Genomic DNA, 41,658 nt, shown 5'->3' with positions numbered 1-41,658 from the left:
AGCCCCCCTCAAGATGAGATTTCCCAATTAGTAAGACCCCTTGAAGACGACGAGGTTGATAGGTTCGAGGTGGAAGCGCGGCAACGCGTGGAGCTGACGAATACTAATCGGTCGAGGGCTTATCCAAAACAAGCCCCACAAAGTGAAGTTCTGCTGACGAAGCGGAGACCGAGTACTTTGCGGGGACCCCAAATACATCTTGAAATCAGCTAAGCAAGACGTTCGCAATGGTTCGTATCCAGTTTTCAGGGTGGCAAGCTCACCTTGTACCTATGGCGATCGTGGCGAAGGGGTTAACGCACCGGTTTGTGGATCCGGCATTCGTGGGTTCAAGTCCCATCGGTCGCCCCATGATTTTCTCTCATTGCGTAAGTGGCTCAGCGGTAGAGCATCGCCTTGCCAAGGCGAGGGTCGCGGGTTCGATTCCCGTCTTCCGCTCCAACTAGTCCTAGATAAGCTTTGACCAGCGAGATTTCGCGGTCAAGGCTTTTTTTGTTTTACGGCTTTTTATTGATCGGCAATACTGTCGCACGCGCGGATCTGATGCGGAGCTGCCGGTGCTTAGACTGACGAGGAACGACGAGCCGTCAGAAACTAAAGCTGCCACTAACCAACACTGCCGGCTAGTGACAGCTTATGAATTGGATTTGAGCAGCAAGAGTTTCGCGGTTCAAACGGCTTTTTGCCTAATATCATCGCGTTTTTAAGGGCATGCACGAGGATGACCCGCCGTTTGGATATCCCTTTCGCCCGGGCGGCGGAGGTCAGAACCAACCGATGTCGGAAAGAAGATGCTGCCCGACGAATAAGGGTCGCTACAAAAAATGAACGGCCGCCGTCTCACCGGCGGGCCGTTCTTTTTTTTATTAGGGATAGAAGCGAAAGGGACATCGTCCCCGAAGCGCAATATGGACAGTACCGGGTGCATGAGGCGATAGTTCGGATCGTAGTAATTTTCGTCTAGGGCTTAATTACCTCGCAATGCGAACCAGAAGAGGGACGGTCGGGGAGGCTGTTTTACAAAGAAGTCGCGAAAAGTTTAAAAAATGAAAATAATTTCTTCGACAAAATGGCGAAATCGGTCTGTCAATTAACGTAGGAAAATGACTGATTTTGACGATATTAACGCCTCTTCAGCCTGTTTTATCTTTATTCTGTGACCGAGTGCCTAGTTTATTCCATCTAATACCACTATTTTCCTATTCATTAGGTCTCTACTCTGACAATCGGCTTCAACTCTATAATGGCTAAGTACATTGCAAAATTTTGGTTATTATTTTTTTTTCGACAGGGAGGAGGAAATCCATTCGTTATCCTATCTGCCACGCAAGCATGATAGGCATCATTCGCGATTATGCATTCGATAAGGAGCTGAAATGTAAGTGAATTGGAAAGCCTGGAAGCATCATCTATCTGTCTGTACCGCTTCTCTTCTCGTATTCTCCTTCGCGCTTCCAGTATCGGCAGCCGCAAGCGACCCTGTACATAACGGAACCGGACCTGCAGGCGCAGGTTTCATGTTATCCTCATCAGCTACTCCTAAAATCGATCCTCAAGTGACGGCAGACTTCGGCGATGCCGAATTCGTCACGTACATCGTCAAAATGAAGGAGCAGACGGACGCTACTCAGGTGTCCATGTTCGCCCAGCAACAGGCGCTTAAGAAAAAAATCTCACCCGCTGCCGCAAAGCTGTCCGTACGCAATGCCGTCATCGGCTCGCTACGGGAAACGGCCTTCAAGACACAGGGGTCCATTGAATCGGTCTTGAGCAAAGCCAAGTCTTCCGGCGGAGGCGTGAAAGACTATAAAAGCTTCTTTATCGTCAACGCGATAGCCGTCACTTCCACGAAGCAGGTGATGGAACAACTCGCTGCCCGGCCCGAGGTGGCAAGCATCGTACCCAATCGGGAATATACGCTTGATGATATGAAGACTTCCGAAGAAGCGGCTTCCGGTCATGCCGCAACCGCCGAGGCTTCTAGTAGTACCGCAACCGTCGAGGCTTCCTCCGAAGCGGAAACGTCTGCCACGGATAACGTCGCGTGGAACATCGACTACGTGCAAGCGCCTAAAGCATGGGAGATGGGCATCAACGGCACCGGGATCGTCGTGGCCAGCATCGACTCGGGCGTGGATTACACCCATCCGGCGTTGCAGCGCAAATGGCGCGCCTACCAGGACGGCATGATCGTCCATCCTGAGCTTAGCTGGTACGATGCCCATAGCGGCTCGCCGCTTCCCGAGGACAACGACGGCCACGGAACGCATACGGTGGGCACCATGGTGGGCTCGGAAGAGAACGGCAGCAATCAAATCGGCGCGGCTCCGGGCGCGAAATGGATTGCCGTCCGGACCTTCAACCCTAACTCGTCGGATGCCATCTTCCTTGCTGCCGGACAATGGCTGCTTGCGCCGACGGACAGCAATGGCGAACTGCATCCCGAGCTGGCTCCGGACGTCGTCAATAACTCGTGGGGCAACGAGATGGCGGGCAAGAACGAGTTCTTCCGTCCGATTGTGCAAGCTTGGCGCGCCGCCGGCATCTTTCCGGCCTTCGCGGCCGGCAATCTATCCATGAACAATCCGGGCGGACCCGGCTCCGTGACGAGCCCGGGGAATTATCCGGAATCGTTCGCTACTGGCGCTACGGACAGTAACGGCGACATCGCGTTCTTCTCCTTGCTCGGCCCGTCTCCCTTCGGAGAGGTGAAGCCCGATGTGTCTGCGCCCGGCGTAGGCATCCCGTCTTCTTTTCCGGGCGGCGAATACATCAGCGCGGACGGCACCTCGATGGCATCGCCGCTTACGGCAGGCGTCGCGGCCTTGCTCCTGCAGGCCAATCATTCCTTGACGGTCGACCAAGTCGAGGAAATCTTAATGAATACGGCTACGCCTCGAACGGACAGCAACTATCCCGAATCGCCCAATCAAGCGTACGGGGCAGGGATCATCAACGCGTATGAAGCCGTCCGCTCGGTTCTCGGCGATGCCGGAACGGGCTCCGTGTCCGGGAAGGTATTGACCGACGGTGAGGACGAACAGGCGCCGGTCATCGAGCACCAGCCGGTGCCGGTCGTCTATAAGGGCCGGGAAGCGAAGCTGACCGTCCAGGTCTCCGATAATATCAGCGTCGAGCAGGTCATCGCTTACGTGAGAAGCAAGGAGAACGACGCGTACACCGAAATTCCGCTGAACAGGGTTTCCGGCGATTTCAAATCCGGCCGGTACGAATCCGCGCTTCCCATCCAGGACATGAACCCCGTCGCGGGAATGGAGTATTATATAACGGCAACGGACTACGGAGACAACCGCGCCGAATCGCCCGTCTATTCCGTAGAGATCTCGAATGGCATCAAGCCGGGCTATCTGCAGGATTTCGAGGGAGACACGACGGGCTACATGACGGGCGGCCAACTTAACACGTGGGGCATAGGTACGCCTCTGCTGGGGCCGAAAGGCGCTTATTCCGGAAGCAAAGTTGCCGCCTCGAATCTGAATGCGCCTTATAAGGTGGGAGCGAATTCCTTCTTCATGACGCCGTCGATCGATTTAACGGAGAGTCCGGAAGGCGCCATACTATCGTTCAAAAATTGGTATAAACTTCTACCGGATATTGATTATGGCATCGTGTACGCTGCAACGGAGAACAACGTTTACGAATTAGCCAGGTTCACCGGGCAAAGCGGCGGTTGGGGTTCGCAATTCATTGACTTGCGGCCGTTCGCCGGTCAGCGAATCGATCTCATCTTCAATCTCTCCGTCGCGCCATACGGCGGGCTGGATGAGGGCTGGTACATCGACGATTTGTCCGTGCAGCTTCCGGATTCCGTTCCGCCGGCCGTGCCGACAGGTCTGACGGGGGAATCCGACGCTGTCGGGAACGTAAGCTTGACGTGGGAAGCTCCGGCCGACGAAGACGTAGCCGGCTATGACGTATACCGCGCGATCGGCGGCGGACCGTCTGAGAAGATCGGAACGTCCAAAACGGCGGCATTCACGGACTTCGCCGCGCCTCACGATTCGACCGCCGCTTACCAGATCGCTGCCTTCGATTTCAGCGGGAACACGGGCGAGCTTTCGCAGACGTTTACGGTCGACATCCCGCATTATACTCCACTGTTCGAAGATAAATTCGACGGGGAGTCCGATAACGGTTGGACGCATGGCGGACAAAACGACGATTGGGCGCGCGGCGTACCCACCGGAATCGGACCGGCAAACGCCTTGTCGTCCCCGAACGTCTGGGCGACCAATCTAACCGGTAAGTACGCGAACAACGGCAATTATTCGCTAGTCTCGCCTGTGATTGATTTGGGGCAGGCGGAGCATGCGTCCGTGATGTTCCACCACTTCTATGAGATCGACGACTATGATTACGCTCGATTCGAAATCTCCGCCGATGGCGGCACGACCTGGACGCAGATCGCCGCCTTCAACGGCAATTGGAATAATTCGAACGAACGTTGGGAACCGTTCAGTTACGACCTTGCTCCTTACCTGCACCAGCAAGTCCAATTCCGTTTCCGCATGGAAACCGATCAAGGCATGAATTTTTCCGGCTGGTATATCGATAACTTCCGCGTTCTGGACGTCGACGCCCCTACAGCAAGCCTGCAAGCGGGTCAGACCTCCGGCGGCAGGCAGCTGAAGGAGCCGGTACTTGCCTATCCGGAATTATCCATAGCGGAGGCAGCGCCGATCGGCTCGGGCTTGTCCGCGACAGCCGTCAAGGCGAAGCCGGAAGGTTTGCCGGCTAACGCCACGGTCACGCTGCTTGAAACCGGCCTGTCCGTAACCACGAACCGGACGGGCGCGTATGAGTTCCGCCATGTGCCCGGTAACTATCAGTTGCGGGCGGAGGCCTACGGTTACTACCCGCAAACGAAGCCCGTGACGATCACGAAGGATGCGTCCAGCGTAGTGGACTTCAAACTGGAGGCGATTCCGCAAGGTCGCATCAACGGCATCGTGACCGACGAACGAATCAAGCAGCCGGTCGCGGATGCGGTCGTCATGGTTATGGAAGACGCGCGCATCGCGCCCGTCCGTACCGATGCGAACGGTGCCTTCTCGCTCGACGTGCTTGAAGGGGAGTACACGCTCTCGGTCTCTTCTCAGGAACATCAGTTGAAACGCGTATCCGTGACGGTTCCCCCGGATGGCTCGGTGCAGGCGGACATCGCGCTCAAACCATTCATCGGCTATCCGAACGCCATCGGGTACGACGATGGTACCGGAGAAAACGGCTACGCTTATTACTATGATGGAGACAGCTATGCGGTTCGTATGACGCCGGGATCGGAAAACGTGCTGGTTACGGGCGCCATGATCCAGTTCTGGGATGCCATCTGGCCGTATCCTGGATCCGATCAGTTCGAGTATGCGGTCTATGACGCGAGCGGAGTGGCCGGTTCTCCCGGCAAGCTGCTGGCGGGACCATTCCCGGGAACGGGCTTGAGGAACGGGGAGTGGACCAGTGTAACGCTGCCTGCCCCGGTTATGGTGCACGGCGACTTCTATATTGTGGTCGTTCAGGTCGGGGATAACCCGAATCAGATCGGGATGTCCGTGGATTTGGACGAGCCGTTGGCCGGCCGCAGCTGGCAGCTGACCGAGGGGACGTGGCGCCTGTTCGAGGTCGGAAACTGGATGATCCGGGCGCTTGTGAACGACCCGCTCGATCCGCCCGTCATCGAGACCCCCGCGAATCACGACATTACGAATAAGGATCGCGTAAATGTTGAAGGATTCGCACCGGCCGACAGCGCTACCGTCAACGTGTATAACGGTGAGGAGCTTGCCGGAACGGGAACGACGAAGAACGGCAAGTTCAGCGTAGCTGCCTCGCTGCATCCGGGTTCGAACCGGTTGACCGCCGAATTCATCATGAACGGCAAAACGACGGACCGTTCCGAACCTGCGGATGTCGTGATGGATATCACGAATCCGAGCCTGTCGGTGGACGCTCCGGAGGACGGCTTCAAAACGAATAAAGAAGCACTCAGCCTCTCGGGCACGACCAGCGACGAATACTTCGGCGTGCTGACGGTCAACGGCGAGACGGCAAAGGTGAATGCCGATGGGACGTTCACGCACCGCATTCTGCTGGATGAAGGCGAGAACGCCGTCCGCGTCACCGCGAAAGATCTAGCAGGTAACGAAACGACGATCACGCGCATGGTGTATTTGGATCTGAACGGGCCGAACATCGATCATCTTGCGCCGGAGAAGGATGTGAACTTGAAGCCGGGCGACACGCTGAACGTCTCGTTCGACAGCGATCCTGGCCTGCAAGCGACGTTCTGGATCCAGTATCCGATGGCGGTGAATCGCGCGAAGGCCGGCGAGATCGCGATGATGGAGAGCGCGGAGACGCCGGGGCATTATGAAGGAAGCTACGTGCTGCCGGCGGATTCGCACATCAACGGCGGACTCATTGCGGTGCGCGTCCGGGATGAGAGCGGCAACGAATCGCAAGCCATAGCCGCAGGGAAGTTGTTTGTCGCGAGCGGTAACAGCGGCGGCGGCGGTGGCGGCGGTATGGTAATCGCTCCGCCTGCGCCAAGCACGGACTATGCATTGGCCGCGGTTATCGGCCAAGGACTCGCGAAGCAAGAGGTGAAGCCTGTTATCCAAACGGTCGGAACCAGCGTGACCGCAGTTATTTCCGATGCCGACCTGAAGCAGGCCTTAAGCAAGGCGCCTGTAGCGATCGTCGTTCCAGCGGCGGCCGCTGCTTCGCAGCAGTCACAGCTGCGCCTGACTGCCGGCCAAGCCGCGCTGCTGGCGAAGTCCAATTCGGCGAATGCGATCGTATTCACGAATGGCACATCCGCCATCGCGCTGCCGGTCACGGCGTTCGCCAAGGCACCGGCAAATGCGGACGTGTTCATTACGATGGGGGATGCAGCGGCGCAAAGCGCGGCATTCACAAGCGCCGTATCCGGCATCACGGTCATCGGAACGCCGGTTGCGTTCGGCGTGAGCACCGTTACGGGCACGACCGTTCACCCGCTGCAGCTGTCGGGCAAGGAGCTCGTGAAGCAATCCTTCGTTCTTGCGAACAGCGCCAAGGTGAAAGCGGCAGGAGCGCTCTACTTGGCGGATGGTCAAGCGAACCCCGCGCCTGCGGCCTTTACGGACAACGCCGACGGGACTGTGACGGTGTCGATTAGCCGTCCCGGCTACGCAACGTACGCGGTGGCGGCCGGATCGACCGTGTTCCAAGACATGGACGGCCGAGCGGCGAAGGCGAAAATCGCTGCCCTCGCGGACAGGCTCCTGATTGAAGGTACCTCGAACACGGCGTTCTCGCCGACCGTTCAGGTGACGCGCGCGCAATTCGCGGCGATGTTGACCCGCGCGCTTGGGTTGCCGAACGTTGACGGGAAGCCGTTCACGGATGTCGCGTCTGATAAATGGTACGCGGACGAAGTCGGTGCCGCATATCAGGCCGGCTTGATCCAAGGCACAGGGAAGGGCATGTTCAATCCTGAAGGGCTGATTACGCGTCAGGACTTGGCGATTATGCTGGAGAGAGCGGCAGCGCTGCTTCGTTTGAAGCTGGATGCCGTATCGAGTCATATCGCCTTCGCAGATGGTGCCGACATTGCCGGCTATGCGAAGAATAGCGTGCAGGCCGTTACGGACGGCGGCATCATCGGCGGAACCGAGCAAGGTGCCGGCCTCGTCTTCAGGCCGAAAGCGGCGGCAACGCGGGAAGAAGCCGCGGAAGCCATGTACAATTTGCTGCGGCTTGCCGGGATATTTCAATAACGAATAACGAATAACGAACGAACTGGAAAGGCCGCTTCGCTTCTGAGACCGATCGGATGCGAGGCGGCCTTTCCTCATGCGCAGTTACGTGAACAAGCAAGAAGCACCGCGAACAACGCGGTGCTTCTTTTCCTTATGGAGGAGTGAAAAGGGCGGCAGAGCGACCCGTCAGCCGATCGCGATGCGCTCGACGTCCAGCTCGAAGCCTTCCGGCCCGGCGATGTCCAGCTCGACCGCGGCCGGCGCCGCGACGCGCAGCGTCATGCGCTTCGCGGCTTCGTCCAGCCGCCACGAGACGTCGATCCGGCCGCTGCCCGGCAGCGGCACGGAGCCGCGCGCCCAGGCGAGGCCTGACGGCTTCGGCGCGATGCGCACCTTCGTCCAGCCGGGGGTAATGCCGCGCACGCCGAGGATCTCCGAGCCGAGGAAGTAGACGGGGCCGGCCGACCAGGCATGGCAGTGGCTGCGCGTCGGCATCTTCGCGTTCTGCGTAATGCCGCTCGTCGGGTATACCTCCCAGACGGTGGTCGCGCCGTTGTCCACCATGGCGGCGTACTGCGTCCGAATGTCCCGCATCATGACGTCCTGCAGCCCCAGGTTCGCGAGCGCTTCGTGGTAGAAGAACGACATGAACGGGCTGCCGATCTGCACGAACGACGCCGGGGGCTCGACGATGTAGGCCCTAATGACGACCGCGCGTTCTTCATCCGGAATGCCGCACAGGCTCGCGACGACCTGCGTCTGCATGCTGGTCGTCTTCGACGGGCTGCCGTCGACATGAAGGCAGTCCAGGTACGCCCGGCGCGACGCGTCCCACAGGTGCGCGTTGATCGCGCCCCGCAGCCGGTTCGCCGCCGCTTCGAAACGATCGCCGGCTGCCGCGTCGCCGGCCGCCGCCGCGAGCGCCGCCGCATCGCGCAGCGCCTTGACGAGGAACATGTTTTGCGGTGACACGACGCCGTCGCCCGGCTGCTCGAAATTCGCCCAATCCAGCAGGTTCCAGCCCTTGATCTTCAAGAGGCCGCGCTCGTCGAGCTTCGCGAGGTAGTGCTCCAGCGTGAAGCGGACATGCGGCCACAAGTCGCGGGCGAACGTCTCGCTGCCGGCGTATCGATAATGTTCCAGGCACGCCGTCACCCAGAAAAACGTCCAGTTCGGAATGACGCTGCTCCAGCCGCTCGGGACCTGATCGCCGTACAGCGGCGTCTGGAACGCGGATTCCGGCACGAGCCGCAGGATGCGCTCGACGATCTCGGACGAGCCGAACGCGTAATAGTTGATCAGCGAGGCGTTGCGCGCGTCGCCGACCCAGAACGTCTGCTCGAACGCCGGGCAGTCCACGAACGTATCTTCCATACACAGGCGCGTCGTATCCCGGCTGATCCGCCAGATTTCGTTCAGCATCGCGTCGCTCGAGTGGAATGTGCCGGCGTTCGCGACCGGGAAATTGCTCTGGAGGAGCTTGACCTCGTACAGCTTGACCGGCCGCGAGGCGCCGCGCACCGTCACCGCGAGGTAGCGCAAGCCGCGGCGGACCAAGGACGTGTAGGATTGCCGTCCCTCCCGGCACGTGTAACGCAGCGTATTGTCGAGCTCGTACGTGTACTGGCGCCAGCCGTCGCGCATGTATTCGAAGCCGTACAAGTCGACGATCGTCCCTTCGCCGGCATCGAGCTCGAACGCGACGTAGCCCGTCAATTCGCGGCCGAAATCGATCAGCACCTCCGTGTCCAGTCCCGGATGGAGCGGAACGACGCCGGGGTCGGCGCTCGCGAGCACGGCGCGCTGCAGGGCGGCCGGTAGCGGCTGCGGAAGGTCGACGGTCCGCCAGGCGGTCTGCGTGTAGACGTCCGCCGCGTGATACAGCCGCGGATCGATCGGGCGCACCCATTCGCGGCAGCCGGCGAGCCCGGATTCGGAAGCGATGCGCTTGGCCGCTGCGTACGCCGCGGGCTCTCGGTCGACGACCGTATCCGGCTGATGGTCGATATGCTCGCCGGCGGCGAACGCGCCGATGGCGACGAACGGCACGCGGCTTTCGCCGTCACTGAGGCCTTCGACGCCGTTCACGACCGGCGCGCGCAGCGCGAACGGCACGTCGCCGTCGAGTCCGAGGTGATAGGCATGGCCGTGCGTTGCCCGGTTCAGGTCGAGCAGCAGCAGATGCTCGCCGGCCGCAAGCCGCGCCTGTACGAACTGCTGCGGGGCTTCGCCGTAATAGTCCTCCGCGGCGAGCCAATGGCCGTCCAAGCTGACGCGCAGCGGCATGCGGCCGTTGTCAACGCTGCCGATCGTCAGCACGCCGTCTTTCGCCATCGTCACCACGGCGGCGAGCAAGCCGACGATCGTCACGGGATTGGCGTGGTTCACGCTCTCCGGCGCCATGATCGTCCGAATGTCGAACGCCGCGCTCCAGGCCGGGGGCTTCACGGCGTTCAGCTCTTCGACGCGGGCCGGATAGACCGGCTCCTCCGTCAGGTAGGGAATCGGCCGCGGCGACAAGGTCGTCCAAGGCGCCATCCCCGGCGCGCCGATGACCGCCGCGCGGTCCCAGGCGGCATCGTCAAAGCCGGGCAGCTTCCAGCCCTCGTCCCAGCCGCGGCCGTCGTAACGCTCCGTGAACGCGAGCTGGCATGAGATGCGCTGCGAGGTGGCGTCGAACGCGCCGTGCACCGCGGTCGTCCACGTCCCGTCCGTGCCGAGCAGCGTGCGGGAGGCGCCGCTCTCGCGCCGCTCGAGCTGCAGCAGGAGGCCTCCCCGGCCCCGCAAATATTGAAACGTCGCCACGCCGTAGTGCAGGACAAGGACGGCGATCGTATTGGCCTCCCCGGGTTTCAGCAGATGGCCGACGTCGTATTCGTCGTAAGGCAGGTTCGACGGGAAGGCGCGGACCGGCCCCCGTCCGACCTGCGTGCCGTTCACGTACAGCACGTAGCGGGAATCCGCCGTCAGCCTCAGCAGCGTCCCGCCGGCAGATGCCTCGTCCGGCACGCGAAATTCTTTGCGGAAACAGCGCCATTCGTTGCGGGGACTGGCTTCGCCCGGCCCCCATATCCAAGATGCTTGCCACATGCAGGTTGCCTCCTCGAAATCGGATTCATCTTCTACATTGTACCGGAGAACCGCATGTCGGACTGGGGGCGATCCGGACGTTGAATCGGGTCGATTGGGACATCCGGGCGGCACGGGATCCCGTCAAGCCCAGCCTGGCTGCGTCAAGGTGGCAGAACGTGGAAGAAAGACCGGTTTTGCCGCGATAACGGTGGCGGAAGGCGGCTGAACGGGGATTTCCGCCCGCCACTCGCCCCTGAAGCGCTTCCCAGCCCGGCCGGGCATGCATTACAATGGCGGAAGCCGCATATGGCCAGCCGTCGCGCCGGGGAGGACACGAATCGCATGAAAGCGGGAATCGGACTGCATTGGAAACTGAGAAGAACGGGGCCGGGACCGATCGCGCCGGAGAGGCGCCTCGGGAAGGACGCGGTGACCGCGCTGATCATTCACGGCTGCTTTCAATTCGGCGCCTCCATGTCGGGGTTGTTTCTCAATCTCTATCTATGGCGGCTCACGCAGGATCTATACGTCAACGGGATCTACAATATCATCGTCTTCCTGTTCACGCCCCTGGCCTTCGCGGTCGGGGGCAAAATTACGAAGCTGAAGGACCGGATGGTCACGTACCGGCTCGGCATCGTCATGATCGCCGTCTTCTACTTGCTCGTCGTCCTCGCGAGGGAGCATGTCGCGGCGTGGTACGTGCCGTTCGCCATCTTCAACGGCATCGCCGGGGGCTTCTACTGGACCGGCTACCTGGTGCTCATGTACGACGTGTCGACGGAGCAGAACCGCGTCCGGTTTCTCGCGGTCAACATGGTCGTGTTCAATTCGGCCGGCTTGATCGGACCTGCGCTGGCGGGCTTCATCATCCAGCTGAGCGGCGGCCTGCAGGGCTATATTTTCGTGTTCCTGATCGCCTTCGTCATGTTCGTCGCGGCGTCGGCCGTCAGCTTCCGCATCCCGATGATCGTCTCGCACCATAAAGCGTATTACCTGCGGCTGGTCGGGCTCGTTATGCGCCGCAACGGGCTGTGGGTCAAGGGGCTGGCCGCTTTCCTGATCCTCGGCCTGTTCCAGGGCATCATGCTGTTCCTGCCCAATATCCTGCTCTTCCAAACCGTCGGCCGGGAGGATCTCGTCGGGTATCTGGGCGTCTGCTTCTCGGCGCTGACGGTCGGGACGGGCTATGTCATCTCCCGGCGGGTCGGCAAGGAGCCGGTGCGCAAGTTCGTGCTGTATTCGTCGGCCGGCATCGTGCTCGGCGCCGCCTTCCTGCTCTATGACGTCCGCGTCTGGACGGTGATCGTGTTCATGATTGCCTTCTCCATCTGCAATCCGCTCGCGGTGAACACGCTCACTTCCTATTATTACGGCCTGATCGGCAAGCTGCCGCTGAAGGGCCAGCTGCGGGTCGAATCGGTCGTCATGCGCGAAACGTTCCTCAATACGGGGCGGGTCGTCTCCATCGTCCTGCTGCTGTGCTTCGCGGGCGACCTGGCGTCGGTCTGGCTGCCGGTCATCCTCGCGGTCATGGCTGTCTGCCAGTTCGCGCTGTTCTGGCTCATCCGGGAGTAACGCGGCATCCGCCGCCGCTGCTGCCAAGCGTACATATTTCAACCGCCCTCCGCATACGCATTACTCTCGGCGATATAAGGAGGGCTCGGGATGGACGTCTGGAAGGAAATGAAACGTCTGCAGGTCGAGCAGGTCGTCTTCTGCCAGGAGGAAGCCGCCGGGCTGCAGGCGGTCATCGCGATTCACAGCACGAAGCTCGGGCCTGCGCTCGGGGGATGCCGGATGTGGACGTACGCCTCGGAAAACGACGCCGTCGCGGACGCGGTCCGGTTGGCGCGCGGCATGACGTACAAGTCGGCCTTCTTCGGCCTGCCGTACGGCGGCGGCAAGGCGGTCATCGTCGGCGACCCAGCCACGGAGAAGAGCGAGGATAAGTTCCGCGCCCTGGGCCGGTTCATCGAACGGCTGCAGGGGCGCTATATAACCGGCGTCGACCTGGGGACGACCGTCCGGGACATGGATTGGATCCTCCTGGAGACGTCCTACGTGACGGACACGTCCGGCACGATCATGGCGACGGGCGATTTTACGGCGGAAATGACGGCGTACGGCGTATTTCTCGGGATGAAGGCGTCGGCGGACTACTTGCTCGGCAACGGGGACTTGGCCGGCCGGACGGTGGCGGTGCAGGGGCTGGGGAAAGTCGGCTATCTGCTGTGCGGCATGCTGCGCGACGCGGGAGCCCAGCTCATCGTCGCGGACATCGACGACGCCAGGGTGGAGAAGGCGGTCAAAGCGTACCATGCGCGCGTCGCCGCCCCGGACGCGATCTACGGCGAGAGCTGCGACATCTTCGCCCCGTGCGCGCTCGGCGGGGTGCTGAACGACGATACGATCCCGAAGCTGCGCTGCGCGATCGTCGCGGGAGCCGCGAACAATCAGCTGCAGGAGGAGATCCGTCACGGCGAGGACCTGGAGCAGCGCGGAATCCTGTATGCGCCGGACTACGTGCTGAACGCGGGCGGGATCATCATTACCGCCTGCGAGCTGCAGGGCATGTCCGTGCCGGACATGAAGCGGAGCGTGGAGCGGATCTACGGGCTGCTGCAGAAGGTGTACCGCTACGCCCGGCAGGAGGGAGTGCCGACGTGGCTGGCCGCGAACCTGATGGCCGAGGAAGAGCTGCAGCGGCCGTGAACGAGGCGGCACGGCGAGCGGGGAGTTGCGGCGAGCGGGATGTCCGAAGTTCCGGCCTGGCGGCTTGGCGGGAGCGGGATGCGGCCGGAGGGCGGAGGAACGCTGCGCGGACGGTATGCGCCGGGACGCTAAGGCGCCGAAACGCGAGGCAGGGTGTACGCGTGCGCGCCCGCGTTATGAAAGAAGACGGCTCGTCACTTCGCCGAAGTGTCGAGCCGTCTTCTGCCGTCCGGCCGCTGGCGCATGAACCGCGTCCACCAGCCGCCCGCGGCGAATCCGAGCGCCCGCGCTGAGGCGCTGCTTTTCCGCCCGCCGCTCCAGAGCTTGCGAAGCTCGCCTTCCGATTCGCGGTACTGCCGCAGCTTCTCTTCCGTATACGTCACCAGATAGCCGTGCATGTTCGATTCCTCCTCGCGATGTCTTGCTTTCATTATGCAATCGCCAATAGAGGAGAAAAAGAGTAGAATTGGTGCGAATGCCTTCCCCTTTTTTTACGGGAAGCGGCAGGCAAGCGGGCGCTAAGCACGCCGATACTCGCAGTGATACAAGGAGGAGACGGATGATGGAACGCATGCAGGAGAACCGGCCGGCACAAAACGAAGAGCGGCTGAAATACCCGATCGGCCATTTCGAGTGGAGCGGGGATATTCCGAAGCCGCAGCGCGACGCGTGGATTGCGGACATCGCGGAGCTGCCCGCCCGGCTGCGGGCGGCCGTCGCGGGACTGTCCGACGAACGGCTGGACACGCCGTACCGGGACGGCGGCTGGACGGTGCGCCAAGTGGTGCACCATGTGCCGGATAGCCATATGAACAGCTATATCCGCTTCAAGCTGGCACTGACGGAGGAGAAACCGACGATCCGGCCGTATTACGAGGACCGGTGGGCGGAGCTGCCGGACTCGGCCGCGCCGATCGAAGCGCCGCTGGCGCTGCTGGATGCCCTGCACGAGCGATGGGTCGGGCTGCTCGCCGGCATGAGGGACGACGATTATGCGCGCAGCTTCGTCCATCCGGAGACGGGCAAGGAAATCCAGCTGGACTACAACCTCGGCGTCTACGCCTGGCACGGCAAGCATCATCTCGCGCACGTGACGGAGCTCGCGAAGCGGCAGGGCTGGTAAGTCCCCGAAGCGGTCGGGCACGGCAGGCACGTCAGGCACGGCAGGCGACGGCGGCCGAAGCGGCCGCTGCCGCTCATTCCGACAACTCGTCGAGCGTCTTGCTGAAGCTCGGCGCCATCTCGGCGAGGAACCAATCGACCTCCGGCATCCCGAGGGCGGCGAGTTTGTGCTCCGTCTGCCCCTTCGCCACGGCGAACTCGCGGTTGCCGGAGGACAGTTCGGACAAGCATTTCATATACGCGTCAAGCAGATCGGCCGCCTTCACCATGCTGCGAAGCCCGGCCTCTTCGGCGTTCGCCGGCTCGCCGAGCACGAGCGGCCCGTAGACGCCTTGCAGCGGTTCCGGCACCATGCCGAGCAGCCGCTCGGCGGCCATCGCCTCGATCTCGCGGAAGTTCGCGAGCATCTTCGGGTTGTGGTGCTTCACGGGCGTCGGAATGTCGCCGGTGAATACCTCCGTCGCGTCGTGGAACAGCGCCATCGCCGCCGCCCGGTCGGCGCGGAGCGATTTGCCGAACACGGCGTTGCCGATCTCGCAGAGCAGATGGGCGAGCAGCGCGACGTGATAGGAATGCTCCGCGACGGTTTCGCGGGTCGTGTTGCGCATCAGGCTCCAGCGCTCGATGTAGCGCAAGCGGTACATATACGCCGTAAAGTGGCTGTCCGTCATGGGGACGACATCCTTTCCCGTCCACGATCCGGCGGGGGCAGGCGACCCAAAAGGCCCGTGCCCGCGCCATTCCGTTTGTGGTATGATAGATTAGAGTGATTTTAATATAGATTATAGTAGGAAAGTCGGTTACCGACCAGAGAGAGGAGCCATATCGGACTCATGCATCATTTTGAACAAAGCGTATACGACCTGATCGTCGAAACGTCGACCAACCTTCCGGGCGACGTGCGGAAGGTGATCCAAGCGGCGCAGGAGGCGGAGGACCGCGCGACGCGCGCCGGCCTGTCGCTGTCGACGATCGCGACTAATATTGAGATGGCCGAGTGCAACGTATCCCCGATCTGCCAGGACACGGGCATGCCGACGTTCGTCGTGCATACGCCGGTCGGCGCGAACCAAATCGTCATGAAGCAGCAGATCCGCAATGCCATCGCGCGCGCGACCAAGGACGGCAAGCTGCGCACGAACTCCGTCGATTCGCTGACGGGCGCCAACACGGGCGACAATCTCGGCCCTGGCACGCCGGTCATTCACTTCGAGCAATGGGAGAAGGACGACATCGACGTCCGTCTCATCCTGAAGGGCGGCGGCTGCGAGAACAAGAACATTCAATACAGCCTGCCGATGGACATCCCGGGCCTCGGCAAAGCCGGCCGCGACCTGGACGGCATCCGCAAATGCATCATGCACGCCGTGTACCAGGCGCAGGGGCAGGGCTGCAGTGCCGGATTCGTCGGCGTCGGCATCGGCGGCGACCGGACGACGGGCTACGAGCTGGCGAAGCAGCAGCTGTTCCGCCATACGGACGACGTCAACGAGATTCCGGAGCTGGCGCGGCTCGAAGAATACGTGCTTGAGAACGCCAACAAGCTCGGCATCGGCACGATGGGCTTCGGCGGCCAAGTCACGCTGCTCGGCTGCAAGATCGGCGTCATGAACCGGCTGCCGGCGAGCTTCTTCGTCTCCGTCGCGTATAACTGCTGGGCGTACCGCCGCCAAGGCGTGCTGCTGAACGGGGAAACGGGCGAAATCCGTTCGTGGATCTATCCGAGCGGCTCCGATACGCCGATGAAGAACGGCGCGGCCGACGAAGCGGCCGAAGCGGTGACGGATCGCGCCGAACGCCGCGAGGTCGTCCTGAACACGCCGCTGACGGAGGAGCAGGTCCGCTCGCTGAAGGTCGGCGACATCGTCATCATCAACGGCGAGATGCACACGGGCCGCGACGCGATCCATCATCATCTGATGGAACACGACGCGCCGATCGACCTGAACGGCTCCGTCATCTATCACTGCGGTCCTGTCATGCTGAAGGACGAGCAGGGCTGGCAGGTCAAGGCGGCAGGCCCGACGACGAGCATCCGCGAGGAGCCGTATCAAGGCGACATCATCAAGAAGTTCGGCATCCGCGCCGTGATCGGCAAGGGCGGCATGGGGCCGAAGACGCTGGCGGCGCTGCAGGAGCACGGCGCGGTGTACCTCAATGCCATCGGCGGCGCCGCGCAGTATTATGCGGAATGCTTCAAGAACGTCAACGGCGTCGACTTCATGGAATTCGGCATTCCGGAAGCGATGTGGCATCTGCAGACGGAGGGCTTCGCGGCCGTCGTCACGATGGATGCCCACGGCAACAGCCTGCACGCCGACGTCGACAAGGATTCCTTCGAGAAGCTGCAGCAGTTCAAGGAACCGGTATTCAAATAACCCGCCGGCGACGGGTACGCGGCGGACGGTCGGGACGGCCGTCCCGACCCCGCCGCGCGCGGCCGGCGAAGAAAGGGATGTCTAGCTCCCATGCGCAGCTTCGGACTCGCCTTTAACGCAAGGTTTGAACAATGGATGTTCCTCATTATCCCGGGATCCCTTGTCCTGGGATTCTTTTTTTCCCCGCTGCTGCAGCGCCTCGTACCCGCCGTGCCGTATCTGTTCGCGTACGTCACGCTGACGATGGCGATCGGCTGCGGCGTCGGGCAGCTGCGAACGGTCGTCCGACGGCCGGGCGTGCTCGTGCTCACGTTCCTCATCGCGCACGTGCTGTCCCCGCTCGTCGCGTACGGCATCGGCGCGCTGTTCTTCGGCGCGGATTCGCCGTACGTCGTGGGAATGGTCCTGTTCACGATCATTCCGCTCGGCGTGTCGACCGTGCTGTGGGTCGGCCTCTCCGGCGGGAGCATTCCGCTCATGCTGGCCATGGTCGTCATCGATTCGGCGCTGAGCCCGATCGTCGTGCCCGGCGGCATCCGGCTGCTCTTCCATCAGGCGGTGAAGACCGATGCCGGCGACATGATCCGCGACCTGCTGCTCATCATCGTCGTGCCGACGATCATCGGCGTCGCCTTGTACGAGCTGAGCAAGGGCCGGATCCAGAACGCGGTCAAACCGTACGCGGCGCCGGTCTCGAAGCTCTGCTTCGTCGCGGTCGTGCTGCTGAACGCGGCCGCCATCGCGCCGTACGCGGAGCAGCTGGGCGGCGACCTGCTGCGGCTCGTGCCGCTGTCGCTCGCGATGGTGGGCATCTGCTATGCGGTCGGGTATTTCGGCACGCTGCCGTACCGGGACCGGGAGCTGCAGATCACCGTCTCGTACGCGACGGGCATGCGCAACATCTCGCTCGGCATCGTGCTCGCGCTGGGCTACTTCAGCCCGCTGACGGCCGTTCCGGTCGTGATGTCGATTCTGATTCAGCAGCCGCTGGCCACGGCGCATCATTACGTTTTACAAAAGCTTCATAAAACAACGGCTGGCGTCGAAGGCTAAGTGGAAGTACGATGGGGGATGAAAGGAAACGGCCTTGGGAGTTGAGACAGAGCAATGAGCAGCTTTCGCACGCGGCTGACCCTGATTCTGATCGCGATGATCGGACTCGCGGTACTGGCCGCAGGACTATTCATGGGCAAGACCTATCGGGACAATCACCTGGAGGCGCTGCAGGACAACATGGTGCGGGAAATGCGAATCATCCTGGACCAAATGGAATGGAAGCAGGGCAGCCCGGACGCCCTGTACGACTATTACACCGATGAAGCGAATCATCTGAAGGACATTACGGATACCCGCATCACCTTCATCCGCAGCGACGGCGTCGTGCTGGGCGATTCCGATCACGATCCGCGCACGATGGACAACCATTCGACGCGCAAGGAAGTGCTGGAGGCGAAGAAGGACGGCATCGGCCGGACGACCCGCTACAGCGACACGATCAAGCAGAATCTGCTGTACGTGGCGATGAGGGTGCATCCGGACGATCCGAATTCGGATATCATCCGGCTCGCGCTCAGCCTGGAGAAGGCGGACGAGAGCGTGAAGCGCATCTGGGCGGCGCTGCTGCTCGGACTGGTCGTGCTCTTCGCCCTCGCGGCGCTGATCAGCTACCGCGTGGCGCGCGGGCTGACCCGTCCGCTCGAGCAGATCACGAAGGTGTCGAAGCGGATTAAGAACCTGGATTACCGCGCGCGGGTCGCCGTCAAGAGCAACGACGAGATCGGCGAGCTCGGCCAGGCGATCAACGCGATGGCCGAAGGGCTGCAGGTGCAGATGACGCGGATTCACCAGAACGAGCAGCAGCTCGCGAGCGTGCTCGACAACATGATCAACGGCGTCGTCATGATCGACGCGAGCGGCAAGATCGTGCTGCTGAACCGGAGGGCGGAGGAAGTGCTCGGTTTCTCCGCGAGCGAGCTCGTCGGCCAGCACTACGCCTCGGCGAAGCAGCAGTACGAGCTGTCGCAGATTATTCAGGAGGCGCTCGAGCGCAAAGAGCATTTGCGCGACGAGGTGACGTTTTATTTTCCGGAGGAGCGGCTGCTTGATCTTAACCTGGTGCCGATCTTCGAGGATAACGAGCATAACGGGGAGTTCGGCGGCGTGCTCTTGGTCCTGCAGGACGTCACGGCGATCCGCAGGCTCGAGCGGATGCGCAGCGAATTCGTGGCGAACGTGTCGCACGAGCTGAAGACGCCGGTGACGGCGGTCAAGGGCTTCGCCGAGACGCTGCTCGGCGGGGCGGTCGACGATCCCGAGCTCGCGCGGTCGTTCCTGCAGATCATCTACGACGAGAGCGACCGGCTCAACCGGCTGATCGGCGATATCCTGGAGCTGTCCAAGATCGAATCCCGCCGCGTGCCGCTGCAGTTCTCGCCGATCGAGCTGTCCTCGTTCGTGTACAAGACCATCGAGCTGATGGGCGCCGAGGCGGTGCGCAAGCAGATCCGCGTCTCGGCGAATGTCGAAGCGGGGCTCTACGTGGAGGCGGACGAGGACCGGCTGCGGCAGATCGTCATGAATCTGCTGGCCAACGGCATCGCGTACACGTCGGAGGGCGGCAGCGTGTCGATTACGGTAGAGCCCGTGCATGACCCGAACCTGTCGCTCGACGAGGATGGCCAGGAGAATTACGAGCATATCCGCATCCATATCTCCGACACGGGGATGGGCATTCCGAAGAAGGACCTGCCGCGCATCTTCGAGCGGTTCTACCGCGTCGACAAGGCCAGGTCGCGGAGCTCCGGCGGCACGGGCCTCGGGCTCTCCATCGTCAAGCATCTGGTGGAGCTGCACAAAGGCACGATTACCGTCGAGAGCCGGGTCGGCATCGGGTCGACCTTCACCATCGAGCTTCCCGTGCTGCAGTAGCGGGCGGACCGGCCCGGGGGTTTACCCTATGGCGAAAACAATGCTATGATAGTGAAATAGAACGTGAAACCCATGTTGATTGGAATCAGCGTGGCAGCCGGGGGGTCAACATGACACAAAAAGTGTTGGTCATCGAGGACGAGCCGACATTGGCAAGACTGCTTTCGTACAACCTGTCGCAAGAAGGCTACGATACGACCGTGATCGACCATGGAGCGGAAGGCTTGCAGGTGGCGCTGCAGCGTTCGTTCGATTTAATTATTTTGGATATAATGCTGCCCGGCATGAACGGGTTTGAAATTTTGTCCCGCCTGCGCCAGAACGGCAACCGTACGCCCGTCATCGTGCTTACCGCGCGGAACGCGGAAGAGGAAGTCGTGCAGGGGCTGAAGCGCGGCGCGGACGATTACATGACGAAGCCGTTCGGCGTCGCGGAGCTGCTGGCCCGCGTATCCGCGGTGCTGCGCCGGACGGGGAACGACGAGACCAAGGTGACGGAGTCGACGGACAAGGTCATTACGGCCGGCGATCTGTCGATTTATCCGGAACGCTACGAAGTCATCCTGAACGGCGAGACGGTGCCGCTGCGGCCGAAGGAATTCGAGGTGCTGCTGTACCTCGTCCAGCGCCCGGGCATGGTCATTACCCGCGACGATCTCATGAACGTCGTCTGGGGCTTCGACTACATCGGCGGCCAGCGGACGGTCGACGTGCACGTCAGCTCTCTGCGCAAGAAGCTGGAGCTCGGCCAGCAATCGGTCGAGATCGAATCCATCCGCGGCGTCGGCTATAAGCTCGTCATGCCCAAGAAGCTCGGATCATCGAATTGATGATTCGGGTTTTTTTGCGTATGGTCTTTTTGTGTGTGTGGTCGCTTTTTTATGGGCGATTTTGTCATGATTTTATAGAAACGCGTTCTATTTCCGTCTACTGCGGATTGCCAATTAGTGGTACGATGGGCGGTGTACATACTCTAGGAGGTGTCGGGACATGATTTCCTATGGATGGTGCAGGGGCATCGAGGACGCGGAGCGGATGCGGCAGCTGGGCTTCGACTATATCGAATGCACGGTGGTGTCGCTGAACGTGGAGAATCCGGAGGCCTGCCGCCAAGCGCTGCCCGCGTATCTGGAAAGCCCGCTTCCCGTAAGCGTGTTCAGCCTTTTCTTCCCCGGGGACTTGAAGCTCGTCGGCCCGGAGCGCGACGCGGAACGGGTGAAGCGGTACGTGCATGGGACGGCCGAGGCGCTGAACCGGATCGGCGCGCGTACGGTCGTGCTGGGCAGCGGCAGGTCGCGCAGCCTGCCGGAAGGCTGGGAGCGCGCGCGGGGCGAGGAGCAGCTGCTGCGGACGCTGGATACGATCGCGGACGAATTTCAAGGATCTGGCTTGACGCTCGCGGTCGAGCCGCTTAATCGGAAGGAATCCAATATCGTGAACAGCGTGGATGAAGCGGTCGGTCTGGCGAGACAAATCAACCGGCCCGCGATCCGCGTGCTGGCCGATTTTTACCATATGGACGAGGAAGGCGAGGCGCTCGAGACGATGGAGCGGAACCGGGAGTGGCTGGCGCACGTTCATGTGGCGGATACGGGCCGGCTGTCGCCCGGCACGGGGGGATACCCGTACGGCGAATTTGCCGCCCGGTTGAAGGCGGCCGGCTATGGCGGGACCATCTCGGCGGAGTGCACGGTGAACGATCCGGCGCGGGAGCTCGAAGCGGGCCTGGCGTTCATGAAACGCCATTTCGGCTAGCGCGGACTTAGGAGAGCCCTCTCGGGGGCCGTTCGACGAACCCGGAGCGGGTAGTGCGAAAAAGCCTTCGGCTTTAGGTCCGGTTCCATTCGAGCATTTTTTTCTGGAACTGTTTCGGCGAGCAGTCGTTGTATTTTTTGAACATTTTATAAAAGTGCGCCATGTTCGGCATGCCGATCCGGTCCCCGACCTCGGAGATGCTCAGATCCTTCGTGAGCAGGATCCGTTCCGCCCACTTGATCTTGCGGTAATTGACGTATTCGGTGAAGGACAGGCCAATCGCCTTCTTGAAAAATTTGACGAAATAGTAATAGCTCATGTTAGCCAGCTTGGACACTTCCTCGACCTGTATGCGGTCGGTGAGGTGCTCCTCCACGTAATCGATGACGCTGCGCAGGCGCGCGCGGTCGAAATCCTCGTGGTCCGCCAGCACGCGCTTCGCGTCGTTGCGGATGAGCAGCAGCAGCATCTTCTTGATCAGCATGCTGACGGCGAGCTCGTAGCCGTTTTGCTTGGCGGTGACCTCCCGGTAAATCTCGGTAATGCAGGCGGAAGCTTCGGCGCGGGCGGCTTCGTTGTCGCGGAAGATATAGTTCGCGCGGCTAAGCGGGTTCTTGGTTTCCGAGAAGTACCGCATGTACGGCATGGAGCTCTGGTCGATAAACTGCTCCAGGTCGAATTGCAGCACGATGTAATCGACGGGATTGCTCACGCTGCGGTCGCGGTGCAGCTGCCGGGAGCCGATGAGCGCGATATCGCCGCTGCCCAGACGCACGGCTTCTTCCTCGATATTGAGGTCGAGCTCGCCGCTCAGGACGAGCAGCAGTTCGATTTCCCGATGGTAATGCCAATTGATGAACAAGTCGCTATTCCGTTGGGCTTGAAACACTTTTATCGACAATAGAGGGTTTTCATAAACGACCTTCTCATTGTAGAATTCCACGGTACCATCCCTTCGACAGCAAAATCACATAAAAGCAGGCCATTAAAGCGCCTATATTTTTAGACAAGTTTTGCACTATACTGATTCTAGCATGCGTCCCGGCACGGAAGCCGGCAATGCGGAAGCTCGGCGGCTGGAACCCCGGGTGCAGGACGGTACGTCGGCGCGCATACTACAAAGTATATCATTTCCCGACTTATGGAGGTAGAAATTTAATGGCAAAGGCTCGCGTAGGTATTATCGGCTGCGGCGGTATCGCTAACGGCAAACATCTCCCAAGCTTGGCGAAAGTGAAAGAAGCCGAAATCGTGGCTTTCTGCGATATCATCGTTGAGAAAGCCGAGCAAGCGAAAGAAAAATACGGCAACGAAGAGTCTAAAGTATATACGGACTACAAAGAAATGCTGAAGGACGCGTCCATCGACGTCATCCACGTCTGCACGCCGAACGATTCCCACGCCGTCATCTCCATCGACGCGCTGGAAGCCGGCAAGCACGTACTGTGCGAGAAGCCGATGGCCAAAACGGCAGCTGACGCCCGCAAAATGCTGGAAGCCGCTAAGCGCACCGGCAAAAAACTCAGCATCGGCTACAACAACCGTTACCGCGCTGACAGCCGCTACCTGAAGCAAGCGGTCGACGCTGGTGAGCTAGGCGAGATCTACTTCGCGAAAGCGCACGCGATTCGCCGCCGCGCCGTTCCGACGTGGGGCGTATTCCTGGACGAAGAAAAACAAGGCGGCGGCCCGCTGATCGATATCGGCACGCACGCGCTTGACCTCGTTCTCTGGATGATGGACAACTACGAGCCGCAGGTCGTTCTCGGCCGTGCGTACCACAAGCTGTCCCAAACCGAGAATGCCGCAAACGCTTGGGGTCCTTGGGATCCGGCGAAGTTCACGGTCGAAGATTCCGCATTCGCGATGATCACGATGAAGAACGGCGCAACCGTCATCCTCGAGTCCAGCTGGGCGCTGAACACGCTGGAAGTCGACGAAGCGAAAGTGTCCCTGAGCGGCACGAAAGCCGGCGCCGACATGAAGAACGGCCTTCGCATCAACGGCGAAGAGAACAGCCGTCTGTACGTCAAGAACATCGAGCTGAACAGCGGCGGCGTCGCCTTCTACGAAGGCGCTAGCGAGTCGGCCGAAGTACTGGAAGCAGCTTGGTGGATCGATGCCGTGCTGAACGACAAAGAAACGTTCGTTAAACCGGAGCAGGCGCTCGTCGTTTCCGAAATCCTGGAAGCCATCTACGAGTCGTCCGCAACGGGTAAAGCGGTTTATTTCGAATAGGATCGGCCCTGCCGAAAGAAGAAGCCCAAGGCGATTGCGCCTTGGGCTTTTTTGGTGCGTCCGTCGGTCAGTCGCCGTCCGTGCGGGCGTTCACGTAGCCGGCGACGCCGGAGGAACTTTCGTCGGACAGCTCGGCGAGCGACTTGACCTCGCCGTGCGGCTTCTGGTTCTGCTTGCGGCTCTTCCACGCGTTCTCGCGGCGGTTCTTCGGTGACGTCATAGCGCGCGCTCCTTTGCTTGCTTGGGTGTCCGCGCGGACCGCAGCGTCGTCTTGGCGCTGCCGCTGCGGCGACGGCGGCATGCCTTAGTGTGCGCGGAAGCGCGCCGGTTCATCACGCGCGGTCCGTCTTCGGCTTGCGCGCGCCCCACCAGAACAGGAATCCGACGGACAGCAACAGGACCAGGAACGGGGCGACGAAGATAAGGAACTTTTCGATCATGGCGGTCTCCTCCAAATCGGTTATTTGCCCCGCTTGCCCTGCACGTACTTCGTATCGAACAGGAACAGGCGCATGAGCAGGTACAGCGACGGCACGAGCAGCAGCAGGCCGAGCAGGAACACCGCGATAAGCGCGATCGCCATCGGCTCGCTCGTGAAGTTATCGTGGATCGTCAAGTACGGATACAGCACGTACGGCATATGGCCAGCGCCGTAGCCGTAGAAGGCGAAGCCGAACTGCAGCATGACGAAGACGAACGCAAGGCCGAGCCGCTTGCGCGTCCAGACGCGGTACACGGCTACGAGGAAGCAGGCGAATGACAGGACGAACATCCAGGCGTAATGCTCCATTTGCTCGAAATGGACCGGATTGTGCCGGCGAATCGCGAAGAAGACGAGCAGGCTGCTCAGAATCGTCGGGCCGCTCCAGGCGAGCGCGTATTTGCGGACGACCTCGAACGCGCCGCGGTCATTTGCCCGGTCGGCGTAGTAGCTGAGGAACATCGCCGAGATGTACAGCACGCTGACGAGCGCGAGCAGCACGACCGTCCACGAATACGTCGACGAGAACAGCTTGCCGTACAGGAATGTCAGCTTGCCGGAGGCATGCTCCGCGATGTAGCCGCCTTCCGAGATCGTCATGACCGTCGACAGCGAGGCGGGAATCAGCAGGCCGCTCGCGCCATAGAGGAACAGGGAGAAGCGATTGTTCTTGTTCGTCCCGTACGTGTTGAACGCGTAATAGGAACCGCGGATCGCGAGCAGAATAATCGCGACGCTTCCCGGCACGAGCAGGGCGGTGCCGTAGTAATACGCTGTGTCCGGGAAGAAGCCGACGATGCCGACGAAGAAGAAGACCAGGAACACATTCGTCACTTCCCAGACCGGCGAGAGGTACCGCTGGATGATGCCGTTGATTAAATGCTGCTTGCCGGTGACGGCGCTGTAGTAATTGAAGAAGCCGGCGCCGAAGTCGATGGAGGCGATGATCAGATAGCCGAACAGGAACGTCCATAGCACGGTAATGCCGAGCAGCTCATAGCTCATCGCTCGTCGCCTCCTTTGAAGCCTTTCGCGGCGATTTCGTCTTCCGCCCGGTTGCTGCGGAACATGCGGATGAGCACCGTGACCGCGGAGATGCCGAGGACGACGTACAGCAGGGCGAATACGACGAGCATCGTGTCGACGTGCTCCGACGTCGTCGCGCCTTCCGACGTGCGCATGATGCCGCGGAGCAGCCATGGCTGGCGGCCGATCTCGGAGAAGATCCAGCCGTGCTCGATCGTGGCCATCGCGAGCGGTGCCGCCAGAATGATGCCGCGGAGCAGCCACTTGTTCCGGAAGACCGCGTCCCGCTTGCGGTAGAGCAGCAGCATGAAGGCACCGGAGACGACGACCATGACGGCCACGAACGCCATCTTCAAGTCGAACAAGTAGTGGATGAAGAGCGGTGGGTGTTCGTCTTCGGGAATGTCGTTCAGGCCGGTCACTTCCGCATTGGGCAGCCCATGGGCGAGAATACTAAGCGCGAACGGGATTTTGAGGCCGTACTTGATTTCGTTGTCGTCCGTCAAAATGCCGCCGAGCACGAGCGGCGCCTGCTTCGTCGTATCGAAGTGCCATTCCATCGCCGCAAGCTTCTCCGGCTGGTACTTGGCCAGATACTTGCCTGACAGGTCGCCGATGACCGCGCTCGCGAGGATGAAGACGAAGGCGGACGTCATGGTTAGCTTGAGCGCCTTCTTATAATAGACGTGATCGCGCCCTTTCAAGAGCGACCACGCGGCGATCGCGGCCAGCACGAAAGCGCAGGTCACATAGGCGGTGACGAGCACGTGCGACACCTTCGTCGGCATGGCGGGGCTCAGCATGGCGCCGAACGGGGAGATGTCGACGATTCTGCCGCCCTCGACCTTGATGCCTGCCGGCGCGTTCATGAACGCATTGACGATGGTAATGAAGCAGGCTGACGCGGATGAGCCGAGGACGACCGGGATGAGCAGCAGCAGATGCGTCGTTCTTTTCTTAAACCGTTCCCAGGTGTATAGATAAATGCCGAGGAAAATCGCCTCGAAGAAGAAGGCGAACGTCTCCATGAACAACGGCAGGGCGATCGATTGCCCCGCGACCCGCATGAAGGTCGGCCAGAGCAGGCTGAGCTGCAGCCCGATGGCCGTGCCCGTCACGACGCCGACGGCGACCGTAATGACGAAGCCGCGCGCCCATCTGCGGGCAAGGAGCAGGTAATGGTCGTCGCCTCGCTTTATGCCGATCCATTCGGCAAGCGCAATCATCAGGGGCACGCCGACGCCGATCGTCGCGAAGATAATATGAAACGCAAGCGTAAGACCCGTGAGCATCCGGCTGTACATGACCGGATCGTAACCGCTAAGCAGCATCATGATCCCTCCCAAGCTTGGTTTTGATAATGATAATTTCGCTGCGCCATGCTCGTTATTCGAACAGATAACGGGACAGGGACAGCAGCATGACGGCAGCGACGAAGATACATAGTGCGATCAGTCGTTTTTCTTGTTTGGCGATGCGGTTGGGTTTATTCCCGGAACGCGGTTCTCGGGCCATGCGGATCCCTTCCCTCTGTTCGGAATTGGCGGGTACTGGTAACGTTAACCTGTATAAGGCTATTATAAACGACTGTTGTGATTTATTTCACAATATATGTGACGGAGAGATGAATATTGTGATTTATTTCACAATATCGACAAAGAGATCAAAAAACCATTAAGGAGTAAGAAAAACAGGCCACCGAGCGTACGTGAATGCCCGGTCTGCCTTCGCTCCAATTCCATCACCAAGTAGCGGTTAAATACGACGGTTGTATGGCTGATCAGCATATCAATAGAACGGCATTGAAACTCGGTTCATAGTTTCAAGTAGCTTTTGGTTACTTAGAAAAAGGTCTCAATCCGTATGGAAGCCAGCTTAACCCCTATCTATACATAAGGCACAATCCGAAAAATCAAATCCCTAATGTGAACTATTTCGCAGAAGTATTCGTCTCCTTCCAGTTAAGATAAACACATGAAATACGAATCACATAAATAAGGAGTGTTCAATTAATGAAAAAAGTAGCGATTATCGTACACGCCACGGAGAATGAAGGGGGAAGAGTGTCTCATGCCCTGCTGTATGGCCAAGAGCTGCACGAGGCTAATTTCGATGTCAAAATTTATTTCGACGGCCAAGGTACGACCTGGGTCAAAACGCTGGAGGATCCATCCCACATGTTCAATCCCCTTTACAAAGCCGCTAAAGGGCTGGGTCTCATCGCCGGAGTTTGCAATTTCTGTGCGAACGTATTCGGCGTGACCGAGGATGCCAAATCCGCCGGCCTCCCGACTTTCGCCGATGCAGAAGGACACCTCAGCATAGCGAACTTGATTGCGGACGATTACCAAATCATCACCCTTTAATTTCGAAGAGGATTTTCTGCAAGGCGGAGAAGCAGTTTGAAGCTTACTTTGGCGGCATTCCGATTTCCGACGTCCTGGGTCAAATCAAGGAATTGAACTTAATTGTAGAGAGGATAATTAACCATGACACAAGTATTGACGAAAGAAAACTTTAACCAAAGCATCGAGAGTGGCGTAACGCTTGTTGATTTCTGGGCACCATGGTGTGGTCCTTGCAAAATGCAGCTTCCAATCGTAGATGAGCTGTCCGGCGAACTCGCTGGCGCAGCAACGATCGGCAAAGTCAACGTTGATGAAGAGCCTGAGCTGGCTTCTCAATTCGGCGTCATGTCCATCCCTACGCTGATCATCTTCAAAGACGGCCAGCCTGTCGACAAAACGGTTGGTCTGCAGTCCAGAGACGCGTTGAAAAACAAAATCCAAGGACAAATATAATTGTCCTTGCCGGGGAATGCATACCTCCTTCTTTGGAAGGTAAGAGTCTCCGTTCGCTGTTGTAGGGGTTCAGAAATCGGGGATCGCTTCCGGGAAGCAGTCAGGTGAACAGGGCGGTAGACCTTTTGGGCAAGTAATGATAGAGGACCGGTACGGCGAATGCCATCCGGACCTCAGTAAAAAGAGCAATAAAGCCAGCAGGCCTGGCTCGTTTATGGGGCGAGAATGTTGGAAGGAGTCGCTTATGGAAGCTTTACAGGAACCGCTGTCGCGTTCTTACTGAAGCAAACGTCAAAAGAGAAAGCGGGCAAGGCGATTCTGTTATCGGGCATGGCCGTTTCCTTTGGTTTCAGTCTAGGACCTGCCTTGGCCGGTTTGATCATTCAGTATGTGCATCTGATGCCGCTTCGCGCACCGTTTTGGCTTTTAACCATTCTGTTGCTGAGCGCTGTGGCCAGTCTGGAAACGTTGCAGGACGAGGATTATCAAGCCCGGAAGGAACGCCGTCGAGCGGCACCGATCTCGCTTGGGGTGTCTAACGACATTAAGCCTCATTTTTGGTCGTTTAGTGCGCTGCCCGTTTTCACGTTGTTTACCTTGAACGGAACCGTTCTCTCCTTGGTTCCTTCATTCGTGAAAAATGTGATTCACACTTCCAACCTTGCCGTATCCGGTCTCCTAATTCTACTGCTTATGGGTGGCGGTACGATGATTCAAATGCTGCCTTGGTTCAAACAGCCAGTCGTTCGCCTTAGGATCGGTATCGCTTTATTGGCTTGCGGAGCCTGGCTTGTCGTTTTCTCCGGGACATCGGGAAGCATAAGCCTAATGTGGATCGGGGTGCTCGTTCAGGCGTTTGGCAGCGGTTGGACGTTCCAGATCAGCTTGCGACTGGCCGGCGAGCTTCCGAATGCATCGGAGCGGGCTAAGGTGATAACGACTTATTACTTTGCGGGTTACATCGGATTTATTGTTCTCATCTTAGGAGTCGGTCTCCTAAGCTATTTATTTAACTTGTACGTGTCTCTGATCCTCCTGAATGTTCTCGCTTCCCTGGTGGTTCTCTACATGTTGGGTTTGCTCGGTACTATGCTGCCAGAAACGGAACGCAGACTCAGGCGGAAGATCTTCCATCCAAGGCTGGTTCGCAGGCTTTACAATCCTGACGGATGAGCGGGCGGTATAATCGACATGTGCATTTTATCCAAATATATTTTTTGCAATACTATTTTACATAATTTAAAGGAGTTGCTTAACATGTACAAAACAATTGTAATCGGTACCGGCCCAGCTGGGTTAACTGCAGCGATCTACCTGGCAAGGGCAAATCTGGAGCCTCTTGTTATCGAAGGTACCCAACCCGGCGGACAACTGACTACGACAACTGAAGTTGAAAACTTCCCCGGCTTTCCTGACGGCATTTTAGGAACAGATCTGATGGATAATATGCGAAAGCAAGCGGAGCGATTCGGAGCCAAGTTTAAATCTGGTCGAGTGAGCCGAGTCGATCTGCAGAGCCGTCCGTTTCGTTTATTCTTGGAATCCGGTGAGACTCTGATCTCCGAGAGCGTCATCCTCTCGACAGGGGCTACCGCGAATTTGCTTCACATACCGAACGAGAATGATTATATCGGAAGAGGCGTGAGCACTTGCGCTACATGCGACGGCTTCTTCTTTCGAGGCAAAAAGGTAATCGTTGTAGGCGGAGGCGATTCCGCGATGGAAGAAGCTCATTTCTTGACGAGGTTCGCGAAAGAAGTCCGTGTCGTGCACAGAAGAAACCAACTGAAAGCTTCTCAAATCATGCAGGAGCGAGCTCGGCAAAATGAAAAAATCGAATGGAGTTTAGATCGGACACCGCTCGAGGTTATCCCGGGCGAGAAAGGTGTTTCTGGACTTAAAGTGCGTGATAACCAAACCGGCGACGAGGAAATCTTTGAAGCGGATGGAATATTCGTAGCGATTGGCCATCATCCGAATACCGAGTTTCTTGACGGACAACTTCTGACCGATAGACAAGGATACTTGATTATAAAGCCGAGAACATCGGAAGCCAGTATTCCAGGCGTATTCGCTTGCGGTGATGTACAGGATCCGCATTACCGGCAAGCGATTACTTCGGCAGGCAGCGGAGCAATTGCTGCGATGGATTGCGAACGTTTTTTGGAGGAAACATCCAATAGGATAATCAAGTAAAGAAAGAGTACGATGTATGGATACTTTAGGAAAGAATTTATTAGAGATCATTCGAACATACGAATTCCGTATGTTCGAATGATCTCTTTTATTTGTGCCCCAATACTAGGTGGTTTCGCTTATTCATGATTTGCATTTCAAGTAGGGGGCTTGCCGCATGGATACCACAACGCTTTTTCCCATAGCCGCCTGAGTACTTAATCAGCGATTCCGTCGATGTATAAAAAAGGAACTTTTTACTAAAAATAACATCGTGCCAAGAACACTCGGAGACTTTAGCAAGGAGGGATTTAGTCGCAATGAAAACAGTACTTAAAAACCTCGATCAATTATTAACATTATCCGGGCAATCGAGTGACTTTAAGACTACTGTGATATTACTTGGTAAACAACAAGAAATGAGTATTTTCTATTATAGTACCTTAATAGATGCGAAGTGGATGCAGCAACATTTGATTCATGTGGTGCAAAACCGTTCATTGGATTCCGAAATCAAGGACATCGAGGATATTATGGCCTTGATTCCCATTAATGATATAGAGATTACGGATGAGTTAACAACTATTCAATCCAAACTAATGAAAGGTTATGCGATCGTACAACTTCATGAAAACGATCAAAAGTGTGCATTGGTTAATTTAGCCGACAATCAAGGATTGCGAGTAAACAATGATACGGAAAACGAGTTTAGCGTCGTCGGCCCTAAGGTCGGTTTCATAGAGGACCTGGATACAAACATCGGTTTGTTAAGAAAACAAATCAATCTCCCAAACTTGATTATAAAAGAAATTATCGTTGGAACAACTTCAAAAACAAAAGTCGCAATCATTTATATCGATGGGGTGACAAATGAACAGAATATCCAAGTTGTTAAGCAAAGGCTAACTGATATTGATTACGACGTCGTGTTTGATTCGTCTGTACTGGACCAAATGATGTCAGACAATTCCTTGACGCCATTTCCATTGTTTGTATCCACGGAACGCAGGGACCGAGTGGTGTATTCACTTATTAACGGGCAAGTCGCGGTCATTAGCGATGGATCCCCTTATTTTGTTACGGGACCCTCTACATTGTTTGATTTTTTTATTTCCGCGGAAGATTATTATTTGCCATGGGTATTAGGTTCGTTTTTTCGAATGATTCGAATCTTTGGAGTCATTTTTTCGCTGTTTAGCACATCAATGTACGTGGCTATAACTACATACCATTATGAAGTCATTCCAAAAGATTTGCTTGGTCCCCTTATTTTTTCCAGACAAAACGTTCCATTTCCGCCCTTCTTTGAAGTACTTTTTTTAGAAATAACCATTGAATTTCTTCGGGAGGCTGGGGCGAGATTACCGACAAAAATAGGCCAAACCTTGGGTATTGTCGGAGGAATCGTTATCGGTCAAGCTGCGGTCCAAGCAGCTTTAACCAGTAATATTTTATTAATTCTTGTCGCGCTATCGGCTTTAGCTTCATTTACGACACCGATCTATAAGATGTCAAATACGATACGATTTTTACGCTTTCCTTTCATCTTTCTGTCAGCGATATGGGGGGGGATTGGCATCTTTATCGGGGTGGGGTTTGTGTTCGTCCATGTTATGCGTTTAAAATCATTAGGCTTTCCTTACGCTGTTCCGATTTTCCCCTTTAGGATTATGTCATTTAAAGACAGTTTTATACGCTCGCCTTTTCAAATTCTGAATAAAAGACCTCAACATTTAAGACCGCAATCTACGGTTAGGTATGTACCTAAACCAGTTAAACAGAAAAATGACCTTGATGAAGAATGAAACATGAAAGAGGGACATTATGTATAGAAATAAAATTTTCCCCATTATTATTTTATGTACAGTTTTATCGGCTTGTTCCGATCAAAAAATTGTGAACCAGATTTGTCTTATCCATGCAATTAGCTTTGATACCATTGCGAATGGCAAAAAAACCGCTGTTCTAATTTCTCACTTTAAAGAACAGGGAAAAACAGATCTAGAAGTTTTACATACGGCATCCAACTCTTATATTTCTCTGCCGCAACTAAATGCGCAGACAAATGATCCCCTTGAAAATGGACAGGCAAGGTTGGTGTTATTCGGAAAAACGAGCGCAGAAAAAGGGATTGGGGCTGTCATCCATCATTTACTCCGCGACCCTAAATTTTCATCGCGGCTTCAGCTTGGAATCGTGGAGCGGGACGCTTCGGAACTGTTGGAAATGACCACAAAAACGCAAGAACCGTTTTATTTGTCGGATATGATTGAGCAAAACATAAAAACCGGGAATTTACCGTTAATGAACCTTCATGTATCCTTGTTTAATTATTATGGTGAAGGACGAGACATGTTTTTGCCGTATTTTAAAATTGGGCGAGAAGGAGCAGCGGGAAGCGGCGGTCACGGAGAAGTGAAAATCGGTGGTCTGGCTTTATTTAGAAGTGATCGAATGATCACCGAAATTAGCATGAAGGACGCGTTCTTATTAAAAATGCTTATTCAGAACTCGAAGAGTGGAAGTTACAGGGTTCCACTTGCAGGAACAGCATCAAACAATCAGGGTGAAGATTTTATTTTATTAAGAAGCATGCATTCAAAGGTAAACTACACTGTGAACAACGTTCATTCAATCCCTTCTATTTCAATTCGGTTGAAATTGGTGACGGAACTTCAGAATGTCCCGGATGGAGTGGATTTGAGATCGGAAGAGCAGCTTACACAGCTTGAAAAAAGGATGGGTTCTTATTTAAAAAAAGAAATTGAAAAATTCCTTTCACTACTGAAAGAGAACCAGGTTGATCCAGTCGGCTTGGGCGACTTAGTAAGAAGTCGGTCTAAAGAATGGAGTGCCCAAGATTTTGAAAAAATTTATCAAGAAATACAAACAACAGTAAATGTACAGGTTGAAATAGGAGATACTGGTAATGCTTGAATGATGTTTGGAAGTATGGTTTAGTGAGGAGATTCGTAAATGAACAATGCTGTTGACGAAAAATACTTAATATCTCCCTTCTTCATTGTTCCTCTCATGTATGTCAGTATGGTCGGGGTCGGAGTTTTGAATTTCCAACGTAAAGTGGCCGAACATGCCGGATATAATGCCTATATTTCTGTTGTTTTAGCGGGGATCAGCATTCATTTAATCGTATGGATGATTTATAAAATTTTCCGTTCTAATCAAGAAGGCTTAGATGTAACCGCAATCAACCATACATGTTTCGGGAAAATCGCAGGGAACATAATCAATTTCGCAATCGTTCTTTATTTTTTTCTCGGAGCTTATATTGAATTCGAAGCCTATATTGAAGTTATTCAAGTCTGGAATTTTCCATCGATAAAAATCCTACCTTTAAGCACCCTTTTGGCAGCGTTAATATACTATACCATTTCAGGCGGGTTTCGGACCGTTACCGGACTAAGTTTTTTGGGATTTCTAATGACACTTATTTTTATTATTCCAGAGAATTTGTCAGTTTTGCCGTATGCACATCCGTTAAACTTGATGCCTCTTTTTAACCACTCCATAACCGACATCTTGCTCTCTTCGAAAAGCATGCTTTATCAGTTCCTGGGATTTGAAGCTCTTCTGCTCTTTTACCCATTCATTAAATCACCGGCTAAATCTCAAAAGTGGGCACATGTGATGGTGCTCTTTGTTACATTCATGTATTTAATGGTAATCATTATAACGTTTATGTATTTCAGTGAAGGGCAGCTGCGCGAAATCTCTTGGCCAACGCTTAATATGCTCAAGATTGTTGAGGGACCAGTGTTCCAGAGAATAGAATATCTAGCGATTTCATTGTGGCTGCTAAAAAATTTATCGGGCATATCTTTAAGCTTATGGGCGTCATGCCGTGGCATGAAAGCCATTTTTCGGATCAAACCGCGTGTGAGCTTGCTTGCCTTTCTGGTTGGATTTCTGATATTAGAATATTCTCTGAAGGACCGTGCCATATTTCGATGGACGTCCGAGTTTTATTCAGACGTCGGATTTTATTTTATTTATGGATATATCCCGATTATATTCGTAATCACACAGGTAAGGAAAAGTTGGAATAAGGGGAAGTCCCACAGGTGATACCATCCGCAAACGGATGGATGATATTCAGCCAGGTTGTTTACTAAATAGTCACAAACGGGACAAGGCATTGTTGTAATCTGGCTTACAGATCATAAAACAATTGGGTGGTAAATTAAAATAGTAATGAATATCACAAAATAATGTAGAGGTGCGTGAAGAAATGGAAGCACGTTTGAACTTAAAACACAAAATCGGTCAAGGGATTCCGCCTCAACAATTCATGGATGGTATGCAGAATCGTACGATGGAAACCAGCAACATCTTGAATACCAAAGAGCAGTTCATCTCCATTTACGAGAATTTCTCATGGGCGCAAGAAGATCAGAAAGTATTCTTTACCGCTTTGAACAATCGGTCCGACCTGCACTGTTTGATTCTATGCACAGATTGGTGCCCGGACGTCATCTGGAATGTCCCCTTACTGTTTCGAGTGATGGAGCAGAGCCGCATTCCGACTGAAGTGCTGCTCATGGAAGAGCATCTAGAAACCATGGATCTCTTTCTCACAGATGGCGGGCGAAATCAGCCGATCGCGGTTTTCTTGAATGCGTCCGGAGATGTTCTAGGCAGATGGGGAGCGCGTCCAGCCTATATTCAAGCCGTGATGAATCGGTTTAAAAAGAACAATCCAGATAAACAGAAACCCGATTATAAGGAGAAATTGAACCAAACTTATCGGGAGATCGGCGAGCTCTATCAAGTTAGCAACGAATATCAGGATGTTATCCTTCGTGAATTAAGAGAGTTGTTTACTACCTTTTCTTCGTGAATTTACTCATGTCCGATCGAAGGCTTTAACATCGAGAAAATGAACCAGCTGTTGGACAGGGAAGGGCTGCTGGAGGTCGGACACTTTACCAACTCGGTTATGACTGCCTTCGGTTATCGTATTCCTTTATTTATTTGTCGCTATTCAACGGTAATAAAACCCGCTTCCAATTAGGAAAGCGGGACTGTCGTTTTGCTCGATAATGGAAGGAAAGGGCTAGCTATCGTCTTTATTTTACGGATGCCCGGCGATCTTCTTGTTCAATAGGGGTGAGGACGGCTGGTTTCGTGGAAATGAAGAAGTCCGGTTTACGCGAATCTGCCCATTCCTGCCCTGAAATATGGGAGCGCAGCCTTCGTTATGAGGAAACAGGTTTGCAGCCAGATATCCAATAACTGTAAAACTAAATAGACTCCCGGATGCTCTTAGGAAGGCTTTTAACAACCAAATCGTAAGAGTGGTCGATCATTTCAAAGATTAACGACTCCGGTAAAGAACCCTCGAGAATAATGGTATTCCAGTGCTGTTTGTTCATATGATACCCCGGTTGAACGTCCTCATGCTGCTCTCTCAAGTTTTCCGCAATCACCGGGTTACATTTTAGGACCAAGTATCCTTTTTTCTCAAAGAATAGCGCGAATAGTTTACCTGCAATTTTTATCGCGATTGGATCGGGTCCCGACGGATAATCCTTAATCGCTTCTTTTTTGTTTAGACAGTATTCAATGAAATTATTTTTCAAACCGGCTCATCTCCTTAGTAAATAAACGATCTTGATCTGTCGGTCGAATTGGCCTTAACCAATGTGCGGCTGATTCCAGCTATAGCTTGATTATAAATCCAAATAAAGCGTTGCTCTGTGAGGTAGTTTACAGTTCTCTATCCTATTCTGAAATATGAATTCTCGGTTATTCTTGATTTGCGTTCCAAATAGGGGCCTTCGCCCACATGGAGAACTGTAATCGACTTTACAGAACTCCGGCTTAAATTGGATTTATAATCATGCTATCACATGTTATCGGAGGTTTCAGAACGATGAGCTAACAAAACGCAGATCAAGATCGTTCAAATGATTGAGGAACTTCAGATTCACATTTAATAGAAAAGAAGGTTGATTCCACATGATAGCAACGGAGAGTAAAAAACAAGAAATTTTAAAAGCTTACCAGTTCAGACATGCTTGCAAGGCATTTGATACCAACAAAAAGATTTCGGCTGAAGATTTTAACTTTATTTTGGAGACAGGAAGATTGTCTCCAAGTTCATTTGGCTTCGAGCCGTGGAAGTTTGTCGTAATCCAGAATGAAGCTCTTCGCGAAAAATTAAAACCTGTATCTGGCGGTGCCACGGGACAACTGCCCACTGCCAGCCATTTTGTCGTTTTATTGGCCAGAAGAGAAGGAGGCTTACGGCCTGACTCGGTTCACGTGAACAAAATGTGGAGAGACATTCATCATATGCCCGAAGAAGTCGTGAAAGATTGGTACGACTTCTACAAATCCTTCGTCGAAACAGAACTCGAAGATAATAACCGCCTCATTTTTGAATGGTCAATCAGACAAACCTATATCGCATTGGGAAACATGATGACAGCCGCGGCTCAAATCGATATTGATTCCAGTCCGATCGAAGGATTTGACAGGAAGCTAGTGACCGCTATTTTACAAAACGAGGGTATCATTAACGGCGACGATTTCGGCGTAGCCTGTATGGCTGCTTTCGGATATCGTCAAAAGGATCCCAAACGTCCACAAACAAGACAACATCTCGATGAGATTGTCGAGTGGCGATAAACGTAAGATGATATTTCTCCATCTTAGAAAAGGGAGCGTTTGATTTAACATGGCACAAGTTCTATACATTACTGCTAATCCAAAATCTATTGAAAGCTCAGTTGGTCATCGAGTAGGACAAGCTTTTCTTAAAGCTTATTGCGAAACTCATGCAAATGATGAGATTCGGGAAATAAATGTATATGAAGAGAAATTTCCAACCGTGGACCGCGACATCCTTAATGGTTGGGAGAAAATGCGTCGAAGGGGAATGCCATTTTCAGAGTTGAGTCAAGCCGAACAGCAAAAAATGAATGCTTTAAATCAATTTATAGATCGAGTAACGAGCGCTGATAAATACGTATTTGTATCTCCTATGTGGAATTGGAGTATTCCACCACGATTAAAAGAATTTATCGATTCCATTGCGGTGGCCGGAAAAACATTTCATTACACCGAAAATGGTCCTGTCGGACATTTAGTAGGTAAAAAAGCTTTTCATATTCAAGTTAGCGGCGGTATTTACTCGCAAGGACCTTTAACGAAAATGGATCATAGTCACCCGTATTTAAAACAAGTGCTTAACATTATGGGTATTCATAATGTAGAAGTTTTATATGTGGAAGGACATGATTTTGACCGTGAGCGAGCAGATGAAATTATTCGCAAGGGTATATCGGATGCAGAAAAGCATGCGATAACTTTTTAATCACGATGCCGATTTCGCCCTTCGGCTCGTGGCGCTGTTTCCGAGAGCGGAGTACTGCTCGTCGTCGCCGGAAGGAACTATTAATGTGAACTATTTCGCAGAAGGATTCATCTCCTTCCGGTTTAGATAAACACATGAAATACGAATCACAAAAATAAGGAGTGTTCTTTTATGAAAAAAGTAGCGATTATCGTACACGCCACGGAGAATGAAGGGGGAAGAGTGTCTCATGCCCTGCTGTATGGCCAAGAGCTGCACGAGGCTGATTTCGATGTCAAAATTTATTTCGACGGCCAAGGTACGACCTGGATTAAAACGCTGGAGGATCCATCCCACATGTTCAATCCCCTTTACAAAGCCGCTAAAGGCCTGGGCCTCATCGCCGGAGTTTGCAATTTCTGTGCGAACGTATTCGGCGTGACCGAGGATGCCAAATCCGCCGGCCTCCCGACTTTCGCCGATGCAGTAGGACACCTCAGCATAGCGAACTTGATTGCGGACGATTACCAAATCATCACCCTTTAATTTCGAAGCGGCGTAAACACCGTTTGACAACAGGAAGATGGGCTGGTCAAGACACCTTGATCAGCCCGTTTTCCCTTTCGCTTGGAGGCAGAGAAAATCAAATCATTTCGTTGCCTCAACAGGAGCAAGGAGGAGATGGAAATGAAGAATGTCGTATTGTATGGAGCCGATCATTGCGCCGCATGCGCCGAAGCCATAAAGTTCTTTCATCGGGAAGGAATTTCCTACCAATACAAGGACGTCGGAACCGATAAGGCGGCTTTCGCCGAATTGCTTCGTCTCGGTGGTATCGCGACGCCGTTCATCGTAGCCGGTACGCACGTACTTCATTCGTTTGACCGTCAGAAATTGAAGGAGGCATTGAAATCGCATGGATAAGCTTTGGTATTTATCGAGAATCAGCATTTTTGACTCTCTCTCACCGGAGGATTTTAAGGAAATCGATATGATGGCGCCGTTGACCCATTTTAATGCAGTTCCCAAAGGCACGCTTATTCAAACTCCTGAACATCATCGCGACGGCTTGTTTTTCGTAAAAACAGGCAAGCTCCGGATGTACAAAGTGAATGCCGAAGGCAAGCAGTTTACGACTGCGATCCTGGGAATCGGCAATATGTTCGGCGAAATCGACTCCTTATCGTTCGGAACGCATGACATGTACATCGAAACGATCGAAGAGACCTTGATCTGCTCCGTTCTGCGCGAGCATTTCGAAAAGTTCCTCCTGAAAAGACCGGAGCTGGCTATGCGATTTCTGAAGGTTTTAAGCAATCAGCTGAAGGAGAAAGAGGAGCTACTTGAAAAGCTGGCCATCGGTAATATCGAAGATCGCGTGCTACATTTGATGCTTAAATTATCCCAGCAGTTCGGTACGGAAAACGACGAATTCGTCAAAATCGATTTTCCTTTGACCCACCAAGAAATTGCCAATATGGTTGGCGTAACGCGGGAATCGGTAACCACGATTTTGAAAGACTTGTCCCAAAAAGGCATCCTACGAACCGGTCGAATGCAGATCTCGGTTCATTCGCAAAAAATCAGAGCATACTTGAATCCTGCTGAGTTTTAACAATAACGAGGGATTACAGAGCGCAGATTCCTCTTATATTCACATTCCCGATGCGTGAGCCGCCGATCGTATGCCGATGGGTCCCGTTCAGCCGGAACGGTTATTACGGAACCCTTACGAAAAAAGTCTTGGCTGTGCCAATCGGTCTTTTTAATGTAAGGAAATGTTGAGGGAACGGTAAGCCATTCTCAATAACCTGCATGCTATACTGAGTCCATTCCAAAAACAAAACGAATGGAGATTAACAAAAATGAAAAAAAACGTTTTTCTGTCGGCTGGTATTATCGTCGTTTTATCCCTTGCATTGGCAGCTTGCGGCAAGGCGGGTACGCCCGCAAGTAATGGCTCCTCTAGCAGCAGTACTACAGCCGGAAATTCAACTTCAAGCGATATGACGGCGGGAACGGCGGATTCGGGCGACGACATGGCGGCCGCTTCCGGAAATATGTCTTCGCGTGATGACATGACGGCAGCCGACGCTTCCGAAGTGAAGCTGATGGGAACCTTCGAAGGCCAAAACGAGATGAAAGCAGCCGGCACCGCCGTCATCGAAAATGGACAGTTGAAGCTTAGCAATTTCAGCGTATCTGAGGGGCCAGACCTGCATGTATACCTGGCAAATGGCAATGATGCGGCTAACGGCACCGAAATCGGCAAAATCGACTTGAAAAGCGCGGAGCAAACCTTCGATGTAACCAAGGAAGATCTGTCCAAGTACGATACCGTCCTGATTTACTGCCAGAAAGCGCACGTCATCTTCGGCAAGGCATCGCTTGAGTTATGAGCATGAGTACCGCTAAAGTGAGGAGCGGGACAGTCTTCGGAATGGTCTGCTCGCTTGTCCGAATGGCTTTCGGCATTCAATGGATAATGCAGGGGTGGTTTAAAATAACCGCACACTTCAACATCGCCGGACTTTTTCCGTCCATCGCGGGCAATACGGATTCGCCTCACTGGTACAAATCGTTTATCGCAACCACTGCAGCGCCTTATCCGCAGTTGTACAACATCCTTATTCCTTGGGGAGAGCTACTGGTAGGTATCGGACTTGTGCTGGGTTTGCTGACGCTACCCGCCCTTCTTACCGGTTTCTTCATGGACATCAATTATGTGTTGTCTGACATGGTTTACATTTATCCGACTCAACTGGCAATCGGCATGCTGCTGATTCTTTTCAGAAAAGACACGCTGTACTGGAGTTTGGACCGGGCGGCGAGCTTATTGAGGAAGAAGGCCGAAAGCCCAAATGTTTAATGGGCATCACCGATACAGGGGAAGGAGGAGTGCTCATATTGGATATCACTCGGTGGAGGGCGTTTCCAGATTCGGCAAGAGGCGCTTTCCTTTTTGGAATCATTGCTCGTGGTAGAGCTGGACCGCAGAAAAATATAAGTCCGTGACCATAAATCTACCGGCTGTAACTATATAACTGCTATGTTGTGAGCATATAAAATGGATCCGCCACAGCGCAATGTCATTTGAGTTAGGCTTTAACTTAATGACATTGCGTCACAGCGGATCCATTTTTGTTAGCTTATTATCTAACCCCTCCCGAAACTTAACGCGATCGAGCGGTGACAAATCGCTTCAGGCATGGAGAGGCCCCAAAAGTGAAAAATCCGTTATTTTCTCCTGTTTGCTGCCACTGGGTACGGATTCATTGAATTGTTGTACTGCGAGCTGTTTTTAGCGACTCACCGAGGGTGAATACCGAAGCGGCCAGCAGGACAATATCCTTCGCTAGAAATTGTCCCGGAAACGCAGAGAGAGCCGGAAAACCAAGGCTCGGTTCAATAACGCCCGGTGTGGAAAACATGAAGCTGATCGTGGTCACAAACAGAATGCAGGAGAGCGCCGCTCCGACAGCCGACAGCCTGGCGGACACAAAACGGCCGAGCAGGAGAAGACCGACGAGAATCTCCAGAACCCCGAGGAGCGAAGAGAACGTACGGATCGACATCGCATCGTAAAGCCACCCCATAAACGGGCTGTTGCTGACAAGCGGTGAGATCCCGTTTGCCTCATAAGCCGTAAACTTCATCCCGCCAATCCAAATGTAAACAATCGCTAAAGCGATAAACAGGCACTTGATTCCGATCGATTCAAAATGTTGACCAAAAGCCCGATTCGACTTGGACATTATTTTTCCTCCCACTATAATTTAATGTTTTCTCACGTTTTCTCACTCGTTCTTAGATTTTCAACCATCCACCATTTCGAGAGATGGAGAAAGCATGTAGCTGTGACATATTTTTCTGTAGGTGCCGGTTGCGG

Annotated in this window: 35 protein-coding genes, 2 tRNA genes, 1 rRNA gene and 2 pseudogenes; 28 read left to right on the top strand and 12 right to left on the bottom strand. The window is 55.1% G+C overall.

What is annotated here, in order from left to right:
- From ACFPB1_RS22700 to ACFPB1_RS22685, 4 genes are all read left to right on the top strand, one after another.
- Nucleotides 1–127: ribosomal RNA gene (locus ACFPB1_RS22700) — 23S ribosomal RNA — on the top strand; the annotation flags it as partial.
- 148 nt (nucleotides 128–275) lie between these two features.
- Nucleotides 276–351, top strand: a tRNA-His gene (locus tag ACFPB1_RS22695).
- Nucleotides 352–366: 15 nt separating this feature from the next.
- A tRNA-Gly gene (locus ACFPB1_RS22690) sits at nucleotides 367–441 on the top strand.
- Between the two features lie 1,076 nt (nucleotides 442–1,517).
- Complete coding sequence (locus ACFPB1_RS22685) at nucleotides 1,518–7,778, top strand: S8 family serine peptidase (RefSeq protein ID WP_379228412.1); 6,261 nt, start codon at nucleotides 1,518–1,520, stop codon at nucleotides 7,776–7,778.
- A 168-nt stretch (nucleotides 7,779–7,946) separates the two neighbouring features.
- Here ACFPB1_RS22685 and ACFPB1_RS22680 read toward each other — a convergent pair whose 3' ends face one another.
- On the bottom strand, nucleotides 7,947–10,850 hold the full coding sequence (locus ACFPB1_RS22680) for a family 78 glycoside hydrolase catalytic domain (protein ID WP_379228411.1): 2,904 nt from the start codon (nucleotides 10,848–10,850) through the stop codon (nucleotides 7,947–7,949).
- 324 nt (nucleotides 10,851–11,174) lie between these two features.
- On the opposite strand from ACFPB1_RS22680, the gene ACFPB1_RS22675 reads away from it, so the two are divergent.
- Both ACFPB1_RS22675 and ACFPB1_RS22670 read left to right on the top strand, forming a co-directional pair.
- Nucleotides 11,175–12,410 carry an MFS transporter gene (locus ACFPB1_RS22675; protein WP_379228410.1) on the top strand — a complete coding sequence of 412 codons (1,236 nt, stop codon included), beginning with the start codon at nucleotides 11,175–11,177 and terminating at the stop codon, nucleotides 12,408–12,410.
- A 90-nt stretch (nucleotides 12,411–12,500) separates the two neighbouring features.
- Complete coding sequence (locus tag ACFPB1_RS22670) at nucleotides 12,501–13,547, top strand: Glu/Leu/Phe/Val family dehydrogenase (RefSeq protein WP_379228409.1); 1,047 nt, start codon at nucleotides 12,501–12,503, stop codon at nucleotides 13,545–13,547.
- A 194-nt stretch (nucleotides 13,548–13,741) separates the two neighbouring features.
- On the opposite strand, the gene ACFPB1_RS22665 is transcribed toward ACFPB1_RS22670, so the two are convergent.
- The gene (locus ACFPB1_RS22665; RefSeq protein ID WP_379228408.1) at nucleotides 13,742–13,945 is read right to left on the bottom strand and encodes a hypothetical protein; all 204 of its coding nucleotides are present in this window, start codon (nucleotides 13,943–13,945) and stop codon (nucleotides 13,742–13,744) included.
- Between the two features lie 161 nt (nucleotides 13,946–14,106).
- Here ACFPB1_RS22665 and ACFPB1_RS22660 point away from each other — a divergent pair, with 161 nt between their 5' ends.
- A complete protein-coding gene (locus ACFPB1_RS22660) occupies nucleotides 14,107–14,670 on the top strand; it encodes a YfiT family bacillithiol transferase (RefSeq protein WP_379228407.1) in 564 nt (187 codons plus the stop codon).
- A 73-nt stretch (nucleotides 14,671–14,743) separates the two neighbouring features.
- Here ACFPB1_RS22660 and yfbR read toward each other — a convergent pair whose 3' ends face one another.
- Nucleotides 14,744–15,340, bottom strand: a complete 597-nt coding sequence (gene yfbR, locus ACFPB1_RS22655; RefSeq protein ID WP_379228405.1) for a 5'-deoxynucleotidase — start codon at nucleotides 15,338–15,340, stop codon at nucleotides 14,744–14,746.
- Between the two features lie 162 nt (nucleotides 15,341–15,502).
- On the opposite strand from yfbR, the gene ACFPB1_RS22650 reads away from it, so the two are divergent.
- The 5 genes from ACFPB1_RS22650 (at nucleotide 15,503) to ACFPB1_RS22630 (ending at nucleotide 21,730) form a co-directional block, all read left to right on the top strand.
- Complete coding sequence (locus ACFPB1_RS22650; RefSeq protein WP_379228404.1) at nucleotides 15,503–17,047, top strand: fumarate hydratase; 1,545 nt, start codon at nucleotides 15,503–15,505, stop codon at nucleotides 17,045–17,047.
- A 90-nt stretch (nucleotides 17,048–17,137) separates the two neighbouring features.
- Complete coding sequence (locus tag ACFPB1_RS22645; RefSeq protein ID WP_379228403.1) at nucleotides 17,138–18,100, top strand: bile acid:sodium symporter family protein; 963 nt, start codon at nucleotides 17,138–17,140, stop codon at nucleotides 18,098–18,100.
- Between the two features lie 54 nt (nucleotides 18,101–18,154).
- Nucleotides 18,155–19,975 carry a two-component system histidine kinase PnpS gene (gene pnpS / locus ACFPB1_RS22640; protein WP_379228402.1) on the top strand — a complete coding sequence of 607 codons (1,821 nt, stop codon included), beginning with the start codon at nucleotides 18,155–18,157 and terminating at the stop codon, nucleotides 19,973–19,975.
- Nucleotides 19,976–20,085: 110 nt separating this feature from the next.
- Nucleotides 20,086–20,805 (top strand): response regulator transcription factor, encoded by a 720-nt coding sequence (locus ACFPB1_RS22635; RefSeq protein WP_379228401.1) that lies wholly within the window; start codon nucleotides 20,086–20,088, stop codon nucleotides 20,803–20,805.
- A gap of 160 nt (nucleotides 20,806–20,965) precedes the next feature.
- The gene (locus ACFPB1_RS22630) at nucleotides 20,966–21,730 is read left to right on the top strand and encodes a sugar phosphate isomerase/epimerase family protein (protein WP_379228400.1); all 765 of its coding nucleotides are present in this window, start codon (nucleotides 20,966–20,968) and stop codon (nucleotides 21,728–21,730) included.
- Nucleotides 21,731–21,803: 73 nt separating this feature from the next.
- Here the strand turns inward: ACFPB1_RS22630 and ACFPB1_RS22625 are convergent, their stop codons facing one another.
- Complete coding sequence (locus tag ACFPB1_RS22625; protein ID WP_379228399.1) at nucleotides 21,804–22,592, bottom strand: helix-turn-helix domain-containing protein; 789 nt, start codon at nucleotides 22,590–22,592, stop codon at nucleotides 21,804–21,806.
- Between the two features lie 296 nt (nucleotides 22,593–22,888).
- On the opposite strand from ACFPB1_RS22625, the gene ACFPB1_RS22620 reads away from it, so the two are divergent.
- Complete coding sequence (locus tag ACFPB1_RS22620; protein ID WP_379228398.1) at nucleotides 22,889–23,968, top strand: Gfo/Idh/MocA family protein; 1,080 nt, start codon at nucleotides 22,889–22,891, stop codon at nucleotides 23,966–23,968.
- A gap of 67 nt (nucleotides 23,969–24,035) precedes the next feature.
- Here ACFPB1_RS22620 and ACFPB1_RS22615 read toward each other — a convergent pair whose 3' ends face one another.
- The 6 genes and pseudogenes from ACFPB1_RS22615 to ACFPB1_RS22590 form a co-directional block, all read right to left on the bottom strand.
- On the bottom strand, nucleotides 24,036–24,188 hold the full coding sequence (locus ACFPB1_RS22615) for a DUF6254 family protein (protein WP_379228397.1): 153 nt from the start codon (nucleotides 24,186–24,188) through the stop codon (nucleotides 24,036–24,038).
- A gap of 112 nt (nucleotides 24,189–24,300) precedes the next feature.
- On the bottom strand, nucleotides 24,301–24,405 hold the full coding sequence (gene cydS / locus ACFPB1_RS22610; protein ID WP_417623640.1) for a cytochrome bd oxidase small subunit CydS: 105 nt from the start codon (nucleotides 24,403–24,405) through the stop codon (nucleotides 24,301–24,303).
- A 23-nt stretch (nucleotides 24,406–24,428) separates the two neighbouring features.
- The gene (locus ACFPB1_RS22605; protein ID WP_379228396.1) at nucleotides 24,429–25,454 is read right to left on the bottom strand and encodes a cytochrome d ubiquinol oxidase subunit II; all 1,026 of its coding nucleotides are present in this window, start codon (nucleotides 25,452–25,454) and stop codon (nucleotides 24,429–24,431) included.
- Nucleotides 25,451–26,806: a cytochrome ubiquinol oxidase subunit I gene (locus tag ACFPB1_RS22600; RefSeq protein WP_379228395.1), complete on the bottom strand. Its 1,356-nt coding sequence runs from the start codon at nucleotides 26,804–26,806 to the stop codon at nucleotides 25,451–25,453. The genes ACFPB1_RS22605 and ACFPB1_RS22600 overlap by 4 nt, the downstream gene beginning before the upstream one ends.
- Before the next feature lie 55 nt (nucleotides 26,807–26,861).
- Complete coding sequence (locus ACFPB1_RS22595) at nucleotides 26,862–26,990, bottom strand: hypothetical protein (RefSeq protein WP_379228394.1); 129 nt, start codon at nucleotides 26,988–26,990, stop codon at nucleotides 26,862–26,864.
- 167 nt (nucleotides 26,991–27,157) lie between these two features.
- Nucleotides 27,158–27,334, bottom strand: a pseudogene (locus ACFPB1_RS22590) (IS4 family transposase); the annotation flags it as partial.
- A gap of 153 nt (nucleotides 27,335–27,487) precedes the next feature.
- Between ACFPB1_RS22590 and ACFPB1_RS22585 the strand changes: the two are divergent.
- From ACFPB1_RS22585 to ACFPB1_RS22550, 8 genes and pseudogenes are all read left to right on the top strand, one after another.
- Nucleotides 27,488–27,841 (top strand): DsrE family protein, encoded by a 354-nt coding sequence (locus tag ACFPB1_RS22585; protein ID WP_379228392.1) that lies wholly within the window; start codon nucleotides 27,488–27,490, stop codon nucleotides 27,839–27,841.
- A 123-nt stretch (nucleotides 27,842–27,964) separates the two neighbouring features.
- On the top strand, nucleotides 27,965–28,276 hold the full coding sequence (trxA, locus tag ACFPB1_RS22580; RefSeq protein WP_379228391.1) for a thioredoxin: 312 nt from the start codon (nucleotides 27,965–27,967) through the stop codon (nucleotides 28,274–28,276).
- Nucleotides 28,277–28,486: 210 nt separating this feature from the next.
- Nucleotides 28,487–29,449 (top strand): annotated as a pseudogene (locus tag ACFPB1_RS22575) (MFS transporter); the annotation flags it as partial.
- An 84-nt stretch (nucleotides 29,450–29,533) separates the two neighbouring features.
- Nucleotides 29,534–30,472, top strand: a complete 939-nt coding sequence (trxB, locus tag ACFPB1_RS22570; RefSeq protein ID WP_379228390.1) for a thioredoxin-disulfide reductase — start codon at nucleotides 29,534–29,536, stop codon at nucleotides 30,470–30,472.
- Between the two features lie 299 nt (nucleotides 30,473–30,771).
- The gene (locus ACFPB1_RS22565) at nucleotides 30,772–32,256 is read left to right on the top strand and encodes a spore germination protein (protein ID WP_379228389.1); all 1,485 of its coding nucleotides are present in this window, start codon (nucleotides 30,772–30,774) and stop codon (nucleotides 32,254–32,256) included.
- Between the two features lie 19 nt (nucleotides 32,257–32,275).
- Nucleotides 32,276–33,388 (top strand): Ger(x)C family spore germination protein, encoded by a 1,113-nt coding sequence (locus tag ACFPB1_RS22560; protein WP_379228388.1) that lies wholly within the window; start codon nucleotides 32,276–32,278, stop codon nucleotides 33,386–33,388.
- Nucleotides 33,389–33,427: 39 nt separating this feature from the next.
- Nucleotides 33,428–34,537: a GerAB/ArcD/ProY family transporter gene (locus ACFPB1_RS22555; protein WP_379228387.1), complete on the top strand. Its 1,110-nt coding sequence runs from the start codon at nucleotides 33,428–33,430 to the stop codon at nucleotides 34,535–34,537.
- Nucleotides 34,538–34,700: 163 nt separating this feature from the next.
- Nucleotides 34,701–35,309, top strand: a complete 609-nt coding sequence (locus tag ACFPB1_RS22550) for a thioredoxin family protein (RefSeq protein ID WP_379228386.1) — start codon at nucleotides 34,701–34,703, stop codon at nucleotides 35,307–35,309.
- A 403-nt stretch (nucleotides 35,310–35,712) separates the two neighbouring features.
- Here the strand turns inward: ACFPB1_RS22550 and ACFPB1_RS22545 are convergent, their stop codons facing one another.
- The gene (locus ACFPB1_RS22545) at nucleotides 35,713–36,051 is read right to left on the bottom strand and encodes an MmcQ/YjbR family DNA-binding protein (RefSeq protein WP_379228385.1); all 339 of its coding nucleotides are present in this window, start codon (nucleotides 36,049–36,051) and stop codon (nucleotides 35,713–35,715) included.
- 379 nt (nucleotides 36,052–36,430) lie between these two features.
- Here ACFPB1_RS22545 and ACFPB1_RS22540 point away from each other — a divergent pair, with 379 nt between their 5' ends.
- The 7 genes from ACFPB1_RS22540 to ACFPB1_RS22510 all read left to right on the top strand — a co-directional run bounded on the left by ACFPB1_RS22540 (nucleotide 36,431) and on the right by ACFPB1_RS22510 (nucleotide 40,638).
- Nucleotides 36,431–37,102: an NAD(P)H-dependent oxidoreductase gene (locus tag ACFPB1_RS22540; protein ID WP_379228383.1), complete on the top strand. Its 672-nt coding sequence runs from the start codon at nucleotides 36,431–36,433 to the stop codon at nucleotides 37,100–37,102.
- Between the two features lie 49 nt (nucleotides 37,103–37,151).
- Nucleotides 37,152–37,790, top strand: coding sequence for an FMN-dependent NADH-azoreductase (locus tag ACFPB1_RS22535; protein WP_379228382.1), 639 nt, complete (start codon nucleotides 37,152–37,154; stop codon nucleotides 37,788–37,790).
- Between the two features lie 171 nt (nucleotides 37,791–37,961).
- The gene (locus tag ACFPB1_RS22530; RefSeq protein WP_379228380.1) at nucleotides 37,962–38,315 is read left to right on the top strand and encodes a DsrE family protein; all 354 of its coding nucleotides are present in this window, start codon (nucleotides 37,962–37,964) and stop codon (nucleotides 38,313–38,315) included.
- Nucleotides 38,316–38,456: 141 nt separating this feature from the next.
- On the top strand, nucleotides 38,457–38,693 hold the full coding sequence (locus ACFPB1_RS22525) for a glutaredoxin family protein (protein ID WP_379228379.1): 237 nt from the start codon (nucleotides 38,457–38,459) through the stop codon (nucleotides 38,691–38,693).
- A complete protein-coding gene (locus ACFPB1_RS22520; protein WP_379228378.1) occupies nucleotides 38,686–39,384 on the top strand; it encodes a Crp/Fnr family transcriptional regulator in 699 nt (232 codons plus the stop codon). The genes ACFPB1_RS22525 and ACFPB1_RS22520 overlap by 8 nt, the downstream gene beginning before the upstream one ends.
- A 250-nt stretch (nucleotides 39,385–39,634) precedes the next feature.
- Nucleotides 39,635–40,168, top strand: a complete 534-nt coding sequence (locus ACFPB1_RS22515) for a DM13 domain-containing protein (protein ID WP_379228377.1) — start codon at nucleotides 39,635–39,637, stop codon at nucleotides 40,166–40,168.
- Between the two features lie 2 nt (nucleotides 40,169–40,170).
- Nucleotides 40,171–40,638 carry a DoxX family membrane protein gene (locus tag ACFPB1_RS22510; protein ID WP_379228376.1) on the top strand — a complete coding sequence of 156 codons (468 nt, stop codon included), beginning with the start codon at nucleotides 40,171–40,173 and terminating at the stop codon, nucleotides 40,636–40,638.
- 403 nt (nucleotides 40,639–41,041) lie between these two features.
- Here the strand turns inward: ACFPB1_RS22510 and ACFPB1_RS22505 are convergent, their stop codons facing one another.
- Nucleotides 41,042–41,524, bottom strand: coding sequence for a YkgB family protein (locus tag ACFPB1_RS22505; protein WP_379228375.1), 483 nt, complete (start codon nucleotides 41,522–41,524; stop codon nucleotides 41,042–41,044).
- Nucleotides 41,525–41,658: the final 134 nt, after the last annotated feature.

Source organism: Paenibacillus sp. GCM10023250, from assembly GCF_042653205.1.
Classification (GTDB): domain Bacteria; phylum Bacillota; class Bacilli; order Paenibacillales; family Paenibacillaceae; genus Paenibacillus_Z.
Note: the sequence above shows the minus strand (reverse complement) of the source record. Positions and strands in the feature narration are given on the sequence as shown.

What these genes read in the sequence shown, in the direction of transcription:
- ACFPB1_RS22595 (WP_379228394.1), bottom strand. Translation starts at nt 26,990, where the DNA reads ATGGCCCGAGAACCGCGTTCCGGGAATAAACCCAACCGCATCGCCAAA.
- ACFPB1_RS22555 (WP_379228387.1), top strand. Translation starts at nt 33,428, where the DNA reads ATGAACAATGCTGTTGACGAAAAATACTTAATATCTCCCTTCTTCATT.
- ACFPB1_RS22560 (WP_379228388.1), top strand. Translation starts at nt 32,276, where the DNA reads ATGTATAGAAATAAAATTTTCCCCATTATTATTTTATGTACAGTTTTA.
- ACFPB1_RS22635 (WP_379228401.1), top strand. Translation starts at nt 20,086, where the DNA reads ATGACACAAAAAGTGTTGGTCATCGAGGACGAGCCGACATTGGCAAGA.
- ACFPB1_RS22510 (WP_379228376.1), top strand. Translation starts at nt 40,171, where the DNA reads ATGAGTACCGCTAAAGTGAGGAGCGGGACAGTCTTCGGAATGGTCTGC.
- ACFPB1_RS22675 (WP_379228410.1), top strand. Translation starts at nt 11,175, where the DNA reads ATGAAAGCGGGAATCGGACTGCATTGGAAACTGAGAAGAACGGGGCCG.
- ACFPB1_RS22605 (WP_379228396.1), bottom strand. Translation starts at nt 25,454, where the DNA reads ATGAGCTATGAGCTGCTCGGCATTACCGTGCTATGGACGTTCCTGTTC.
- ACFPB1_RS22550 (WP_379228386.1), top strand. Translation starts at nt 34,701, where the DNA reads ATGGAAGCACGTTTGAACTTAAAACACAAAATCGGTCAAGGGATTCCG.
- ACFPB1_RS22615 (WP_379228397.1), bottom strand. Translation starts at nt 24,188, where the DNA reads ATGACGTCACCGAAGAACCGCCGCGAGAACGCGTGGAAGAGCCGCAAG.
- ACFPB1_RS22660 (WP_379228407.1), top strand. Translation starts at nt 14,107, where the DNA reads ATGATGGAACGCATGCAGGAGAACCGGCCGGCACAAAACGAAGAGCGG.
- ACFPB1_RS22520 (WP_379228378.1), top strand. Translation starts at nt 38,686, where the DNA reads ATGGATAAGCTTTGGTATTTATCGAGAATCAGCATTTTTGACTCTCTC.
- ACFPB1_RS22630 (WP_379228400.1), top strand. Translation starts at nt 20,966, where the DNA reads ATGATTTCCTATGGATGGTGCAGGGGCATCGAGGACGCGGAGCGGATG.
- yfbR (WP_379228405.1), bottom strand. Translation starts at nt 15,340, where the DNA reads ATGACGGACAGCCACTTTACGGCGTATATGTACCGCTTGCGCTACATC.
- ACFPB1_RS22525 (WP_379228379.1), top strand. Translation starts at nt 38,457, where the DNA reads ATGAAGAATGTCGTATTGTATGGAGCCGATCATTGCGCCGCATGCGCC.
- ACFPB1_RS22505 (WP_379228375.1), bottom strand. Translation starts at nt 41,524, where the DNA reads ATGTCCAAGTCGAATCGGGCTTTTGGTCAACATTTTGAATCGATCGGA.
- ACFPB1_RS22685 (WP_379228412.1), top strand. Translation starts at nt 1,518, where the DNA reads ATGTTATCCTCATCAGCTACTCCTAAAATCGATCCTCAAGTGACGGCA.
- ACFPB1_RS22540 (WP_379228383.1), top strand. Translation starts at nt 36,431, where the DNA reads ATGATAGCAACGGAGAGTAAAAAACAAGAAATTTTAAAAGCTTACCAG.
- ACFPB1_RS22670 (WP_379228409.1), top strand. Translation starts at nt 12,501, where the DNA reads ATGGACGTCTGGAAGGAAATGAAACGTCTGCAGGTCGAGCAGGTCGTC.
- trxA (WP_379228391.1), top strand. Translation starts at nt 27,965, where the DNA reads ATGACACAAGTATTGACGAAAGAAAACTTTAACCAAAGCATCGAGAGT.
- ACFPB1_RS22665 (WP_379228408.1), bottom strand. Translation starts at nt 13,945, where the DNA reads ATGCACGGCTATCTGGTGACGTATACGGAAGAGAAGCTGCGGCAGTAC.
- ACFPB1_RS22530 (WP_379228380.1), top strand. Translation starts at nt 37,962, where the DNA reads ATGAAAAAAGTAGCGATTATCGTACACGCCACGGAGAATGAAGGGGGA.
- trxB (WP_379228390.1), top strand. Translation starts at nt 29,534, where the DNA reads ATGTACAAAACAATTGTAATCGGTACCGGCCCAGCTGGGTTAACTGCA.
- ACFPB1_RS22585 (WP_379228392.1), top strand. Translation starts at nt 27,488, where the DNA reads ATGAAAAAAGTAGCGATTATCGTACACGCCACGGAGAATGAAGGGGGA.
- ACFPB1_RS22600 (WP_379228395.1), bottom strand. Translation starts at nt 26,806, where the DNA reads ATGCTGCTTAGCGGTTACGATCCGGTCATGTACAGCCGGATGCTCACG.
- ACFPB1_RS22650 (WP_379228404.1), top strand. Translation starts at nt 15,503, where the DNA reads ATGCATCATTTTGAACAAAGCGTATACGACCTGATCGTCGAAACGTCG.
- ACFPB1_RS22620 (WP_379228398.1), top strand. Translation starts at nt 22,889, where the DNA reads ATGGCAAAGGCTCGCGTAGGTATTATCGGCTGCGGCGGTATCGCTAAC.
- pnpS (WP_379228402.1), top strand. Translation starts at nt 18,155, where the DNA reads ATGAGCAGCTTTCGCACGCGGCTGACCCTGATTCTGATCGCGATGATC.
- ACFPB1_RS22535 (WP_379228382.1), top strand. Translation starts at nt 37,152, where the DNA reads ATGGCACAAGTTCTATACATTACTGCTAATCCAAAATCTATTGAAAGC.
- ACFPB1_RS22565 (WP_379228389.1), top strand. Translation starts at nt 30,772, where the DNA reads ATGAAAACAGTACTTAAAAACCTCGATCAATTATTAACATTATCCGGG.
- ACFPB1_RS22515 (WP_379228377.1), top strand. Translation starts at nt 39,635, where the DNA reads ATGAAAAAAAACGTTTTTCTGTCGGCTGGTATTATCGTCGTTTTATCC.
- ACFPB1_RS22645 (WP_379228403.1), top strand. Translation starts at nt 17,138, where the DNA reads ATGCGCAGCTTCGGACTCGCCTTTAACGCAAGGTTTGAACAATGGATG.
- ACFPB1_RS22680 (WP_379228411.1), bottom strand. Translation starts at nt 10,850, where the DNA reads ATGTGGCAAGCATCTTGGATATGGGGGCCGGGCGAAGCCAGTCCCCGC.